Annotated in this window: 51 protein-coding genes (2 of these 51 only partly in view); 30 read left to right on the top strand and 21 right to left on the bottom strand. The window is 62.4% G+C overall.

Annotated features, from left to right (window positions below):
• The 6 genes from IC757_RS15030 to IC757_RS15005 all read left to right on the top strand — a co-directional run.
• Positions 1-406 carry the 3' portion of a rhomboid family intramembrane serine protease gene (locus IC757_RS15030; RefSeq protein ID WP_223846154.1) on the top strand. Its footprint begins 248 nt before the window's first position, so 406 of the gene's 654 nt are visible here — the last part of the coding sequence; its start codon lies off the left edge, out of view; its stop codon occupies positions 404-406.
• Positions 407-598: 192 nt separating this feature from the next.
• Positions 599-1165 (top strand): MarR family winged helix-turn-helix transcriptional regulator, encoded by a 567-nt coding sequence (locus tag IC757_RS15025; protein ID WP_190975097.1) that lies wholly within the window; start codon positions 599-601, stop codon positions 1163-1165.
• A 49-nt stretch (positions 1166-1214) separates the two neighbouring features.
• Positions 1215-2414, top strand: coding sequence for an aspartate kinase (locus IC757_RS15020; RefSeq protein ID WP_190975096.1), 1200 nt, complete (start codon positions 1215-1217; stop codon positions 2412-2414).
• Entirely contained in the window at positions 2404-2937 is a 534-nt protein-coding gene (gene ectA / locus IC757_RS15015; protein WP_190975095.1) for a diaminobutyrate acetyltransferase, read from the top strand. Before IC757_RS15020 ends, ectA begins: the two co-directional genes overlap by 11 nt.
• Positions 2934-4220, top strand: coding sequence for a diaminobutyrate--2-oxoglutarate transaminase (gene ectB / locus IC757_RS15010; protein ID WP_190975094.1), 1287 nt, complete (start codon positions 2934-2936; stop codon positions 4218-4220). Before ectA ends, ectB begins: the two co-directional genes overlap by 4 nt.
• A 196-nt stretch (positions 4221-4416) precedes the next feature.
• Positions 4417-4809, top strand: coding sequence for an ectoine synthase (locus tag IC757_RS15005; protein WP_190975093.1), 393 nt, complete (start codon positions 4417-4419; stop codon positions 4807-4809).
• Positions 4810-4843: 34 nt separating this feature from the next.
• Here IC757_RS15005 and IC757_RS15000 read toward each other — a convergent pair whose 3' ends face one another.
• From IC757_RS15000 to alkB, 3 genes are all read right to left on the bottom strand, one after another.
• On the bottom strand, positions 4844-5797 hold the full coding sequence (locus IC757_RS15000) for a hypothetical protein (protein ID WP_190975092.1): 954 nt from the start codon (positions 5795-5797) through the stop codon (positions 4844-4846).
• A 136-nt stretch (positions 5798-5933) separates the two neighbouring features.
• Positions 5934-6440 carry an outer membrane beta-barrel protein gene (locus tag IC757_RS14995; RefSeq protein WP_190975091.1) on the bottom strand — a complete coding sequence of 169 codons (507 nt, stop codon included), beginning with the start codon at positions 6438-6440 and terminating at the stop codon, positions 5934-5936.
• Between the two features lie 233 nt (positions 6441-6673).
• Positions 6674-7330, bottom strand: coding sequence for a DNA oxidative demethylase AlkB (gene alkB, locus IC757_RS14990; protein ID WP_190975090.1), 657 nt, complete (start codon positions 7328-7330; stop codon positions 6674-6676).
• 6 nt (positions 7331-7336) lie between these two features.
• Here alkB and IC757_RS14985 point away from each other — a divergent pair, with 6 nt between their 5' ends.
• The 3 genes from IC757_RS14985 (at position 7337) to IC757_RS14975 (ending at position 11131) form a co-directional block, all read left to right on the top strand.
• Positions 7337-8356: a serine hydrolase domain-containing protein gene (locus tag IC757_RS14985; protein ID WP_190975089.1), complete on the top strand. Its 1020-nt coding sequence runs from the start codon at positions 7337-7339 to the stop codon at positions 8354-8356.
• A gap of 250 nt (positions 8357-8606) precedes the next feature.
• Positions 8607-9911, top strand: coding sequence for an amidohydrolase family protein (locus tag IC757_RS14980; RefSeq protein WP_190975088.1), 1305 nt, complete (start codon positions 8607-8609; stop codon positions 9909-9911).
• A complete protein-coding gene (locus tag IC757_RS14975) occupies positions 9908-11131 on the top strand; it encodes an amidohydrolase family protein (protein ID WP_223846153.1) in 1224 nt (407 codons plus the stop codon). Before IC757_RS14980 ends, IC757_RS14975 begins: the two co-directional genes overlap by 4 nt.
• A gap of 105 nt (positions 11132-11236) precedes the next feature.
• Here the strand turns inward: IC757_RS14975 and IC757_RS14970 are convergent, their stop codons facing one another.
• Both IC757_RS14970 and IC757_RS14965 read right to left on the bottom strand, forming a co-directional pair.
• On the bottom strand, positions 11237-11560 hold the full coding sequence (locus IC757_RS14970; protein WP_190975087.1) for a type II toxin-antitoxin system PemK/MazF family toxin: 324 nt from the start codon (positions 11558-11560) through the stop codon (positions 11237-11239).
• Positions 11557-11769, bottom strand: a complete 213-nt coding sequence (locus IC757_RS14965) for an antitoxin MazE family protein (protein ID WP_190975086.1) — start codon at positions 11767-11769, stop codon at positions 11557-11559. The genes IC757_RS14970 and IC757_RS14965 overlap by 4 nt, the downstream gene beginning before the upstream one ends.
• A 402-nt stretch (positions 11770-12171) precedes the next feature.
• Here IC757_RS14965 and IC757_RS14960 point away from each other — a divergent pair, with 402 nt between their 5' ends.
• On the top strand, positions 12172-13209 hold the full coding sequence (locus tag IC757_RS14960) for a hypothetical protein (RefSeq protein ID WP_190975085.1): 1038 nt from the start codon (positions 12172-12174) through the stop codon (positions 13207-13209).
• Between the two features lie 103 nt (positions 13210-13312).
• Here IC757_RS14960 and hemF read toward each other — a convergent pair whose 3' ends face one another.
• The 5 genes from hemF to IC757_RS14935 form a co-directional block, all read right to left on the bottom strand.
• Positions 13313-14230, bottom strand: coding sequence for an oxygen-dependent coproporphyrinogen oxidase (hemF, locus tag IC757_RS14955; RefSeq protein WP_190975084.1), 918 nt, complete (start codon positions 14228-14230; stop codon positions 13313-13315).
• Positions 14231-15031: 801 nt separating this feature from the next.
• Entirely contained in the window at positions 15032-17446 is a 2415-nt protein-coding gene (locus tag IC757_RS14950) for a DNA topoisomerase I (protein WP_190975083.1), read from the bottom strand.
• A gap of 90 nt (positions 17447-17536) precedes the next feature.
• The gene (locus tag IC757_RS14945; RefSeq protein ID WP_190975082.1) at positions 17537-18013 is read right to left on the bottom strand and encodes a DUF494 family protein; all 477 of its coding nucleotides are present in this window, start codon (positions 18011-18013) and stop codon (positions 17537-17539) included.
• 13 nt (positions 18014-18026) lie between these two features.
• Entirely contained in the window at positions 18027-19178 is a 1152-nt protein-coding gene (dprA, locus tag IC757_RS14940; protein ID WP_190975081.1) for a DNA-processing protein DprA, read from the bottom strand.
• Between the two features lie 28 nt (positions 19179-19206).
• Positions 19207-20400: a LysM peptidoglycan-binding domain-containing protein gene (locus IC757_RS14935; RefSeq protein WP_190975080.1), complete on the bottom strand. Its 1194-nt coding sequence runs from the start codon at positions 20398-20400 to the stop codon at positions 19207-19209.
• Positions 20401-20501: 101 nt separating this feature from the next.
• Between IC757_RS14935 and def the strand changes: the two genes are divergently transcribed.
• The 11 genes from def (at position 20502) to IC757_RS14880 (ending at position 33667) form a co-directional block, all read left to right on the top strand.
• A complete protein-coding gene (gene def, locus IC757_RS14930; RefSeq protein WP_190975079.1) occupies positions 20502-21011 on the top strand; it encodes a peptide deformylase in 510 nt (169 codons plus the stop codon).
• Between the two features lie 2 nt (positions 21012-21013).
• Positions 21014-21937 carry a methionyl-tRNA formyltransferase gene (fmt, locus tag IC757_RS14925; RefSeq protein WP_190975078.1) on the top strand — a complete coding sequence of 308 codons (924 nt, stop codon included), beginning with the start codon at positions 21014-21016 and terminating at the stop codon, positions 21935-21937.
• Positions 21938-21955: 18 nt separating this feature from the next.
• The gene (gene rsmB, locus IC757_RS14920; protein WP_190975077.1) at positions 21956-23281 is read left to right on the top strand and encodes a 16S rRNA (cytosine(967)-C(5))-methyltransferase RsmB; all 1326 of its coding nucleotides are present in this window, start codon (positions 21956-21958) and stop codon (positions 23279-23281) included.
• On the top strand, positions 23238-23795 hold the full coding sequence (locus IC757_RS14915; protein ID WP_190975076.1) for a DUF4390 domain-containing protein: 558 nt from the start codon (positions 23238-23240) through the stop codon (positions 23793-23795). Before rsmB ends, IC757_RS14915 begins: the two co-directional genes overlap by 44 nt.
• Positions 23785-25926 (top strand): sensor histidine kinase, encoded by a 2142-nt coding sequence (locus tag IC757_RS14910; protein WP_190975075.1) that lies wholly within the window; start codon positions 23785-23787, stop codon positions 25924-25926. Before IC757_RS14915 ends, IC757_RS14910 begins: the two co-directional genes overlap by 11 nt.
• A gap of 46 nt (positions 25927-25972) precedes the next feature.
• Positions 25973-27313, top strand: coding sequence for a sigma-54-dependent transcriptional regulator (locus tag IC757_RS14905; protein WP_190975074.1), 1341 nt, complete (start codon positions 25973-25975; stop codon positions 27311-27313).
• A 26-nt stretch (positions 27314-27339) separates the two neighbouring features.
• A complete protein-coding gene (gene trkA / locus IC757_RS14900) occupies positions 27340-28716 on the top strand; it encodes a Trk system potassium transporter TrkA (RefSeq protein WP_190975073.1) in 1377 nt (458 codons plus the stop codon).
• Positions 28716-30164 (top strand): TrkH family potassium uptake protein, encoded by a 1449-nt coding sequence (locus IC757_RS14895; RefSeq protein ID WP_190975072.1) that lies wholly within the window; start codon positions 28716-28718, stop codon positions 30162-30164. The genes trkA and IC757_RS14895 overlap by 1 nt, the downstream gene beginning before the upstream one ends.
• Positions 30165-30437: 273 nt before the next feature.
• Positions 30438-30749, top strand: a complete 312-nt coding sequence (locus IC757_RS14890; RefSeq protein ID WP_190975071.1) for a tetratricopeptide repeat protein — start codon at positions 30438-30440, stop codon at positions 30747-30749.
• A gap of 178 nt (positions 30750-30927) precedes the next feature.
• Positions 30928-31746, top strand: a complete 819-nt coding sequence (locus IC757_RS14885; RefSeq protein WP_190975070.1) for a hypothetical protein — start codon at positions 30928-30930, stop codon at positions 31744-31746.
• 97 nt (positions 31747-31843) lie between these two features.
• Positions 31844-33667, top strand: a complete 1824-nt coding sequence (locus IC757_RS14880) for a lytic transglycosylase domain-containing protein (RefSeq protein WP_223846152.1) — start codon at positions 31844-31846, stop codon at positions 33665-33667.
• Between the two features lie 24 nt (positions 33668-33691).
• Here the strand turns inward: IC757_RS14880 and IC757_RS14875 are convergent, their stop codons facing one another.
• A complete protein-coding gene (locus IC757_RS14875; RefSeq protein ID WP_190975069.1) occupies positions 33692-34579 on the bottom strand; it encodes a lysophospholipid acyltransferase family protein in 888 nt (295 codons plus the stop codon).
• Positions 34580-34807: 228 nt separating this feature from the next.
• Between IC757_RS14875 and dtd the strand changes: the two genes are divergently transcribed.
• The 5 genes from dtd (at position 34808) to IC757_RS14850 (ending at position 40419) form a co-directional block, all read left to right on the top strand.
• The gene (gene dtd, locus IC757_RS14870; RefSeq protein ID WP_190975068.1) at positions 34808-35248 is read left to right on the top strand and encodes a D-aminoacyl-tRNA deacylase; all 441 of its coding nucleotides are present in this window, start codon (positions 34808-34810) and stop codon (positions 35246-35248) included.
• Positions 35249-35641: 393 nt separating this feature from the next.
• Complete coding sequence (locus tag IC757_RS14865; RefSeq protein ID WP_190975067.1) at positions 35642-35932, top strand: energy transducer TonB; 291 nt, start codon at positions 35642-35644, stop codon at positions 35930-35932.
• A gap of 68 nt (positions 35933-36000) precedes the next feature.
• The gene (locus IC757_RS14860) at positions 36001-37254 is read left to right on the top strand and encodes an efflux RND transporter periplasmic adaptor subunit (protein ID WP_190975066.1); all 1254 of its coding nucleotides are present in this window, start codon (positions 36001-36003) and stop codon (positions 37252-37254) included.
• A gap of 10 nt (positions 37255-37264) precedes the next feature.
• Complete coding sequence (locus IC757_RS14855) at positions 37265-37948, top strand: ABC transporter ATP-binding protein (RefSeq protein WP_223846151.1); 684 nt, start codon at positions 37265-37267, stop codon at positions 37946-37948.
• Positions 37945-40419: an FtsX-like permease family protein gene (locus tag IC757_RS14850; RefSeq protein WP_190975065.1), complete on the top strand. Its 2475-nt coding sequence runs from the start codon at positions 37945-37947 to the stop codon at positions 40417-40419. Before IC757_RS14855 ends, IC757_RS14850 begins: the two co-directional genes overlap by 4 nt.
• 149 nt (positions 40420-40568) lie before the next feature.
• Here the strand turns inward: IC757_RS14850 and ntrC are convergent, their stop codons facing one another.
• From ntrC to IC757_RS14825, 5 genes are all read right to left on the bottom strand, one after another.
• Positions 40569-41951 (bottom strand): nitrogen regulation protein NR(I), encoded by a 1383-nt coding sequence (ntrC, locus tag IC757_RS14845; protein WP_190975064.1) that lies wholly within the window; start codon positions 41949-41951, stop codon positions 40569-40571.
• Positions 41944-42963, bottom strand: a complete 1020-nt coding sequence (locus IC757_RS14840) for a two-component system sensor histidine kinase NtrB (RefSeq protein ID WP_190975063.1) — start codon at positions 42961-42963, stop codon at positions 41944-41946. The genes ntrC and IC757_RS14840 overlap by 8 nt, the downstream gene beginning before the upstream one ends.
• Positions 42960-43478, bottom strand: a complete 519-nt coding sequence (locus IC757_RS14835) for a DUF4124 domain-containing protein (RefSeq protein WP_190975062.1) — start codon at positions 43476-43478, stop codon at positions 42960-42962. Before IC757_RS14835 ends, IC757_RS14840 begins: the two co-directional genes overlap by 4 nt.
• Before the next feature lie 111 nt (positions 43479-43589).
• The gene (gene glnA / locus IC757_RS14830; RefSeq protein WP_190975061.1) at positions 43590-44999 is read right to left on the bottom strand and encodes a type I glutamate--ammonia ligase; all 1410 of its coding nucleotides are present in this window, start codon (positions 44997-44999) and stop codon (positions 43590-43592) included.
• Positions 45000-45488: 489 nt separating this feature from the next.
• Complete coding sequence (locus IC757_RS14825; RefSeq protein ID WP_190975060.1) at positions 45489-46115, bottom strand: YbhB/YbcL family Raf kinase inhibitor-like protein; 627 nt, start codon at positions 46113-46115, stop codon at positions 45489-45491.
• 107 nt (positions 46116-46222) lie between these two features.
• On the opposite strand from IC757_RS14825, the gene IC757_RS14820 reads away from it, so the two are divergent.
• On the top strand, positions 46223-48778 hold the full coding sequence (locus tag IC757_RS14820; protein WP_190975059.1) for a M14 family zinc carboxypeptidase: 2556 nt from the start codon (positions 46223-46225) through the stop codon (positions 48776-48778).
• A gap of 64 nt (positions 48779-48842) precedes the next feature.
• Here the strand turns inward: IC757_RS14820 and IC757_RS14815 are convergent, their stop codons facing one another.
• On the bottom strand, positions 48843-49610 hold the full coding sequence (locus tag IC757_RS14815; protein WP_190975058.1) for a helix-turn-helix domain-containing protein: 768 nt from the start codon (positions 49608-49610) through the stop codon (positions 48843-48845).
• Positions 49611-49677: 67 nt separating this feature from the next.
• Positions 49678-51072 carry an oxygen-independent coproporphyrinogen III oxidase gene (gene hemN, locus IC757_RS14810; RefSeq protein WP_190975057.1) on the bottom strand — a complete coding sequence of 465 codons (1395 nt, stop codon included), beginning with the start codon at positions 51070-51072 and terminating at the stop codon, positions 49678-49680.
• A 167-nt stretch (positions 51073-51239) separates the two neighbouring features.
• Between hemN and IC757_RS14805 the strand changes: the two genes are divergently transcribed.
• Positions 51240-53741, top strand: coding sequence for a prolyl oligopeptidase family serine peptidase (locus tag IC757_RS14805; protein ID WP_190975056.1), 2502 nt, complete (start codon positions 51240-51242; stop codon positions 53739-53741).
• 321 nt (positions 53742-54062) lie between these two features.
• Complete coding sequence (locus tag IC757_RS14800; protein WP_190975055.1) at positions 54063-54740, top strand: MarC family protein; 678 nt, start codon at positions 54063-54065, stop codon at positions 54738-54740.
• Between the two features lie 29 nt (positions 54741-54769).
• Here IC757_RS14800 and IC757_RS14795 read toward each other — a convergent pair whose 3' ends face one another.
• Both IC757_RS14795 and IC757_RS14790 read right to left on the bottom strand, forming a co-directional pair.
• On the bottom strand, positions 54770-55930 hold the full coding sequence (locus IC757_RS14795) for a GGDEF domain-containing protein (RefSeq protein WP_190975054.1): 1161 nt from the start codon (positions 55928-55930) through the stop codon (positions 54770-54772).
• A 44-nt stretch (positions 55931-55974) separates the two neighbouring features.
• Positions 55975-56565 (bottom strand): DNA-3-methyladenine glycosylase I, encoded by a 591-nt coding sequence (locus tag IC757_RS14790; RefSeq protein WP_190975053.1) that lies wholly within the window; start codon positions 56563-56565, stop codon positions 55975-55977.
• A 100-nt stretch (positions 56566-56665) separates the two neighbouring features.
• Between IC757_RS14790 and IC757_RS14785 the strand changes: the two genes are divergently transcribed.
• Positions 56666-57109: a hypothetical protein gene (locus tag IC757_RS14785; protein WP_190975052.1), complete on the top strand. Its 444-nt coding sequence runs from the start codon at positions 56666-56668 to the stop codon at positions 57107-57109.
• On the opposite strand, the gene IC757_RS14780 is transcribed toward IC757_RS14785, so the two are convergent.
• Positions 57106-57671, bottom strand: partial view of a YceH family protein gene (locus tag IC757_RS14780; protein WP_190975051.1) — the 3' portion only. The gene runs 97 nt beyond the window's last position; the window shows 566 of its 663 coding nt (coding positions 98-663); the start codon falls outside the window, past its right edge — the gene reads right to left on this strand; it ends in the stop codon at positions 57106-57108. The two genes, IC757_RS14785 and IC757_RS14780, sit on opposite strands and share 4 nt — an antisense overlap.

Raw genomic sequence — 57671 nt, 5'->3', positions numbered from 1 at the left:
GTTTTTCAACATGTTTGCGCTCTACATGTTCGGGTTGCCGATCGAGCGGCTGTGGGGCACGCGCCGTTTTCTGATCTATTACTTCGTCTGCCTGATGGGTGCCGGCCTGGTGCAGTTGCTGGTGGCCGCGGTGACCGGCGGGGTCTATCCGACCATCGGTGCCTCGGGCGCGGTTTTCGGCCTGCTGTTGGCCTACGGCATGATGTACCCCAACAGCACCATCATGCTGCTGATTCCGCCGGTGCCGATCAAGGCCAAGTGGTTCGTGATCGGCTACGGGGCGCTGACGCTGTTTTTCGGCATGACCGGCACCATGTCGGGCGTTGCTCACTTTGCCCATCTCGGCGGCATGGCCTTCGGCTTCGGGCTGATCGTTTACTGGAGTCAGCGCGTCGGGCGTCGCTGATGCCGTGACGGGTCCGGGCGGCCGCCGGTCGTCCGGCCTGTCCAGGGGGGGGGGCTGGTCAAGTCTAACTATTTCTTTCCCCTGTAAGTCCTTTCAAGTCAATAACATAGCCCCTATTTGCTTTGCCGGGAAATATTATTTACCCAAATAGTTAGCCACAAAGTAATTTGCTGCCATATAATAGCGCCCCATATGAAGACCGATCACAGCAATACCGAACTCGAAGCGGGCAGCGAAATCTGCCAGCCAGTGGAAGCCACCGTGCCGGACGCGCCGGAGATCGAGCCGGACGACCCCCGTGTCATGGCGGCGGTGCGGCACTTTCGCATCGTGGTCCGATCCATCCAGGCACATTCGGCCTGGGTCGAGCGCCAGTGCGGTCTCAGTGCGGCGCAGCTCTGGGCCTTGTGGGAAGTGGCTCGGGCACCGGGGCTGAATGTGTCGCAGATCGCGCGGCGCCTGTCGATCAAGCCGGCCACCGCCAGCAACCTGCTCGACAAGATCGAGAACAAGGGGCTGCTGGAGCGGGCGCGTTCCGGGCCTGATCAGCGCGTCGTCAAGCTGTTTGTCACCCGTTCCGGGGAAAAGCTGCTGGCGACTGCTCCCTTGCCGGCCCAGGGCGCTCTGCTTGACGGCCTGACACGTCTGGCCGACGGCGAGCTGGAGGGGCTAAACAAGGGGCTCGAAGCGCTGGTCGAGATACTCAGCATCAAGGACGAGGGTTCGGCGATGGCGCCGATGCCGCCCGGAAAGTCCTGAGAAACCGATTTCAAATTCAAATCTGGAACCTAGAAAGGTAGTACTAAAGATGGAAACCATCGTTCAAAAATACGGCGGATCCTCCCTGGCAGAGGACGAGCAACTTCGCGCGGTGGCCGAGCGTGTCGCTCAGTGCCACCGCGATGGCAATCGCGTCGTGGTTGTCGTGTCGGCTCGTGGCAACACCACCAGCCGCCTGCTGTCTTATGCCGGCAAGGTCAATTCCAATCCGGACAACCGGGAGCTCGACATGCTGCTGGCATCCGGAGAACAGTTGTCTGCTTCCCTGCTGAGCATCACGCTGCAGGACATGGATATCCGCTCCGTGGCGCTGACTGGCCCGCAGGCCGGTGTGCTGACCTGCGATTCCCATCTCAATGCCCGCATCAGCACGGTCGATCCCAGGCGCATGAACCGCTACCTCGATGAAGGTGCGGTTGTGGTCGTGGCCGGCTTCCAGGGCGAGACCCCGGATGGCGACATCACCACGCTGGGGCGCGGTGGGTCCGATACCACGGCAGTGGCCATTGCCGCCGGGGTAAAGGCCGATCGCTGCGAGATCTACTCCGATGTCGATGGTGTCTACACCGCCGATCCGCGTGTCGTGCCCGACGCCGTCCGCATGAACGTGATCAGCCTGCCCGAGATGAAGACCATGGCCCATCACGGCGCGGGCGTTCTCAACGAACGTGCCATCGACTATGCGCTTGAGCAGGATGTGACCATTCATGCACGCAAGGCGCACGGTGATGGCGGCGAGACCATACTAAGCCCGGAAGGTGGTGCCGGGAAAGCTCGCATCGTCGGCGTGGCCGGACACGATGAACTGCTGTGCGTGAAGTTTGATGAGAGTGCCGATGCTGACCGCCTGCGAGCCGAGCTGGATGACTACCAGTTCTTCGTCCCGGAGATGGCCGAGGGCGATTCCGGCATCTGCATGATCCCGCGCGACCAGGTGCCGGATCCCGATGGCCTGGCCGGGGATATTCGCAAGGAGTTCCCGCAAGGTGTCGAGGTCTCGGGTTCGCTGGCCACGGTATCGGCTGTTGGCTACGAGGCCGGCAAGGATGACTCGATCCGCGAAGCGGCGGTTGCCATGCTGGCCGAGAAGAACATCGAAGTGGCAGACATCATGGTGTTTGAGCATGCCGTAACCTGCATGGTCGACAGCAAGGATTTTGCAGCGGCCACCCGTTGTTTCCACGATGGCTTCCGAATCGTCAACAAAGAGGTCGCCGATGTCGCCTGAAAGTGCCAATAGTGCGGTGACTCTGGAGCCGACCTTTCGCCGGGCCGAACCCGCCGACGGCAAGGCCATGTACGAACTGGTCCAGGAAATGGGCGGACTGGAGCTCAACACTGCCTATTTCTACATCCTGTTCTGCATCGACTTTGCCGATACCTGCGTGGTTGCCGAGGTCGACGGCAAACTGGCCGGCTTCGTGCTCGGCCATCGCCCGCCGAAGCGGCCGGATGCGGTCTTCGTATGGCAGGTGGGTGTCGCACCCTGGATGCGCAAGCGGGGTCTGGCACGCAAGCTGCTGGAGGCCTTTCTGGCACAGAACCCGGACGCGCGCTGGCTGGAAGCATCGGTCACACCCGACAACACCGCTTCACGCAAGCTGTTCAAGTCGGTGGCACGCGACAGGGGCGTGGACTGCGAAATCAGTGATTACATGCCCGCCGAGTTGTTTCCCGGTGGGCACGAGGCCGAGGATCTGTTCCGCATCGGCCCATTCGATTCAAATTCAAACCAAGTAGGCAAGCAATGAGTACTGACCTGAAAACCATCAATCGTCTCGAATCGGAAGTGCGTGGTTACGTGCGCGGCTTCCCGACCGTGTTCACCCATGCTCGCGAAGCGCGCCTGATCAACGAGGAAGGTCGCGAGTACATCGACTTCTTTGCCGGCGCCGGGGTCATGAACTACGGGCACAACAATCCCGAACTGAAGTCGGCCCTGATGGACTACCTGGCAGAGGACCATATCGTCCATAGCCTGGACATGGCCACGCATGCCAAGGCGCGCTTCCTCGAGCGCTTCGAGGAAGTCATCATGAAACCACGCGGCATGGACTACAAGGTCCAGTTCCCGGGGCCGACCGGCACCAATGCCGTCGAGGCCGCACTCAAGCTGGCCCGCAAGGTCACCGGACGTCAGAACGTGATTTCCTTCACCAACGGCTTCCACGGCATGACCCTGGGTTCGCTGGCCGTGACCGGCAATGCCATGAAGCGCGCTGGTGCGGGCGTGCCGCTCAGCAATGCCACCCAGATGCCGTTTGATGGCTACCTGGAAGATGGCAGCGACCATAGCCTGGAACTGCTCGAGGCGATCCTGGCCGACGAGGGTTCGGGTGTGGACAAGCCGGCCGCGGTGATTCTCGAAACCGTGCAGGCAGAAGGTGGCGTCAATGTCGCGCGCATGGAGTGGCTCAAGAAGCTCTCCGAGATTCTCGAGCGTCACGATGTGCTGCTGATCGCCGATGACATCCAGGTCGGTTGCGGCCGCACCGGGTCGTTCTTCAGTTTCGAGCCGGCCGGCATCAAGCCCGATATCGTCTGCCTGTCGAAGTCCCTGAGCGGCTTCGGTCTGCCGTTTGCCATCACCCTGTTCAAGCCGGAGCTCGACAAGTGGTCGCCCGGTGAGCACAACGGCACCTTCCGTGGACACAACCTGGCTTTCATCACGGCCACCAAGGCGCTGGACTACTGGACCAACGATGAGCTCAAGAACGAGGTCGAACGCAAGGCCGAATTGGTCGAGCAGCGCCTCAAGGCCATCGTCGAGAAGGCGCCGGTCAAGGCCAGCGTACGCGGACGCGGCCTGATCCAGGGTATCGCTTTCGAAGACGCCGAACTGGCCGGCAAGGCCTCGGCCAAGTGCTTCGAACTCGGTCTGATCATCGAAACCGCCGGCATGGAAGACCAGGTGCTCAAGCTGCTGCCGCCGCTGATCATTTCCGACCAAGACCTGGGTCAGGGCCTGGACATCATCGAGAAGGCGGTGATGGCCGTGGCGGGCGAGGCTTCGCCGGACAAGAAGGTCGCGTAAGAACCGGGTTGTGGCGCCGGGCCACAGTGTCCGGCCGCTCGTGCGGTTTGATCGGCGTCGCTCAACGCGACGCCGGTTCCCTGCGATACTCGCATAAAGCAACGTCCGCCTCATACTGTGTTTTTCGGTCGAATCGAAATTGCGGCCGGACACTGTGGCCCGGCGCTGGGTTGAATTGGAATCAGGAGACAGGAATATGATCGTTAGAAGACTGGAGGACATCATCGGCACCAAGGACGACGTGGATACCGAAGGCTGGAACAGCCGCCGGTTGCTGCTCAAGGATGCAGGCATGGGTTATTCCGTGCACGACACCGTGATCAAGGAAGGTGCCGAGCTGCACATGCACTACAAGAACCACCTCGAGGCCGTGTATCTGATCGAGGGCAAGGGCGAGATCGAGACCGTCGACGACGGCAAGGTCTACCCGCTCGAAGCCTTCACCATCTACGCCCTCGACCAGCACGACAAGCACATCCTGCGCGCTAACAAGGGCTCGCACATGCGCATGGTCTGCGTGTTCAATCCCCCGGTCTCCGGCCGCGAAGTCCACGGTCCGGACGGCGCTTACCCCGCCGACCTGGGGTAGAGAGATATCCCCCGGCACTGTCGGGGGATATTTGCTAGGGCTTGCGGTAAATGCCGTTGACCTGGTTCAGTAGCGACCAGAAGACGGTCTGCTGAATCGGTGTCTGGGTCTGCTCTATCGCATCATATACATCGCGTGGGTAGTAACATCCATCGTGCCGCTTCACACCAAGACAATGGCGCACCACCAATGGGTGATCGCCAGAGCAGCCTCCAAGATTTTCACACAGTAGTGCTAGTGCAGCGTCCTGCTTTATGCGTCCGGAAAATAGAAATTGAGCCGATTCCGGATCGATATCGGGAAAGGGAGATTCCAGTTCCCCGGAAATCACGATTGCCGCCAGTGCAGCAAATATCTGATGGTAGTTGAGTGACTCGAAAGCCGCTTCAGCCGCTGAGCTCAGCGCAATGTTCATATGCCCGTCCTCTGCTTGATCAATGAACGGGTTCTTGGTGCCTTCCTCGAATGCAATCTCCCGCCAGGCTTCCATGCAAGCCTGCCTGTCGGAGCCGACATCCATCGCCAGCTCGTCACAGATGTTACCCATTCGGTCTGCCGAGTGAGCCATTAGACCAGAGCCAGGGCGGCCTGATGCCGCACGTCTTTTTATTTGATCTGACCGGCTGCAGGCGTCGATCCAGTCCAGCATCATCATCGCCATATCAGGCTCACTCAGCTCACCTTTGGCAAGCAAATCCCGAGCCACATCGTAGATGGATTGGTCTTCAAGAAGCGGGTCAACCCGAGTTTCTCTATGCAGGAAGGTCTGTTGCAGCGAATCCCCGGTCGCAGCATCTCTTGTTCGCTTATCGGTCCTCATTGACCTTTTCAGGTCACCCTCGGAGCTTTCGTGAGGGTCAGCGTCAAGTTGGACCACATTCATGGTCTCGTCAGGTTCCGCCCATTCACCGTAGTAATAGCCGAAAGTGACCAGCAGGGCTGCCAACGCCATGATGACCAATGCCCCCGAAATCCTCCTGGTGTTCATTGGGAGGGCTCTTCGTGCAGCTTGTGGGAGGAAATATTGTGCGCCGTGCAACGGACGTGTGCAAGCGGGACGTGATGAATGGAGTGGATGCTGCACAGATACCGGGGCCGGATCTGACCGGCCCCGGAACCCGTGATCAGAACGAGAAACGGGTGGTTACCGAAATGATATCGCTGCCGTCCACGTTCTCGTAGGCAAACTCAAGTCCGACCGTATCGGTTGCCCGAAAACCAAGGCCCAGGCCGATTCCGAACTCATTGGTGCTGCCGCTGATAGAAGCACTGCCGGCGCTGCTGGTCGCCGAGGCGGAGAACTTGTACTGGGCATAGCTGGGGACGATGTAGCCATAGAACGACTCGTTGAGCTCGTACTGGAGCCGTGCGGCGACACCGAAGATGTGGTCCAGTTCGACCTTGGTGCCCAACACTGTGTCGTCGTTGATGCCGAAGCCGACCCGGAGCTCGGGAATGACCGAGAAGTTCTCGTCCACGACGATCGGATAGCCAGCGCTGCCCACCAGGCCGCCCACAGAGACCGGGCTGTCGTCAATGTGATGGTAGCCAATGCCGAGATCGAACTGGGCTGCAGCGGGGCCGGCGGCCATCATGGCCAGGGCGGCGAGTGCCAGAAAATGCTTCTTCACTTTGAGGTTTCTCCATTTTGGTTACAGGGTTCCGGTTGGGCCGACACCAGCTTTCAGAGGCGCGGGGATGTCGACAGGCACATCAGTGCCGGGCGCAACCTCATGCGCCGGTCAAAGTGGGCAGTCCATCCGGGCGGGTGCGGATTATGTCATATCCGCGACGGGGTAAACCAAATATTGAACGCACTGATCAGAATGTCAGGCAGCAATCCCGGATGATTGGTCAACGCTCTTCAGCCGGCCTTGCGAAAGGTCAGGTTGATCCGCTGTGCGCCCAGCAGCGGATGTTCGCCATCGGGCAAGGGCAGGATGCCGTGGTAGCGCAGGCGGTCGGGGCCGCCGAAGACCAGGATGTCGCCGTGTTCCAGCAATAGGCGTTGCGGTTTGTCCGAGCGCTTGAATCCGCCCCACAGAAAGGTTGCCGGCAGCCCCAGGGAAAAGGATACCACCGGGTGGCTCGGGTCGCGTTCGTCCTTGTCCTGGTGCAGTGACAGCTTCGTTCCCGGCCGGTAGCGGTTGATCAGGCAGGCGTCGGGACGATAGTGATCGAAGCCGGCATCGGCTGCCGCTGCCGTGGCCAGGTCAGCTAGCAGCGACGGCATGGCCGGCCAGGGCTGGTTGTTGCGTGGGTCAGTGCTGGTGTAACGATAGCCCTTGCGATCCGACATCCAGCCCAGTTCGCCGCAGGACGTCATGGAAACCGACATGCGGTGGCCACCCGGGGTGATGAGGTGGCGAAAGGGAGATGGTTCGGCAATCTGCCGAATCGCGTCAATGATTTCTTCGGCCCGATCGGCCAGCCGGCCACGGAACAGCACCGTTCCCTCGCCGATTCGCTCGGAACCGTCGGGATCGGCGTTGTCGAATAGTTGACCTGACACAGGCATCATAGCGTCATGAATGCAGTACTCTCGATCTCGAGACTTCTAAGTGCCATTTTACCCCTTGGCTGCCTGCTTGCCGTGGGGTTGCCGGTGCCGTCAAAGGCTTTTGATGCCGAGAGTACCGCCCGTATCGTCGAGCGCGCCGAATCGACGCCTCGTCTGCACGCCCTGCTGGTGCTGCATGACGGCGAGTCGGTAGTCGAGTATGTGCAGGGCGGTCCCGGCCTGTCGGTGCCTGCCAATATCAAGTCGGTGTCCAAGACGGTGCTATCGGCACTGGGCGGTATTGCCATCGAGAACGGCGTGGTGGAGGGAGTGGACCAGTCGCTGGTGGAGCTGCTTGGTGAACGGGTGCCCGCCGACGTCAATTCCCAGGTGGGTGGGATTACCTTTGGTCATGCCATGGCCATGCAGACCGGGCTTGAATCAACCTCCGGCGCCAACTACGGGCGCTGGGTGCAGAGCAGTGACTGGGTGGCCCATGCCATCAGCCGACCCATGGTGGCCGAGCCCGGCGGTCGCATGATCTACTCCACGGGTGCCACGCATCTGGCCGGAGCCGCTCTGGTGGAAGCCTCAGGCGAGAGCCTGCTCAGGCTGACACGCAAATGGCTGGGTGAGCCACTCAATATACGCATCCCCGACTGGATGCAGGATCCTCAGGGCATTCATTTCGGTGGCAACGAGATGCTGATGAGCCCGCGTGCGCTGGCGCGTTTCGGCGAAGTCTATCGACTCGGCGGCACCATCGACGGGCGGCAGGTGATACCGGCCTGGTGGATTGAGCGCTCCTGGCAGGCCAATGGTCGCTCGCCCTGGACAGGCGACGACTATGGCTATGGTTGGTTCATCACCGAGATCGAGGGCACGCGCACCTACTATGGCCGCGGTTACGGCGGCCAGGCCCTGTTCGTGATTCCGGAAGCGGCGTTGACCATCACGATGACGTCCGATCCCACGCCGCCGTCGCGTGGCGGCCATTTCGGCTACCTGCGTCGGCTTGTCGCGGATATCGTGCGTGCAGTGCACTAGTGAGCCATGCGGTTAATAAGGTAACACTCAGCCGTCGCACAAGCGCCGTGGGCTACGTTCCGCTCGCTTGAATTGGCGACGGCCAGTCCTGCGCTCGCGCGCCTTGCCCACGACGCTTGTGCGACGGCTGATAACCGCATGGCCCACTAGGTGCCGGATTTATGAAATGGCCGTACCGGGCAGCGGAAAGGTCGTCGTCGCCGGTGTGATAGTCTTCCTGTCCGAGTCCAGTCGCTTCCGGAGTGTCTTCATGCCCCAACGATTTCTTGTTCCCCTGCTCGTGGTGCTGCTATTGGCCTTGCCTCCGGCGGCAATGGCCGAGGTGACGGCATTTGCAGGCGCACGCATTCTGCCGGTGACCGATTCGGAAATTACCGATGGGGTTTTGCTGGTCGAGGACGGTCGCATTCGCGCGCTGGGCTCTCGCGATGAGGTCCGCATTCCGCGCGGCGCCCGGGTGGTGGAGCTGGAATCCGACCAGGTCATCATGCCCGGCATGGTCGACACTCACAGCCATGTTGGCGAGATTGCAGGAGCGGATCGTTCCAGTCCGATGCAGCCTGGGGTACGGGTGGTCGACTCGCTCAATGTTCGATCATCCGGTTTCAAGCGGGCACTGGCCGGTGGCATCACCACCGTCAACATCATGCCCGGTTCCGGTCATCTGATCAGCGGCCAGACCATCTATGTCAAGCCGCGCGAGGCCAATACCATCGACGGATTGTTGATCTACAACGACGATGGCTCGATTGCCGGCGGGCTGAAGATGGCCAACGGCACCAACTCGATTGGCGACACGCCGTTTCCCGGTACCCGCGCGCGTTCTGCCGCGCTGGTCCGCCAGCAGTTCATTCGCGCCCAGGAATACCGTGACCGACTCGCCAAGGCCGATGACAACGGCGGCCCGGATCGCGATCTGGACCTGGAAACCCTGGTCGAGGTGCTTGAAGGAACACGCATCGTTCACTTCCACAGTCACCGCCACGACGACTTGATGACGGCCATTCGCCTGCGCGACGAATTCGGATTTCGCATGGTGCTGCATCACACCAGCGAAGCCTGGCGGGTTGCCGACGAGATCGCGGCTGCCGAGGCGCCGGTATCACTGATTCTGATCGACAGCCCGGGCGGCAAGCTCGAGGCGCTGTACCTGGAGGCACAGAGCGCACCAGCGCTGGAGGATGCCGGTGTCGATGTGGCCTTCCACTCCGATGACTGGATTACCGATTCACGCTACTTCCTGCGCATGGCGGCCATGGGGATTCGTGCCGGCATGTCGCGCCAGGCGGCCCTGGAGGCCATGACCATTGCCGGGGCACGCATGATGGATCTGGAACACCGGGTCGGCTCTCTGGAGCCGGGCAAGGATGCCGATTTTCTCATTCTGTCTGGCGATCCGTTCAGTGTTTATACGCGCGTGCAACAAACCTGGGTGGAAGGCGTCAAGCGCTTTGATCTTGAGGACGAAGACGACCGACTGGTGGCAGAGGGCGGCTTCGGGGCGCTGAGTGATGACGACAGCGCCGGCCACGGACATCATGGAGAGCAGCAATGATCTTTAGCCGAATGATTATCGTCCTGTCACTGGCTGTTTTCAGCGCCGGGCTGGCCGCGCAGAACCTGGTCGTGGTCGCCGATACATTGCATGTGGGCAATGGCGAGCGTCATGCGCCCGGTGTGGTGGTTATCGAGGATGGTCGGGTCGCGGCCGTCGGGCCGGCCGATTCGGTCAGCATTCCCGAGGGCATGGAGCGCATCGAAGTGCCGGTGGCCACCCCCGGTTTGATCGACGGGCGCAGCGTCGTGGGGCTGGCGGGCGCCAAGAACCAGCCGCATGATCAGGACCAGCTTGAGCGCTCTGATGCCATGCAGCCAGAGCTGCGCGCCATCGACGCCTACAACCCGCGCGAACGCCTGGTGGGCTGGCTGCGCGAACATGGCATTACCACCGTCCACACCGGTCATGGACCTGGCGAGATCATCTCTGGCCAGACCCTGATCGCCAAGACCACCGGCGGTACGGTGGATGCGGCCGTGGTCGAACCGGTCTTTGCCCTGTCGGCGACGCTGGGTGACGCCTCGACCCGCGGACACTCGCGCTCCAGTCCCGGCAGTCGTTCCAAGTCGGTGGCCATGTTGCGCCAGCAACTGATTCGGGCCGACGAGTATAAGGCCGCACGGGACAACGGCGAAACATCCTCCAATGGGCCACGCGACCTTGGCCTGGAAGCCTTGGTCGACGTGCTGGACGGCAAGCTGCCGCTGGTCGTCGAAGTCCATCGCCACAACGACATCATGACCGCCCTGCGCCTGGCAGAGGAGTTCGGGTTCCGACTGATCCTGGCCGGCGCCAGTGACGCCCATCTGCTAATCGACGAGATCAGTGAGGCTGGCGTTCCAGTGCTGATTCATCCGACCATGATGCGTGGGCGCGGGCCGGAGTATCAGAACTTCTCGTTTACGACCGCGGCGCGTCTGCTCGATGCGGGCATTCCGGTGGCCCTGCAAAGCGGCTACGAAGGTTATGTGCCCAAGACCCGGGTGGTGTTGTTCGAGGCCGCCATGACCTTGCCCTATGGCGCCAGTTTTGACCAGGCCCTGCACCTGATCACCATGGGCCCTGCGGAGATTCTTGGCATTGCCGACCGGGTGGGCAGCCTGGAGCCCGGCAAGGATGGCGACGTGGCGCTTTTCGATGGTGATCCGTTCGAATACACCACCCGCGTGCTGGGCACGGTCATCAATGGTGTGCGGGTCAGTGAAGTCGCCCGGTAGCTCCCGCTTGGTGTTGGCGGCCAGAGCCCGTAGCATGATCTTCGTGTCGCAGCGAGGATCATGCTCCGATCAGCGCCATTGTTGGATGCAGATCAACTCGGTCATTCAGGCAAGACCCAGGAAGACCATCATCAGGCGATTGACCGATACCATTTGTTCTTCTTCCAGGCGGCCGATGACCGGTCCTACACGGTCTCGGCCCACGGTGTGAATCTTGTCGATCATGACCTGTGATGGGTGCTTCAGGCCGTTGACCCTGCCAGGTGATATGTCAAACCGGAACAGTGGCGTGTCGCGAAGCTCACTGGTGACCGGCATGACGGTGACCGATGGATGTGCATCGAAAAGATCCGACTGAATGACCAGGGCCGGCCGTGGTTTACCGTAGCCGCCCTTGAGCGCCACGGTCACCAACTCGCCGCGTTTCACTGCCAGCCGTCGTCATCGGCGACCTGGTCCAGCCAGTCCGCAAGGTCGGCTTCCTGCCGGTCATCGTGCAGCATGAACGATTGCCGTCGACACTCCTCGGCAAAGCCGGGTCGGCGAGTATCCGGAACCCAGATCTGGACGGGTCTGAGCCCCGCGCGTCGCATCCTTGCGCGGTAGCTGCTGACTCGATCGCGGACGGAATGGCTCATGCTCTTGGCTGTTACATGTAACATGACCTAGACTACCGTCTCAAGCCCGTCCGTGTCAAGCCATTGCCGATGTGGTGAGATCCTCGCGGAGGCTAACGGCTGCTCCCAGCCCCTGCTATTGGTATGTGGGTCATGTTATTTTGGAAGGCCCGGATACTGTGGGTTTCCTGCCCCGGGGGCAGTATCTCTTGCCTCTTAACCGAGGATAGTATCGTGATGTGCAAGCTATTCTGGGCTGGAGTCTGCCTGATGGTATTGGCCACCGCCGCTCATTCAGCCCGGTATGAATTGCAGGTTGACCCGGACCAGCCCGAATCTGCAAACCTGCATTTGAAGCTGGCAACTCCCTTGGCGGTGGATGAGGTCTTAACGGTTCGCCAGCTTGGACAGTCGACTCAGACAATGGTCCCACGCTGCAAAGGTCTGGAGGCGGATCCCGTTGAAACCGATGGTGCCTGGATTGCACCGGCGGGTTGTTCGGTCATCACCTGGAACGTGACCTTCCAACGGGTCGAGGGGCCAGGTGTGGACCTGTCCGAGCAGTCCAATCTGTATTATCCCGGCGGCTGGTGGCTGTTGACTGAGTGGAATGATCTGCTTCGCCCTAGCGCAGGCAGCACACCGGAATCGATTTGCGCCACCGACGGCAACGAAACGATTTGCCGCACGGTACCTGCCCTGGATGAAGCACCGTTGTTCCTGATGGTCGGGCAACCAGATTGTATCCATACGATTGGCGGGACTACCTTCCGCTTCTTTCACGGCCTGCTACCCGTGGCGTTTGATGCCCGGGAGCTGCATAGGGGGCTGGAACAGCAACTGGCCTACCTGAGATCACTTTCTCCCGATAGGGCAGGTCCTTCGCCCAATCCGGAGGTGATTGATGTGTTAATTCTTGGCATTGATGAATCCCTGGATCGGATTGGCGGTGCGGCGGGTCATGGTGCCTGGCTGGCCAATGTGGCTGTATCCGACAGTGGAATCAAGCCATCGGAGATGGTTCGATTTCAGTGGATCACCGGCCACGAACTGTTTCATCTGCTGGATATCGATCAGGCGCCGTTGTGGGCCAGTGAAAGCCTGGCTCACTACTATGGCTTCAAGTCACTGGGCGAGAACCCAGCGGCCGAATCATTGTTCGAGCAGATGCTGGAACAAGTTCCCGATATGGGGTTGCTTGATGCGCATCATCGGGTCGCGCAACAGGGTGAAAGCCAGTACTACGGGCTGTTCTATTTCCGCGGCGCGGACTTCTGGCGGGCACTGGATGCCCTGCTAGGGGAGTCGACGAATGGCGAGGAGGATCTGGATGCTTTTCTCACGATATTGCGAGACGAGGAGTTTGGACCCGGCGGTGAGCTGCCTGAAACTTTTGTCGAGTCAGTGAGGAAGCGAACTGGATCTCAAGCGCTTTCCGAGCTTCTCTCCAAGTATCTTTGATCTGTGCAAACCCCAGGTTCGGCGATCGCTACTGACTGGCCTGCGAGCTGCTTTGGCATTCAATCGAGTGCTCGAGAGCGATATCCCACACGCATGAGTTGACCTATTCCTCGACCAACCAGTCCCGCGGCTTGAGGTATTCGGCCAGTTTTGCTTCCGGGCTGCCGGGTTGAGGTTGCCAGTCGTAGCGCCAGTGCGCCACGGCCGGCAGGCTCATGAGGATGGATTCGGTGCGTCCGCCGGATTGCAGGCCGAACAGAGTGCCGCGGTCGTAGACCAGGTTGAACTCCACGTAGCGGCCGCGGCGGTAGCGCTGGAAGTCGATTTCGCGCTTGCCGAAAGCATGGTCCTTGCGTTTCTCTACGATCGGCTGATAGGCGGCATGGTAGCCGTCGCCGACCGCTTTCATGTAGGCGAAGCAGGTGTCGAAGTCCCATTCATTGAGGTCGTCGAAGAACAGCCCGCCCACGCCGCGGGTTTCGTCGCGGTGCTTGAGGTAGAAGTACTCGTCGCACCAGCGCTTGTGTTCGGCATAGACGTTCTCGCCGAACGGGGCGCAAAGAGTGTGCGCCGTCTGGTGCCAGAAGCGGCAGTCCTCGGCGAATGGGTAATACGGGGTCAGGTCGAAGCCGCCACCGAACCACCACACCGGTGGCTCGCCTGCCTTTTCGGCGATGAACAAGCGCACGTTGGCATGACTGGTGGGTACATAGGGATTGACCGGGTGCATGACCACCGACACGCCCATGGCCTGGAATGAACGCCCGGCCAGTTCCGGTCGACGCGCGCTCGCCGCGGCGGGCAGGGCATCACCGTGTACATGCGAATAGTTGACGCCGCCCTTTTCAAACACCGCCCCGTTTCCGATCACGCGCGTGCGCCCGCCGCCCCCTTCGGGTCGCTTCCAGCGGTCCTCGTGGAAGCGCGTGCTTCCGTCGACTGCCTCGAAGGCCGAACACAGCCGGTCCTGCAGATCGGTGAGATAGTCGGAGACGAGTCTGGTTGCTTCGTTGGTGTTCAAGTGGCCATCCACATTGAGGGTTTGAACCGTGAAGGATGATACAGGTTACACAAGAATGTGGGGTGGTGGCGGGTGGCATCCGGTCGATCACGGCCTGGGCGGGTGATTGGCTTTTTCGGGTCGTTTGGGTTGGGTGGCCCTTGCGTCGATACGATTGGCGTGTTGTCGCTGATGGATTGGTCAGTTTCGACAAGGCGCTTGCTGCTTGGGATGGACCGGGAGAAGTGTGGCGATTATTCCGTCACCCCTTGACTAACGAGATCACCAATCAGCAGGCTTTCAGCTTGTCTCTCAGCGCCCGTGGGCTGCGTTCTCGTCGCTTGATGTAGACCCTGCTACACCTGGCGCGACGACGCCTTGCCACGAACGCTGAGAGACAAGCTGAAAGCCTGCTGATTGGTGATCTCGTTAGTGAGTCGTGAGTCCGTGCTCGACCGAATACCCCCCGCTATGAAGAGTTAGAGAAGGTTGAAAGGCAGGGTGGTGGCACCGTCTTGGTTTTCTCTATCAATCTACTCTCACACGTCAGGTGGGGAGTGGTCTTGCCCGTGGCCGGGTTCGAGGTGATGGAAGCTGGCACAGACTGTCCGCGCCGCACGTACCCGAAACGTTCGATCAGTCGCAGGGAAAGTCCATTGGCACGGCATTATTCATCGGCACCAGAACGCCACCATGCTCGAAGCGCCAACACAGCGATTCACCTCGGTTCCGGCCACGGGCAAGGCCGCTCCCCACCCCGCCACCATCAATCCTATCTACTCTAAGCCCACAGCACCATGGGACGCTGGTACGCTAACGGCTTCAGGCCTTCGAAGCGGCCTTCTTTTTTGAAGCCTTCTTCTTCGAGCGCTTTTTCTTCTTCTTTTTCTTCGAGGCCTTCTTCTTGGCGGTCTTCTTGCTCGCTGCCTTCTTGGCGCCGGCCTTCTTCTTGCCGAACTTGCCGCGTCGGCCCTTGGGGGGCGCTTCGGCGAGCATCTTCTGGCATTCTTCCAGGGTCAGCTTCTCCGGTTCCTGGTCCTTGGGTACGCTGGCGTTGCGGTTGCCGTCGGTGACGAAGGGGCCGTAGCGGCCCTTGAGGACCTGGATGCCCTCGGCCTCGAAGTTCTGGATGATGCGTTCGCGCTGGGCCTTCTTGTGCGCCTCGACCAGTTCCAGCGCCTGCTCCAGGGTGACCTCGTGCGGGTCGTGTTCCTTGAGCGAAACGAAGTTGCGCTTGCCGTAGCGGATGTAGGGGCCGAAGCGACCGATGTTGGCCTGCACCGGTTCGCCTTCCGGCGTCTCGCCCAGGTCGCGTGGCAGCTTGAACAGTTCCAGTGCCTCTTCCAGCGTGATGGAGTCCATGCGCTGCCCGGGTCTCAGCCCGGCAAACTGGGGTTTCTCCTCGTCTTCGGCATCACCGATCTGGGCGAAGGGACCGTAGCGTCCCAGCCGCACGATGACCGGTCTGCCGGACTTGGGGTCGGTGCCCAGTTCGCGCGCCTGCTGGGCCTGCTTGCGGCTGACCGTTTCGTTCTTTTCCTTGACCCGGTCGATAAAGGGTTGCCAAAATTCCTTGAGCAACGGAACCCAGTCGCTTTCACCGCGTGAAACGGCATCGAGTTCGTCTTCGAGCCGGGCGGTGAAGTCGTAGTCGACGTAGCGGTCAAAGTGCTCCGACAGGAACTTGGCCACCACCCAGCCGGTGGCCGTGGGAGTGAAGCGCCGGTTCTCGAGATCGACGTACTCGCGATCCTTGAGGGTCTGGATGATCGAGGCATAGGTCGAGGGGCGGCCAATGCCGAATTCCTCCAGTGCCTTGACCAGGCTGGCCTCCGAATAGCGCGGCGGCGGCTCGGTGAAATGCTGTTCGGGCCGGATCGCCTGCAGGGCAATGCGGTCGCCCTCGTTGAGTTCGGGCAGCCGGTTGTCGGCCTCGGCGCGCGCGTCCTGGTAGACCTTGAGAAAGCCCGGCTCGATAAGGGTCGAGCCCGAAGCCCGGAAGGTGGCCTCGCCGACGTCGAACTCGGCGCTGACCGTGTCGTAGACCGCCGGGATCATCTGGCTGGCCACGGCCCGGTTCCAGATCAGCTGGTAGAGCTTGTACTGGTCTTCACTCAGGTGGTGCTTGAGCTTGATGGGCGTGAGCTTCGCCGAAGTTGGACGAATGGATTCGTGCGCTTCCTGCGCGTTCTTCGACTTCGACTGGTAGAAGTTGGGCTTGTCCGGGACCAGGCCGCTGCCGAACTCCTTGCCGACGACCGAGCGGATTTCGCTGATCGCATCGGCGGCCAGGGCGACCGAATCGGTACGCATATAGGTGATCAGGCCCTGGTTGCCGCCCCCGGTATCCACCCCTTCGTAGAGCTGCTGGGCAATGCGCATGGTGCGCTGGGTGGTAAAGCGGAGTCGGCGCGCGGCTTCCTGTTGCAGCGTGGAGGTGATGAACGGTGGCTGCGGACGCCGGCGTCGCTGACTCTTCTTGACCCGCGAAACCGGGAACTGGCCACCGGCATCACGCTCGATCTGCTCGCGAACCTGTTCGGCCCGTTCGGCGTTGTCGATGTCGAACTGCTCGAGCTTGCTGCCGTCCAGGCGCACCAGGCTGGCGCTGAACTGCTTGTCCTCGCCCTCACCCAGATCGGCCTCGATAGTCCAGTATTCCTGCGGCTGGAATTTCTCGATCTCTTCCTCGCGCTCGACGATCATCCGCAGTGCCGGAGACTGCACGCGGCCGGCCGACAGGCCCCGGCGAACCTTCTTCCACAGCAGCGGGGAGAGATTGAAGCCGACCAGGTAGTCCAGCGCGCGCCGGGCCTGCTGGGCATCGACCAGGGATCCGGCCAGGTCACGCGGTTCTTCCATGGCCTTCTTCAGGGCGCGTTCGGTGATCTCCGAAAACACCACGCGCTGAATGGGTTTGTCGGAATTGATGCCACGCTGCCTGAGAATCTCGGCAATATGCCAGGAAATGGCTTCACCTTCGCGGTCAAGGTCAGTCGCCAGGTAAATCGCATCGGCCTTGCGTGCAGCCGAGACAATCTTGTCGACATGCTTCTTGTTGCGCTCGATGATGTCGTAGCGCATGGCGAAATCGTTGTCGGGATCGACCGCACCCTCCTTGGGTACCAGATCACGCACGTGTCCGTAGGACGCCAGCACTTCGAAGTCGGTGCCGAGGTACTTGTTGATGGTGGTCGCTTTCGCCGGCGACTCGACAATGAGAAGGTTCTTGGCCATCTTTCAATGCTTGTTGGTATGCCAGGCCCGTTGTCAACCTGACACGAATTCGCGGGTGGTGCAAGTGGAGAGGATCTGCCGGTGCGGCACTCAGTGCCGCAAGTCGCCTTCCTCATCGAACATCATTTCTTCCATCCAGGCGTAATTGGCTTCCTGCCCGGGCTGGTTGAACAGCACCATGAGTACCACCCACTTGACGTCCTCCATGCCGATATCCTCGGTTTCAAGTGCCGTCAGGCGGTCAATCACCATTTCGCGCCGCGCCGGGTCCAGCACACCAATATTCTCCAGGTACATGATGAACCCACGGGCATGCACATCGAGACGATGGCATTCCTCGCTGGTGAACATGCGAATCGCATTCGGCCCGTCACCACCCAGTTCGGGCAGTTCGCGCTGTTCGGCCAGGCCGTCAAGCCAGGCAAAGGCATGCTCGATTTCGCCCGACGAAAAGCCGGCATCTTCAAGACTTTCGCTCAATGATTCTCGATCCGGTTCCTGCTCCGGTTCGTCGTAGATGTAATTCTCGAAAAGATACATGAGCAGATCGAGCACGTTTTCCTTCATCAACTGCTTACCTTCAGGCGTTGCGACTGTAGCGGCCGCCGGCATGGGCGCATATGCGCCCATCGAGTTCCAGCATCAGCAACATGGAGGATACCGCGGCAGGTGTCAAGTTCGAGCGCTGGATTATCTCGTCGACGGGTGTGGGCTCGAAGCCAATGGCTTCGAGCAGGCGCTGGTACTCCGGATCCTCTCCAATATGCGGCGCCTGGACGCATTCCTCAAGGGGGGCAGCCGTCATGCCGCCCGCCGCCGGTGCCAGCAGGTGCTCGATGTCCTCGGCCAGCTGGCGCGCCAGTGGCGCCAGTTCATCGACGATTTCCTCGGCGCTTTCGACCAGTTTGGCGCCATCGCGAATCAGCCGGTGGCAGCCGCGCGCCAGCGGATTGTGCACCGAGCCGGGGATAGCGAACACATCCCGACCCTGTTCGCTGGCCAGGCGGGCGGTAATCAGCGAGCCCGATTTCAGCCCGGCCTCGACGACCAGGGTGCCCAGGCTCATGCCGCTGATGATACGGTTCCGCGCCGGGAAGTTCCCGGGCAATGGGCCGATGCCGGGGGGGAACTGGCTGATCACCACACCGCTGTCGACAATGCGGTGGGCCAGCTCGCGGTGACGCGCCGGATAGACCTGGTCCAGGCCGGTTCCGGCCACGGCTATGGTCTTGCCGCCGGCATCCAGGCAGCCGGCATGAGCGTGGCCATCGATGCCGGCAGCCAGTCCGCTGGTGATGACGAAGCCACTGCGGCTCAATGTGCCGGAAAACGACCGGGCGTGATCGCGCCCGCCGGGAGAAGCGTTGCGGCTGCCGACAATGGCGATCTGGGGGTGCACCAGACAGTGGGGATCGCCCAGCGCAAACAATGCTGCCGGGGCATCCGCGGTGCGCTTGAGCAGCGGCGGAAACAGCGGATCATCGCGGGTAACGAGATGATGATGCTCGTGGTCCAGCCAGGCACGGCACCTGGCCAGTTGATCGGGGTCAGGCTGGCGCAGGCGGCGAATCAGCGCCTGTTCCAGGCCGATGTCGGACAGTTGCCGATCGCTGGCCTCGGCCCAGCCGGCCAGCGACCCGAGCGCCGACTCGAGTGCGGCCAGGCGCCTGGGCCCCAGTCCACGGGTCAGAACCAGGCCCAGCCAGGCCTCGGCATGCGGCACGGTCGGCATCTTGAAACACTCCCCGGCCCGCCGGCCGTCAGGGCTGGCGGTCGGGGTGATACAGCCTGTCGTCGACGCGAATGGCGTCGGTGCCGTCGAGCACGATTGCGTAACTGATGTTCTCGAAGGGCCTGAAAACCATCAGTTGCCCGGCAAATTCCTCCGGCAGGGTGACATACCGGCGCTCGGAGTTCTGCCGAGCCGCCCGGCTGAGCAGAGGATAGCGCAGCTCGTCGCGGATGGTCTCTCCGGGACGGAATGCCGAGAAGGTATGCCCCGGCTCGATGCCGTCGGCCGCGCCCAGGTTGATGGCAACGATCTGGTAGTGACCCACGCCGTAATAGGCCTCGGTAATGGCCAGCACACGCGCACGCTCGGGAATCACGTCCATGGCACGCGGGTGGAAGTTGGTGTCGAAAACATGCTCGTCGACCGGCAGCACGAGGTCACCTTCCATCACCTCGCGGCGCCCGGAGAGCAGTTCAAGCGTGGCCGGGTCACCTGTTTGAACGACCTCGCCACGGGCTGCCTCCCACATTTCGTAGCCGATGACCGGGTAGTTGAAGCGCTCGAGCCGTCCGAAGGTCGATTGCCAGACCCGACCGGCCGGGCGCACGTTGCTGGGTACCTGGCCCGGCCCATGGCGAATCTCGTTGCGTCGCAGCCGGATATCGTCATCGTCGGGGTCGCGTCGATCCTCGAACTGGAAGGTCACGCGTGCAACCACCACCTGGTCACCCACCTGGGCATCTTCCAGGCCGCGCACGTAGGTGCGGTCTCCCGGGCCGGTCATCACGCGCCGATCCTGGTTGGCGATGACGTAGGGCAGGTCGTCGAACTCGTCGGCGGGGATGATGCGCGGATGCCGCAGGAACGGCTCAATGGCATCGTAGGGAATGGTCGAAATCGGCCCGACCAACTGTTCCCGACGCACCTCCGGCGAAAGCCGGCGCACCGAGTCATCCACCATCAGACGCGGCTCACCGCCGATGAATACCAGCGAAATGACATCGCCTGGGAAGATCAGGTGCGGGTTCTCGATATCGGGATTGGCATGCCAGATGGCCGGCCATTGCCAGGGCCGCTCCAGAAAGCGGCTGGCGATATCCCAAAGCGTGTCCCCCTCCTGGACCACGTATTCGCGCGGATGATCCTCACGCAACTCAATGTCCTCAGCCTGTACACTGAACGCCAGCAACAGGACTGCGGTCAATACCAATACACGTTTCACGGAGCGACTCCCTCCAAGCAGGGCCCTCGGGCTTGATTTTTCGCAGACTATCATAAACATTATCATTGCAAAACGCACGTTTAAGCGATTTTCCTCATCTCATGTCAAAACTCAACATCCTGGAATTCCCCGATCCGCGCCTTCGCCGGGTGGCACAACCGGTCGATCAGGTGACCGAACGGGAGCAGCAACTGGCCGCCGACATGCTCGAAACCATGTATGCCGCGCGCGGCATTGGGCTGGCGGCCACCCAGGTCAACGAAGGCGTCCGCTTGCTGGTGCTGGACCTGAGTGAGGAGCGTGACGACCCGAAGGTCTTCATCAACCCCGAGATTATCGAGCGCGAGGGCAGCCAGGTCTGCGAGGAAGGCTGTCTTTCGGTACCCGGCATCTATGCCGAGGTCAAGCGGGCCGAGCGCATCCGTGTGCGGGCGCTGGATACCGACGGCGAAAGCTTCGAGCTGGAAGCCGATGGTCTGCTGGCCGTCTGCATTCAGCACGAGATCGATCATCTCGACGGCAAGGTGTTCGTCGATTACCTCTCGCCACTCAAGCGGCGCATGGTCGAGAAGAAGCTGCGCAAGCAGCAGCGCGAAAAGGCGACTGCCTGACCGTGCGGGTGGTGTTTGCCGGCACGCCGGACTTTGCGGTGCCGGCCCTCAAGGCGCTGATCGACCATGCGAAATGGTATCCGGCGGCCGTCTTCACCCAGCCCGACCGACCGGCCGGGCGCGGTCGAAAGCTGAAGTTCGGCCCGGTCAAGCAGGTCGCGGTCGATGCCGGCATCGACGTGTTTCAGCCGCATTCACTCCGGACGCCCGAGGCGCGTGCCCCGCTGGCCGACATCCAGCCCGACCTGCTGGTGACCGCCGCCTACGGCCTGCTTCTGCCGCCCGCCGTGCTTGAACTGCCCGCGCACGGCTGCTGGAACCTGCATGCCTCGCTGCTGCCGCGCTGGAGAGGGGCCAGTCCGATCAATCAGGCCGTGATCGCCGGCGACAGGCAGACCGGAATTTCCCTGATGCAGATGGATCAGGGGCTGGATACCGGTCCGGTCATCATGCAGGCCGCCACCGAAATCGGCGCCGAAGAAACGGCCGGCCAGTTGCATGACCGTCTGGCTCCCCTGGCCGCCGAACTGCTGGTCGAGGCACTTGAGCAACTGGAGACCGACCGTTTGCCCGAGCCCGTGCCACAGGACAATGCCCAGGCCACGCACGCACCGCTGATCCGCAAGTCCGATGCCAGGCTGGACTGGCATCGTCCGGCCGATCAACTGGCTCGGATGGTGCGCGGCTACCACCCTTGGCCGGTCACGTTTGCCGAACTCCAGGGTATCGAGTTCCGTATCCATCGGGCCCGTGCGCTACCGGGAGAAGGCGGTCAGCCCGGGCAGCTGGTGCGCGGCAACGATATCGATGGTATCGCCGTGGCCTGTGGCGAGGGCGTGCTGGAAATCCTCGAACTGCAGGCGCCCGGACGCAAGCGGGTCACGGCAAGAGACTGGCTCAACGCACATCCGGACTGGCGGGGATGATCCGGTGAGGTGTGAGGCGTGAGGCGAAACGGGTCTGCCGGGGCGCGGCCGCGCTGGCTGGCGGCGCAGGCATGCCGGGCAGTGCTGGATCGCGGGCAGGCGCTGGACGAGGTGCTGGCCTCCTTGCTCGATAAGGTGGAAAACGCGCGCGACCGGGCATTGGTACGGCGACTGGCCAACGGTGTGATGCGCAACTGGCCGGCGCTGGATTTCATTGTTCGAGAATTGCTGGAACGCCCGATGAGATCTGGCGACCGGGTGATCTTCTTCCTTCTGACCGTTGCCGTGCACGAATTGCGCGACGCGCGCGAACCCGACCATGCCGTGGTGCATGCCGCGGTGGCCGCGGCGGGCGATTTCCGGGGCGGTCGCCTGCGGGGGCTCGTGAATGCGGTGCTGCGCAACTTCCAGCGCCGGCGCGAAGCGCTGCAAAAGCAGGTCGCCAGGGATCCCGTGCGGGATCTCGGCTATCCGCGCTGGCTGATCGATCATATCGATCAGGATTGGCCGGGCGAGCGTGAAGGCATACTGGCCGCGGGCAATGCCGTACCGCCTCTGTGGCTCCGGGTCAATCGCCGCTGCTGGACGCCCCAGCAGGCGCTCGAGGCGCTGGAGGCGGCTGGTATCCAGGCCATGGCAATGCCCGACTTTCCCGACGCCCTCGTCCTGCGCGAGCGGGTCCGAGTCAGCGATTTGCCCGGCCTGGCCGAAGGCCGACTGTCCGTGCAGGATGGTGCGGCGCAACTGGTTGTCGATGAAATGGCCCTGGAAGACGGCTTGCGCGTTCTTGATGCCTGTGCCGCACCCGGTGGCAAGAGCGCGCATATCCTCGAACGCGCCGATGTCGACCTGACCGCCTTGGATGTGTCTGCCGACCGGCTGATTCGCGTGGAGAAGACTCTCAAACGCCTCGGGCTGGATGCAAGGCTGCAGTGCGGCGACGCCTGCCGCCCGCGCGACTGGTGGGACGACCGGCGTTTCGATCGCATTCTCGTCGATGCCCCCTGTTCGGCAACCGGCGTGATCCGTCGTCACCCCGATATCCGTTGGCTGCGTCGGGCATCCGATGTCGATGCGCTCATCCAGACCCAGCGCGCCATGCTGAATGCGCTGTGGCCGCTGCTGGCCCCGGGCGGTATCCTTGTCTACGCCACCTGCTCGGTGCTGGTGGCAGAAAATGCCGGCCAGTTCCAATCCTTTCTGGAGCGACATGCAGATGCGTGCCTCATTGAACACAGCGAGCTTCCGGGCCGACCGGGCGATCCGGGGCGCCAGTTGCTGCCGGGCGATCAGGATTGCGATGGTTTTTTCTGTGCTGCTGCTCGTCGGCTGCAGCCAGAATGACGACCATGACTGGCATATCGAGCTGATCGAGCCCGCTCTTGAGCGCGACGAAGACGGTTATGACATCGTTTCCGGCATCCGCTTCGAGCCCAGTCCGGCCATGATCGAAGCGCTGGAGCGTGGCGTGACGCTGACCGTGGCGCTGCAGACCCGGGCAACCGGCGGGCCGGTTTTCGTGTCCGGGCTGGATCGGATCAGAAAACACCGGCTGGAGATCAGCTATCTGCCACTGAGTCGGCACTACCAGCTGGTCTATCTGCGCGACGACAGTCACAGCAGTTTCCCCCGCTTGTCGATGCTGCTCAACGCGCTCGAGGCCCGCGAGCCGTGGTCGGTCAAGCTTGAAGGCGATGAGCTCGACCGTGGCCCGTGGCGGGTGCAGGCGCGCGCCGAGCTGGATCGTTCGCGGCTGCCCTCGCCGATGCGGCTGCCGGCCTGGCTGGATCCGCAGTGGCGGGTGCGCAGCGACTGGCAGGAGTGGTCGACCGAGAGAGTCGAAGTCGATGCCCAGTAAGCGCACCTGGAAGCGTTTGCTGCGCGCCGTCCCGCTGGCCGCCGTACTGGTGCTGCTGCTCAGTTCGCTCTACCTGGTGTCTTCGGTCGAGCAGGAAGCCACCCAGCTCGGGCGCCTGGCAATGTGGATCATTGTGCTCACGGGTGTGTCGGTGCTGATTCTGCTGGCCGTGATCGTCGGCCGGCTGGTCAAACTGGTGCAGCGGCTGCGCGCCGGCGAGGCCGGGGCTCGGCTGACCGCGCGGCTGGTGGCCGTCTTTGTCGTCCTGACCCTGCCGCCGGTCGTGATTCTCTACCTTTTTGCCATGCAGTTCATTACCGACACCATCGATGGCTGGATGGATGTCGAGGCCGAGCGCGCGCTGGCCGACTCGATCGAATTGGGCCAGATGTTCATGGATATCCGCACCCGCGAGGTGCGCGGTCAGATCAATCGTCTCGCCGACGAGATCGACCTGACCGACGAGGACCGGCTGTTTGGCCAGCTCCTGCGCCAGGTCAGCTCGGCCGGGCCCACGGAACTGGCCGTACTGGACACCAGCGGCCGCACCGAAGTCATGGTCAGCATCGATGCCGGCAGGCTGGTGGCCGACCGGCCCAACGACTTTGCGCTGGTGCAGGCGTTGCAGAACCAGGAGTATGCCGCCGCCGAACCGACCGAAGACGGCATTCAGATCCGTGTATTGCGGCGCCTGGTTGCCCCGATGCTGGGTGGAGAAACCCTGCTGCTGCAGGCCCTCTATCCGCTGCCGGCGGGCTTTAGCGACCTGGCCGGAAACATCGAGGAGGCGTATTTTCGTTACCAGAACGTCAGCTTCCTGAGAAGCCGGCTACAGCAGAGCCTGATTCTCATTCTGTCGCTGGTGCTGCTGTTGACCCTACTGCTGGCCATGCTGCTGGCATTCAACGCGGCGCGGCGCCTGACCCAGCCGATCCGGGAACTGGCCGAGGCCACCGAGGAAATTGCGGCCGGCCGCTTTCCCGGTGATCTGGCGGTCAAGACCCGTGACGAACTCGGCTTTCTGGTCGGGTCGTTCAACACCATGAAGCGCGAGCTGGCCACCAGCCGGGCCGAGCTCGAAGCGCAGCGGCGTTATCTGGAGATCGTGCTCGGGCGCCTTTCCGCCGGGGTGCTGGCCATCGACCCCGCCGGCCGCGTCAGCGCTTTCAACGACTCGGCGGTCAGTATTCTTGGCCTTGATGCCGATCGGGTCCGCGGCCAGGCGGTAGAGGCAGTGCGCACATCGCGGCCGGACCTGGAACCGCTGTTTGCCGTGATTGCCGAGCGCCATGCCGCCCCGGGCAGTGAATGGCGGCGCGAGATCAAGCTGGGAACACCGGACCGCCCACTGGTGCTGGTCTGCCGCGGTTCGGAACTGCCGGCCGAAACCGGTGGGCACGTGGTGGTCTTCGACGACGTGACGGTGCTGGACCAGGCCCAGCGCGATGCGGCCTGGGGCGAGGTGGCCCGCCGCCTGGCCCACGAGGTCAAGAATCCACTCACCCCCATTCAGCTGGCCGCCGAGCGGCTGGCCTACAAGCTCGAACCGGGGCTGCCCGACGAGCAGCGTCAGCTGCTGACCAAGGCCACCGGCACCATTCGGGCGCAGGTCGATGCGCTCAAGCGCCTGGTCGACAGCTTCGGTGACTATGCCCGTCCCAGTGGACTGAATCTCGAAGCCGTCAATCCAGTGGCCCTGGTCAATGAAGTGGTCGATCTGTATACCAGCGGCGACATGCCGGTCAGTTTCCAGGTCCGGGCCGATGAGGACGTGGGCCGCATTCAGGCCGATGCGGGAAGGCTCCGGCAGGTCCTGCTCAATCTGGTCCGCAATGCCCAGGAAGCGCATCCGCAGGATCAGCCCACCATTCGGATCACGATCCGCGCACAGCACCGTGACGAGCATGATGGTGTGACGATCTGCCTGCATGACGATGGGCCCGGTTTTGCCGACGAGGTGCTCCAGCGGATTTTCGAGCCCTATGTCACCACCAAGCCGCGTGGGTCGGGGCTGGGGCTGGCCATTGTCCGGCGCACCATCGAGGAGCATGGTGGCCAGATCGAGGTCGCCAATCCGGAAGCCGGCGGTGCCGAGGTGCGTCTGTGGTTGCCCCGTGGCGGAGTACACTAAGCAATGACATGGCACATCGGCTGCCAGACGTGAAACAATAGCGACCATGTCCGCTGCCCGCATACTAATCGTTGATGATGAGCCCGATATCCGCGAGCTCATCAGTGACATCCTCGGTGACGAAGGTCACGAGGTGCTGACCGCTGCTGATGCCGCCGCTGCCCGGGAGATGCGTTCCCAGCATGCGCCTGATTTGGTGTTGCTGGATGTGTGGATGCCCGATACCGATGGCATCAGCCTGTTGCGGGAATGGCGCGATGCCGGCACCCTGGAATGCCCCGTGGTGATGATCTCGGGTCACGGCTCGGTCGAGACGGCGGTCGAGGCGACCCGCCTGGGCGCCTACGACTTCATCGAAAAGCCGGTGTCCATGGCCCGGCTGATGGTAACGATAGAGAATGCGCTGGAAAGCGGTCGACTCAAGCGCGAGAATGCCGACCTGAAGCGCCAGCGCCCACCGGTGCTTGAGCCGTTGGGGCGCTCGCCGGCCGTGCAGCAGCTGCGCCAGCGCCTGGAGCGTGTGGCCGCGCATGAGGCGCCGGTGCTCATCACTGGCGAGCCGGGTGTGGGCAAGCAGGAAGCGGCGCGCTGGATTCATGCCCACTCGCGCCGGGTGGATGGTCCGTTCGTCAATGCCGTCACCCGCATCGACGGCGACTCCTGGGAGACGCTGCTGGTCGGAGAGCGCGGCCTGCTGGCCGAGGCCCAGAGCGGTGTGCTGTTTATCGATGATGTGGCCCGGCTCGACCGTGCCGGCCAGACTGCCTTGCTCAAGGTGCTCGAAAGTGGTCGCCTCGATCCGGATCGGCCCGACAGCGACCCGCTGGATGTTCGCATCCTCGTCGGCACCAGCCATCCGCTCGAAAAACTGGTTCGCGACGGTCGCTTCGACGAGGCGCTGTTCTACCAGCTCAATGTGCTGCCGCTGGATATTCCGCCACTCCGTGAACGCCAGGAAGACGTGCCGGACCTGGTGCGCTTCTATGCCGAATATTTTCCCGGCCGCGACGGCACGCCCTATCGCCATATCCCGGTTGCCGCCCAGAATCGGTTGCGTCAGTACCACTGGCCGGGCAATCTCAGAGAGCTCAGAAACCTTGTTCAGCGCCTGCTGGTGCTGGGCGGGGCCGAAGAGGTCAGCGTGGCCGAAGTCGAGGAAGCGCTGGCCCAGTCCGATACCGGCGAGACGGTCGGCAATCAGAAGATGCCCGCGCTGTTTAACCTGCCGCTCAGGGATGCGCGCGAGGAGTTCGAGCGCCAGTATCTGACCTTCAAGCTGCAGTCCGTGGAAGGCAGCGTGGGCCGACTGGCCGAAGTCGTGGAGATGGAGCGCACCCATCTCTATCGCAAGCTCAAGCAGCTCGGCATCGATCCCAAGCAGGTCTGAAACCTCCAGCTTCAAGGGGCAGCGACATGCAGATCATCATTCTCGGGGCAGGTCAGGTCGGAACCGGCATGGCGCGCAGCCTGAGTCAGGAAGACTTCGATATCACCATCGTTGATACCGATGCTGCGCGGCTGCGCGAGCTGCAGGAAAAGCTGGATATCCGCACCGTGCTCGGGCACGCGGCCCATCCGCAGACCCTCATCCGGGCCGGCATACAGGATGCCGAACTGCTGATTGCCTTGACCAACTCCGACGAGACCAACATGGTGGCCTGCCAGGTGGCCTACTCGCTGTTCAGCACACCAACCAAGGTGGCCCGTGTGCGGGCAGCCGACTACCTGGCCCACCCCGAGCTGTTCAATCGCGAACACGCGCCCATCGATGTGCTGATCAGTCCCGAGGGCCTGGTCACCGATCATATCCAGCGCCTGATCGAGTATCCGGGCGCACTACAGGTGCTCGACTTTGCCGACGGACGGGCCCAGCTGGTCGGCACCCGCGCATTTCACGACGGGCCGCTGGTCGGTCATGAGCTCAGGGCGTTGCGCGAGAAACTCCCCGATTCCGTCGATGCTCGGGTTGCAGCCATCTTCAGGGGAGACGAGCCCATTATTCCCAAGGGCGACACCGTCATCGAAGTCGACGACATCGTTTTCTTCCTGGCCGCGCACGACGACATACCGGTGGTCATGCGCGAGCTTCGACGCATGGGAGGCCCGGCCAACCGCATCATGCTCGCCGGTGGCGGCAACATCGGTGCGGCGCTGGCGCGGCGGCTGGAACGAACCCACCACGTCAAGCTGGTCGAGCGCGATGCCAACCGTGCCGAGCTGATCGCCGAGGAGGTGGATACCACCATCGTTCTGGTCGGTGACTGTGCCGATGAAGACCTGCTGCACGAGGAGGGTATCGATGAGATCGATGTCTTCTGCGCACTGACCAATGATGACGAAGCCAATATCCTCTCGTCCATGCTGGCCAAGCGCATGGGGGCCGACAAGGTGATTACGCTGATCAATCGTCCGGCCTATGTCGACCTGGTCGAATCCGACCGCATCGACGTGGCCGTCAGCCCGCAGCAGGTCACCATTGGTGCCTTGCTGACCCATATCCGCCGCGGTCACATGGTGCGGGTTCACTCACTCAGGCACGGCGCTGCCGAGGCCATTGAAGCAGTCGCGCACGGGCGCCCGGGGCAATCGAAGGTGGTGGGCAAGCGCATCGAGGAAATCGAACTGCCACCCGATACCTCGATCGGTGGAATCATTCGCGGAGAGGACGTGATCATTGCCCACCATGATGTGCTGATCGAGCCCGATGATCACGTCATCCTGTTTGTTGCCGACCAGCGCCAGATCCGCCGGGTCGAGAAACTGTTCGCCGTCGACGCCATGTTCGTGTGATGAACGCCTACGCCCCGGTTCAGCGAATCGTTGCCGTCTTGCTTGGGTTTCTGAGCCTGGGCTTCGTGCCATCGCTGATTTTCGCCATGGTCAACGACGATGGAGCGGCTTGGGCGTTCGTGACCAGCCTGGTGGTCGTTGTCGTTGTGGCGGCGCTCCTTTATTGGCCGGTGCGCCGCGCCAACCGCGACCTGCGCGTGCGCGACGGATTCCTGGTGGTGGTGGCGTGCTGGGGCGCGGTCTGCCTGGCCGGTTCCCTGCCATTCATCCTTGCCCTGGATGCCAGCCTGGCCGAAGCCGTTTTCGAGTCCACCTCCGGTATCACGACGACCGGTGCAACCGTATTTTCCGGTATCGACCACATGCCGATCTCGATTCGCTGGTACCGCCAGCAACTGCAATGGATGGGAGGTCTGGGTATCATCGTGCTGGCCGTGGCCATCCTGCCCATGCTGCGCATCGGTGGCATGCAGGTCTACAAGGCCGAGGTCACAGGCCCGGTCAAGGAAAGCCGGCTGACACCGCGCATTGCTGAAACCGCCAAAGCGCTGTGGCTGATCTATATCGGGCTGACCGCGATTTGTGCAGCGGCTTACTGGGCTGCCGGAATGAGCCTGTTCGATGCTGTCACCCACAGTTTCTCGACCATCGCCACGGCCGGCTTTTCAACCTATGACGACTCCATCGGCCACTTCGACAGCGCGCTGATCGACTGGCTGGTGGTATTTTTCATCTTCGTTGCCAGTCTAAATTTCGCCTTGCACTTTCTGGCACTGCGGCGAGCCACCGCCCAGGTCTATCTTCGCGACCCGGAACTGAAGCTGTTTGCCATCCTGCTGTTGGTGGTTTCGGCCATCGCCACCGTGCTGTTGTGGCAGCAGCATGTGTTTGGCAGCTTCTGGGAGTCGCTTCGCTATGCCGTTTTTCACGCCGTTTCCTACACCACCACGACCGGATTCGCCACCGACGCGGTCTATCTCTGGCCCGGCATGCTGCCGCTGCTCCTGTTGCTGGTCAGCGCCTTCGGCGGCTGTGCCGGCGCCACCACCGGTGGCTTCAAGATCGTGCGCGTCTACCTGTTGACCAAGCAGGGCATTCGTGAACTGCAACGCCTGATTCACCCACGCGCCGTGGTGCCCCTCAAGCTCGGTGGCCGCACGCTCGATCAGGAAGTGGCCAACGCGGTGTGGGGCTTTGTCTCCCTCTACATCGTCTGCGTCGTGGCGCTCACCCTGATCGTTGCCGGCATCGAGCACGACCTGGTCACCGCCGTATCCGTCGTGTTCTCCGCCATGAACAATCTCGGCCCCGCCCTGGGCGAAGCGGGTGCCAACTGGGGCAGCCTCAACGACACGACCAAGTGGCTCATGAGCTTCGCCATGCTGCTAGGCAGACTGGAAATCTTCACCATCCTGGTGCTGCTGACCCCGGCGTATTGGAAGCACTAACGGAAGTGGGAAGTGGGAAGTGTGAAGTGTGAAGGGGTGGGTATCGCCGGGTGTTTGAGGGAGCGTGATGCGTGTTGCCTTGCGGGGTGGGTTGGGGGATGGGTGTTAGGTGTTAAGTGTTAGGTGTTAGGCGGTCCCCCTAAATGCACCCCCTCGCTTCTTAACACTCCCAACCCAACCCTTGGCCCCTCAACCTCCCCACTCTCCACTGCCAACCGCAAGCCCCCTCACTTCACACTTCACACTTCACACTTCACACTTCAAAATACCCCCATGAACCCCGAAGCTATCGAAAAACTCATCAATCAGGGCCGAGACGGCTACGAGGCCAGGTTGGCGGCTGGCCAGGCGCGGTTGAAGAATGGGGATATTGAAAAGGCCATCGAGCATTTGGAAAAGGCGACTGGCTTCAAGCCCGATCAGACCATGGCCTGGCAGGAGCTGGGGCGGGCCCGTAACGAGTGCGGTGATGCCGGCGGCGCGCGCGAGGCCTGGCAGCGTGGGCTGGGCGCGGCTCGGGAAAACGGCGACAAGCAGGCAGAGAAGGTCATGGTTGTCTGGCTGCGGCGACTTGACAAGGCTTGATGTCCTTGAGTTGGCGTAATTTGCCGCTGTTTCAGGTTTAATTCGCCATCCGCAAGTATGCCGTGGCTGGAAGTCTGATCAAATGCTATTGTGATCAATGGGTTGCGGGGTGATTCGATCTGGCATGGTTTCTGCTTGGTTCAGGTGAAAGAGAAATCTTTCATCCGGGAGAACGAACATGAATGACAAGGATTCAACGTCCAACGTGCATGCCTTCGATGCGGGACGTTCGGCCACCCCCTCGGGTATACCCGCCGATCAACTCGAACGCATTATCGCCAGAGCCAGCGTGTTCCAGAACGCCCAGGGCGAGGGCGAGCACCGACAGCTCAGCGAGGCGGAAATCGTCAGCATCGGCGAGGAAGTCGGGCTGGCGCCAGAGCACGTTCGGCGCGCGCTGGCGGAATGGCGGGCCGATTCGCTTGCCCCTCCCGAGCCTGATGATGATCTGCTCGCCACCCGTCTGGTCGGCCCGGCGGCCGTTCGCGTGCGTCGCCTGATCGACGGCAATGCCGCGTCGGTGCACCGGCGTTTCGACCGGCATTTGCGCGACGACGAGTACATGCGACCGGTTCGCCGGCGCGAGTTCGAGTCGCTGTGGGAGTGCAATGACGGGCTGGCCTGCACGATCAGGCGTGGCCTGTCCCAGGTGCTGGACACCGAGGGACGCAGTTACGAATTGTCAGAGCTCAAATCGCTGAGCATCGTGACCGCACCGGCCGGAACGGATCAGACCATGGTCACGCTGACTGCCGATCTGAGCGAACAGCGCTCCGAGGAGCTGGGCGGCTGGGGCTGGTCGTTGCTGGCCATGGCCATCGTGGGCCTGGTCTTTGTTTTTGTCTCGGGTTCGTGGTGGTCCTGGCTGTTGCTGTTCGGCGCCCTCGGTGGTGCGATTGCCGCGCCGTTCGCCATGACTCGCAGCTTTCGCGCCACGCGTCGCCGCACGGCATTACTGCTCGAAGGCCTGCTAGATCAGCTTGAATTCCGGCGCTAGCGCAATCGCCAGGCGGGGTGTTGTTCCGCAAGCCAACGAACTGATCGGGAATTCCAGACTCAAACAGCGCGTGTCCTCATGATGGGTTGATTCTCCGGTGACCGTTTTGCGGGTGTCATTGCTGTTGGTGTTTTCTCTGGCGACGGTCATTCAGGTTCGCGCTGAAACCCGTGATATCGAGGTGCCGCTTCAGATTGATCTGCGCTATCTGCACGAGGTTGTCGTGCAGGCGCTCGATCTCGATGCCGATGGCCGCGGCGAACTGATCGCCGATGCCTGCAATCGCGTCGGGCTGACCGAGCCCGAGCTGGCCGCCGGTCAGACGGCACTGGATCTGTCCCTGGCCGTGAACGTTCACAGCGGCGCCAAGGCCTTCGGCCGCTGCACTGGCCCGCGCCCCATTGAGGCGCGTTTCCACGTTCGTCTGGAGCCCGGAGTCGATGCGACCGGACGGGCGGTAGTATTCGAGCCGGTCGGAGCCGAGATCCGCCGTGCCGATGGCAGTGCCGGGCTGCTCGCCCGCGCCGCCAGTCAGTTGGCCGATCGGCTGATCGTGCCACGCCTGGATGCCATCGAAATCAATGTCTCGGGCCCGCTGGTGGCCATTGATGATCTGGTCATGCACTTCATGCCGGCCACGACAGCTCGACCCTCGCCGCTGGCCGATCGTGCTCATCTGGCCCATGTAGAGGTGGACCGTAACGGTCTGGCTGCCGCCCTGGCACTGACCCTGCATGCCCTGCCCGATGCCGAAGTACACACGGAGGCACCTCTGGATGATGCCGAACTGACCGAGTGGCAGCGTATCGAGGACGAACTCGATGGTTTTCTGACCGCCATCATCGTGCACCTGGCCGACGCCGTCGATATGCGCGATCTGCAACTTGATCTGCTGGGGGTGCTGATCGACAGTCGTCACCGCATTGCCGAGGCGCTAAGGGAAGACAGCGACTCCGATCAGGTCGAGGCCCTGTTCCTGCAGGCCTGGGATGCCTTGCGTCCGTTGTTCCGCCAACTGGATGCGCTCGCTATAAGCGACGATGTGGATCTGCGTCTGGCCGGGTTTCTTGCCGCTGGCGATGCCCTCACCGCAGTGCAGGCCCTGGGGCCGGAATACGGGCTGGAAGTCAGCCGCGATGGTCTGCGTCGTCTGGCCCGACTGCTGCTGGCCGAACAGGCACCGGCCCGTTTCACGCCACTGCCGCTCGAGATTGATCCGCGACTGCAACGCCTGTTGGGTCTCGAGGGCGTGACGCCCCGAACGCCGGCGGCTGCGCGCCGTCATTGGCTGGACTGGTTGATTCCGGCGGCCCATGCAGCCGACGACTCGCCGGCCGAGGCCTTGCGCGGACTGGTGCCCAGACTGGCCTTTCTTGATGATTATCTCGATCTGGTCTCGGATCTGCTCGCAGTGGAAATCGAGTCCCACCTGGGGGCCAACACGCGCCTGGACGATGCGCAACGGCCCCTGTTCGATCCCCTGGTGCGCGCCACGGCCTGGAAAGAGAGTTGCTGGCGTCACTACGTGGGCCGTGTCGACGAACCCGAAGTCATTCGCTCTTCGGTCGGTGCGGTAGGGATGATGCAGATCATGGGACGGGTCTGGCGTGGCGTCTACGACGTGGAGCGGCTGGAGCGCGATGTTCAGTACAACGTGGCCGCCGGAATCGAGATCCTCGAGCACTACCTGGTGGACTACGCGATTCGCCGGGGTGAGCACGAACAGCCCGGGGGAATCGACAACCTGGTCCGGGCCACCTATGCTGCCTACAACGGCGGCCCTTCGCACCTGCCCCGATACCGGCGCGAAGACACCCCCGGTCGCCTGCGCGCCATCGACCGCGAGTTCTGGAACCACTACCAGCAGATGAAGACCGAGCAGTGGCCATACGTGGCCAGCTGCTATGCCGTCGGAGGCTAGGTCCGCCAGACCGATGCCGGCTGCTCAGCGCCGGGGCGGATAGAAGTCGCTCTCGCCAGGGGGACGCACGGAGAAACGTTTGTAACTCCACAGGTACTGTGTTGGGTGCTGGCGAATGATCTGTTCCAGCCATTGATGCATCGGCGCGATTCCCTCGACGGGAGTGGCCGCGGTAATGTCTTTTCCGGCCGGTTCGAAATGAATACTCCAGCCTTGCCCGGTAATGCGTTTGGCATGGGCAAATATGACGGGTGCATCGGTCTTGCGCGCCAGGCGGTTGACCAGTGTCATGGTCGAAGCCGGAATGCCGAACAGCGGGGCGAACACGCCCTCGCCCTGCTTGGGTTGCTGGTCGGCCAGCAGGCCGATGGCCTCACCCCGGCGCAGCGCGGCCAGCATCTTGCGCATGGCGGGCGAGCCACTGGAAATCAGCGTGGCGCCGAAGCGACTGCGCGAGGTCGTGACCGCCGCGTCCAGGTCGGCTCTTTTCGGGGCCTTGTACAGGGCCACGAAGGGCATGCGAGCAGATACGAACAAGGGAAGAATTTCCCAGTTGCCGAAGTGGGCGCCGACCAATAGCACGCCCTTCCCGCCGGCCATGTGCTGCTCGACATGCTCCCAGCCTTCTGCGGAGATCACGTGCCGGAACAGACGTTGCTTCGACCAGTACCAAACTGCGCCCGACTCCAGGGCCAGGCGCATCATCTCGACAAGATGCTGCCGGTGCAGGCGGTGGCGTGCCGATTCATCGAATTCGGGAAAGCAGCGCGCAAGATTGGTGTCGATGACCGCGTGCTTGCGCCACGGCAGGCGCCAGGCCAGCCAGCCCAGCGGCACGGCCAGGGCGTGCAGCAGCTTGAGCGGCATCAGCGCGAGCAGGCGCAGCAGCAGTTGGGCAAGCAGAAGTTGCATGTGGCTGGATTCTCACCGATTACATTGAAGATCTGAGCGCGGTCCACCTTCGCGCCGGGTTGCCGGCGACCGCATCCGCTACAGCATAGCTGTTCCTGATCGTGCATGTTTCCCGGCCATCACCCTGGCTTGATTCATGAAACCGCAGATGAACGCCGCTAAACGCAGAATTGACTATCTTCAGGATTGGGTATCATTCCAGACAGGTTGTCGACAGGGACAGATGCAATGATCGGTTTGATCCAGCGGGTCAGTGGCGCCAGCGTGGACAGCGAAGGCGAACGACTGGGCAGCATTGGCCCCGGCCTGCTGGTGCTGGTCGGGTTTCGCAAGGGCGACCGGTCCGAGCGCATACCGCGTTTCGTCGAGCGCTTGATCAACTACCGCGTTTTCCCCGATGAAGCCGGACGCATGAATCGCAGCCTGCAGGATATCGGCGGTGGATTGCTGCTGGTGCCGCAATTCACGCTGGCTGCCGACACTAATTCCGGCAACCGCCCCAGCTTCACCCCGGCCGCGCCCCCTGAAGAAGGCCGCGCCCTGTTCGATCAGGTCCTGGAACGTGCCGCATCCATCTGGCCCCACACCGCCGCCGGTCGCTTCGGCGCCGACATGCAGGTAAGGCTGGTCAACGACGGGCCGGTGACGTTCTGGATTGAGGTGGAGTGACGGGGGTGCGTGACAGGTGAAGGGCGGCCGAGGCAATAGTTGACAGGCTGCCTGGCTTGGGGGTAGCTTCGCTCTGGGCTGCGTTGCTCGTTGTTCGGGCGGATGCATGGTTGGGTTGGCTGGCTTTGATTCCTTTTCCCGGCCCGGCAGGTGGCACCTGTGCCGGGACCAACTCATCAGGTCTTCGCCGACCGGGCCCGTTGTCTGCGTGACAGGGTGAGAGCCTTGCTGCATCGGGCTGACCGGTCCCAGCACGTCGTGCATTATTGATTTTCTGGCCGGTTTTGGAAAGGAGGATAACCAGTAAGCGTTGTTCGACTGACTTTGATCGTTGTTCTGGGCGCATGGATTGGTACAGGCCATGCCGGATCACCATGGGATGACGCCCTGAGCGTGGATTCAACCGAAGCGCTGGAGGCCTATTGGGAGTTTTCCTCACCCCCTGGCACCGAGTCGCAAATGGCCCTGCTTCAGGCAGGTGGGGAAGACAGCCTGACCGTCGTGGTTGAAATGCTGGTGCAGGAGGATGGCAGTGTGCGGGCACGGCTGGCTGAATCGTCGGGCAACGAGGAATATGACCAGGCGGCGGTTGTAGCGACCGAGGAAAAGCGGTTTGCACCTGCTCCCGGAAACGAGGAGCGTCGACCGGTCATCGCGCCCTTCGCGTGGAATCACGGTCATTGATCCGTGTGGTACGAAACGCGCCGGCGGACGATAAAAAAGCGTAGCCGAATCAGACGGGTGGCTCGCTGATGGATGTACAACGATCTCGTCGCTCTTCCCGAAAACTTGCCCGCTACCTGGTGCCGGCGGTGCTGGTTGTGGTGCTGGCCGGCCTGGCCTTGACGGCCTGGAGTCTGCAATCACGTCCGCCGGCAATCGATGCCGACCGGATCTGGACTGGCGAAGTGCGACATGACGAAATGCTGCGAGAAGTGTCGGCTGCAGGTCGTCTGACAGCCCGGGAAACGCGAGCGGTCACCAATCGCAACGACGGCGTGGTCGAACGCATTGCGGTCTTGCCTGGCGATGGCGTGCAGCCGGGTTCGCTGCTGGTGGAGATGTCCAGTCCCCAGCTTGAGGATGCATTGGCCGAAGCGCGCTGGGAACTGGCCGAGGCCAATGCCGAGCACGTATTGCAAGTTGCCGAAGCAGACAATCGGCGTCTTGATCTCGTGGCCCAGGCGGTTGCGGCCGAGTCGGAGTACACCTCAAAGAAGATGGTGCTCGAAGCCCAGCAGGAGCTGGGCGAGCGGGGGGTGTACTCTGAAATCGAGATCGAACGGACGCGCCTGAGCGTCGAACAGCTTCACCGCAGAATGGAGGCCGAACAGGCCCGCCTGGAGCGCTTCCCCGAAAGCCTGAAGGCGGAACAGCAGGCATCCGAGGCCCGCCTGAATCGCCTGCGGGAAAGGGTAGAGCGGCTCGAGTCCAACGTCGAGGCGTTGAGTATCGTGGCCAGTCATCCGGGCGTGGTGCGCGAAATCAATGTCGAGGAGGGGGAGCAGTTGGTCGCCGGCATCGCCGTGGCGCGCATCGTCAATACCGAAGACCTGGTCGCCCGTGTTCGCGTTTCCGAGCGTGATGCAGCCCTGGTAGCGCCCGGATTGCCAGCCACGCTGGAGATCGGACGGCACGTTCATGCCGGCCAAGTGATGCGTGTTGAGCCAACCGTGCGTGATCGATCGGTCACGGTTGATATCGCTCTGGGCGAGGAGGCCGCGAAAGGGCTGCGCCCGGAGTTGAGCGTTACCGCGCGCATCGAACTGGAGCGGGTCGAGGACACGCTGGTTGTCGAGCGTCCGGTCGGGCTCAGCAGTGAGGCGACCACGCTGACGGTGTTCCGACTCGACCCCTCCGGTGATCGGGCAGAGCGCCGCCAGATCGAACTGGGTCGGATGTCGAGTCGGGAAATCGAGGTGGTCAATGGCCTGGTGGCAGGAGACCGCATCATTCTGGCCGACCTGACCGAATGGGCCGATCAACCGGTCTTGAGGATACGCTGAGGAGATTGGATTGAATACGGATACTCAACCATTGATCGCGATGAAGGACGTGGAGCGGGTGTTCACCACCGACGAAGTGGTGACCTATGCCCTGACCGATATCGCATTCGAAATCCGGCGTGGCGAGTTTGTTGCCATAGAAGGCCCATCCGGTTGTGGCAAGTCGACATTGCTGCATGTCCTTGGCCTGCTGGACCGGCCAACGACCGGGTCCTACCTGCTGGCCGGGGTTCCCACTGACGAGATCGATCGCGCCGAACAGGCTCGGCTGCGTAATCGCGAGATCGGTTTCGTGTTCCAGAGCTTCAACCTGATTCCGGAAATGACCGCGATCGAGAACGTCATGCTGCCGTTCATGTATCGAGGTGGCGGGCAACGGACCATGCGTCGAAAGAAGGCAGAACAGGCACTGGCCGAAGTCGGCATGTCCAGCCGGGCTGATCATTACCCGAGTCAGCTTTCCGGCGGTCAGCAGCAACGCGTGGCCGTGGCCCGTGCAATTGCCGGCGATCCTTCCCTGCTGCTGGCTGACGAGCCCACTGGCAATCTCGACCAGGACACCGGCCAGGAAATCATGGCCTTGCTCGACGCCTTGCATGAGCAGGGGACCACCGTGATCATGGTGACGCATGACCCGGACCATGCCGCCAGGGCCCAGCGGCGTATCCAGTTGCTAGACGGTCGAATTCAGTGACGGGCTTGCTGTCGGACTTGCGGCATGCCTTCAGGCTGTCTGCCGCCACACCGTTTTCGAGCCTGCTGGCTGTCGTCGTGCTGGCGTTTGCGCTGGCGTTTGTCACCGCTTTGTTCTCGTTGTGGAATGACCTGGCACTGGCACCGCACCCCGGCGTGGCCGACAGCCGACAGATCGTTACCATCATGCAGGATACGGGAGAGGACTTTCGTGGCCTGCCCGTGGAACTGCTTGAGGCCATGAATGATGACCTGTCGTCCGTCGACCAGGTGGCCGGCACCACCACGACCAATCGCGATGTGGTCATCGACGGGGAGAGCCTGCGGGCCGGTATCGAGCAGGTCTCGCGGGAGTACTTCCCCGTGATGCGCCCATTGATGCACCTGGGCAGGCCGCTGCGCGAGAGCGATCATCATGCCGATGCCGAGCCTGCCGTGGTGTTGTCTTACGCCTTCTGGATGCGGCATTTCGACGGTGATCGGGAGGTGCTCGGTCACGAGTTTCCGATCCACGGCCCGCCAGTGATGATTCGCACCGGGGGCGAGACCACGGACCTGTCGGAGACCACGCATGGTGTTCGCGTCGTCGGCGTGATGGCTCCTGCCATGCGCTCCACGACCGGGGGAGGCGATACCGATCTCTGGCTCGCCTACGAGCCGGATCGTGCCCTGGTGGACGAAATGATGCCTTCGGCAGGGATGGTCATCGATTCCATGACGGCAATGGCGCAGGTTCCAGGGCGGGCTGCTCCGGCGGCACTGGAAGACGAACTGAATCAGCGTTTTGCCGATGCCGGGGAATCCATTCGCGGCTTGAGATCCGATGCCCGGCTGGTGGTTTCTCCCGGAATCGTTCACGACCCGGCGGTTCAGAAGGAGACCTCACGCCAGGTGGCGCTGTTCATGGTCGGCAGCATACTGGTATTGCTGGTGGCGGCGGCTAGCACCAGCCTGTTCATGCTCTCCAGGGCACCAGCCCGGCAGCGCGAGCTGGGGATACGCCAGACCGTTGGCGCCACCCGCTGGCGGCTGGCCCGGCAACTGATCGGCGAGGCGGCCTTGATTGTGATGGTCGCCGCAGTGCTGGCACTGGTGCTGGGCCTGTGGCTGGCGGTTCTGCTCAAGGACATGGCCTTTCTGCAGGATGCCCGCTGGCGCGACGTCCATCCGCTCGACTGGCGGGTTCTCGCGGCCATGGCAACGGCTTCGATGGTGCTGACGGCTGTCGTATCGCTGGCGCCGGTCTGGAGCCTGGGCCGTTTGAGTATCGTTGCCAGCACCCGCCAGGTATCAGCCCGCCCGAGGCCGTCACAGCGCCTGGCCGGTCTGGTTCAGATTGCGCTCTCCGGGTTGCTGGGTGGTGCGGCACTGGCATTCGCCTGGCATATGATTCTGCTGGAACGGGCCGATATCGGCTTCGATCCGTCAGATGTCGTGATCGTCATGCCCGAGATCGAACGCCAGGACATGCTGCGTGCCCAGTGGGATGAGGTGGTCGCGCTGCGTTCGTCCCGGCGTGAAGTACTTGAGAGTCTGCCTAGTGTCGAAGCGGTGGGTTTTGCCCATCCGGTGCCGACAGTCGCTCACATGTCAATGTCGATGTCCGCGCCCCTGGCCGACGATCCCGAGGAGTCGCTGCCATTCACCATGGCCTCGATCGATACCCGTTACCCGCACATCATGGGTAAGCGATTGCTGGCCGGAAACTGGCCTGCCGACGACGACCCGACTGCCGTGCTGGTCAATGAAACGTTTGCCCGGGGCATGTGGGGTCATACTGACGTGGTGGATGAAGTGATCGAGCTGCGTGGTCCCACGGTGCAAGACGTTGAGGGCAACCCGCGCGTGGTTAGCGTTCTGGCCAATACCGTCCATGGACACCCGAGCGAAGCAGTGGGTGCCATGGTGTACAGCCAGGTGCAATCCAATTCGCTTCTGGATGTCATGGTATTGCAAACCCGGCGCTCGCCCTCGGAATTGCGTTCCATGCTGGAAGAGAAGGTGAGTACCGGCGAACTGGACTTCGAACTCGACTGGATAGAGCGCTTGTCGTCACGCTGGCACGAGGAGCTGGCGGCTGATCGTGCCAGGCCGCACCTGACCCTGGGCAGTGCGGTGCTGGTCATGATGCTGGCCGGCCTGGGCTTTTTCGGCACCCAGCGCTACCTGGTCTCGGCGGGTCGTCGTGAGTATGCGATTCACGCAGCCGTAGGGGCAACGCCGACGCATCTTGCCCTGCTGGACATGAAGCGTGGGCTGCAACTGGGTTTGCCCGGCCTGGCCATCGGAACACTGCTGGCATACATCGTCACCCTGGAGTTGCGCGAAACCTTTGTGGACCCTTCGATTTCGCCGCTGCTCGTCTCGATGCTGACCGGCCTGGCGCTGCTGGTGCTTGTCATCCTCTCCTGCGCGGGGCCGGCCCGGAAGATCAGCCGCTTGCAGCCATCGAACCTGTTGCGAGATGACTGAAGTGCCTGATGGGGGGAAGGTTCAAGGTGCGAGGTGCGAGGAAAAAGGTGAAAGGTGAAAGGAATGGAATCGCCGCCTCTCACCTCGCACCTCGAACCTCGAACCTCTTACCTTTCACCTCTTACCTTTCACCTCTTACCTTTCACCTCTTACCTTTCACCTTTCACCCCACCGATCATCCTTGCCAGTGTGTTCCTGCTGATACCGAGGCGACGGGCGGCTTCGGACTTGTTGCCGTTGCAGGCTTCCAGTGCGGCTTTGGACAGGCTGGCTTCGAAGCGTGCCTGCAGTTCTTCGTGAAGTTCTCCCGTGGCGCTGGCCGTGCGCCGGCGGGTTTCCCGGGCCAGGTCGCTCTCCCAGCCTTCTCCGTTTGTTGATGTCGACTGATTGTCGCGGTATTCCGGCGGCAGGTCGTCCAGGCCGATCAGGGTGGCCGGTGCCAGGGCGGCCATGGACTGGCACAGGTGCTTGAGTTCGCGCACGTTGCCGGGCCAGTCCAGTTGCTTCAGGTAATCGACCAACTCCGGCGTGGCGGTGCGTGTGGGCAAGTGAAACTCCTCGGCGGCCTGGCCGAGGAAGTGATCGATCAGTTCGGGTATGTCTTCACGCCGCTCCTTCAGCGGCGGGACCTTTAGACTGATGACCTTGAGGCGGTGATAGAGGTCGGCACGAAACTCTCCGCTCTCCACCCTCGCGCCCAGCTCGTGATGGGTGGCGGCGATGACGCGGACATTGGCCTGCACCAGTCCGCGGCCACCTAGCCGGTAGTACTCGCCCTCGGCCAGCACCCTGAGCAAGCGCGATTGCAGGGTCAGTGGCATGTCGCCGATTTCATCCAGAAACAGTGTGCCGCCGGAGGCGCGCTCGAAGTGCCCGGCACGGCGCTGCTCGGCCCCGGTAAAAGCGCCTCGTTCGTAACCGAACAGCTCCGATTCCAGCAGATCGGCCGGAATGGCCGCGGTATTGATGGCGATGAATGGACCACTGCTGCAAGGCGAATGGTTGTGCAATGCCCGGGCGACCAGTTCTTTACCGGTGCCGGTCTCGCCGGTGATCAGTACCGGGACTTCGCTGGCCGATAGCCGACCGATCAGCCGGATGACCTGCTGGAAGGACGGCGAAGAGCCGATCATGCCGGCCTTGCGGGCACTGGATTCGGCCTCGTCCGGGCCGGTTTGCAGGGCCTTGTCGACCAGGCGTCCGACTTCCTCGAGGTCGAACGGCTTGGCCAGGAACTCGAAGGCTCCACCGCGAAAGGCGCGAACGGCCGAATCGAGATCCGAGTAGGCGGTCATGACGATCACCGGCAGGTCCGTATGCCGGGCTCTTGCCTCGTGCATCAGTTCCAACCCGTCTTCGCCATCAAGGCGGATGTCGGCCATGACCAGGCCGGGCTGCTCATGGTCCAGGGCTGCGAGCAGTTCCTTGCCACGGGAAAAACAGCGAGCGGGTGTTTTTCGCTCTTCGAAGAACTCGGACAGTACGTAGCGAATGCCGGGGTCGTCATCAATGATCCAGACCGCGTCATTCATGGTCTTCCTCCTTGGCCGGAATCAGTGGCAGCCGGACCCGGAAGCGGCTGCCTGGGTCCAGGGGCTGGTGTTCCACCAGTCCGCCGTGGGCGCGCACGATCTGCTGAACAATGGCCAGGCCGAAGCCTGATCCGTCGCGCCGGCCGGAAACCAGGGGAAGGAACAGACGGTCGCGCAGGGCCGGGTCCACGCCTTCGCCATCATCTTCGATATCGATGCGAACGGCATGCCCGGCCTCGTCGAGCAGCGCGCAGTGGTGCTCGATACGGGTCACCAGGCCGATGGTCCGGCCGCCGGCCTGGACGGCGTTGCGAACCAGGTTGAGAAACAGTCGGTGAACCTGGGCCGAATCTCCTTGGATAGGAGGAATGCTGGGGTCATAGTTTCTGGCAAAGCGCGGTGGCGGGGCGTGCTCCACGCCCACCAGCTCAATGACTTCGTCGAGAACGCGATGCAGGTCGATTACGCCATTGCACGGCGCATCGCCCTCGGCGAAACGCTCGATCAGTGAGGTAATCCGGTCCACCTCGCGCTGGATCAGGCGGGCATGCTCGCCGCTGCGTGCGTCAGGGTGGGCGGCCGTGATCAGTTGTGCTGCCCCGCGCACGCCGGCCAGGGGATTGCGCAATTCGTGGGCGAGCCGCCGGGTCAGCAGGCTCAGCGCCTGCTCGCGGTCGGCGCGTTCGGCCAGTTCGCGCTGTCGCAGTCGTTCGGCGACCGGGTGAAGTTCTATGAGGATGTCGGGTGGGGTGGCATGAAAACAGGCGTCGACAGGCGGCCGGTCCGATTCGATACGGGCTTCCGGTACACGCAGGCTGCGCCGGCTGTCGCTGCAATGGTCCAGCCAGTGGGCCAGGGACGGCGAGTGATCGGACAGTGCGGTACCGATCAGGTTTCTGGGAGAGCGGGCCAGCAGATCGGCCGCACTTCGATTGAGCCAGTTGATGGTGCCATCGGCATGCACCCGGATCAGGCCGGTGGCCAGATCATCCGGGTGAGGCGCACTGCTCATGGGCCATCCGGATCGTCTCCGCCAACGACTTCGAACGATACGCTGTCGGTTTCGGCCAGCAGCCGACCAGCCGGCGTCTGCAGTTCGGCGCGAAGCTGGTAGAGCCCGGGTCCGATGCCATCCAGCGTCACTTCCGTGCTCTGGACCGGTTCCTGGGCCTGGCCGTTGAGATACAGCACGATCTGGGCGGTCGGGGGGATCTCGACATTGCTGCTCATCGAGACATCCACCTGGTTCGATTCGATGGTCGCGTCGGCCTGGGGCGAGTCGATGTGGAAGTCCATGGGCTCGGCCGGCTCGGTTTCTTCGGGTTCCGGTTCGATGGCCCCGGCTTCGGTGTCATCGCCCAGGACGTTGAGTTCCGGAAGCTCCACGACCTCGGCGTGGTCATCGGGCTTCTGGTCGGTGTAGGTGACGTTGCCGTCCTCGTCGACCACGCGGTAGATATCCTGGGCGATGACCGGCGAAACGACCAGCGCGCAGGCGATAAGCGTCAGAAAAGCGGCGGTTTTCATGGCGTCTTTGCCCTGTTTGCACAAACCCAGGCTCCGATTCTAGCCGAAGCACCCGGCAGACAGGAAACGGCCAGGCGAACCCGGCCGTCAAGTGTCGCAGCCCCCGCCTGATCAGCTCGAGTAGTAGAGATCGAATTCCACGGGGTGGGGCGACATGCGCAGTTGCGTGACCTCTTTCATCTTCAGCTCGATGTAGCCGTCGATCAGGTCGTCGGAAAACACATCGCCGGCCTTGAGGAACTCGCGGTCCTGGTCCAGTGCTTCCAGCGCCTGGTCCAGGGCGTGGCAAACGCGCGGGATGTTGGCCTCTTCTTCGGGCGGCAGGTCGTAGAGATCCTTGTCCATGGGCGCGCCCGGATTGATCTTGTTGATCACGCCGTCCAGGCCGGCCATCAGCATGGCGGCAAAGGTCAGGTAAGGATTGCCGGCCGCGTCGCCGAAGCGCACCTCGATGCGGCGCGCCTTGGCCGTGCCCACCCAGGGCACCCGGCAGGAGGCCGAGCGGTTGCGGGCCGAGTAAGCCAGCAGCACCGGCGCTTCAAATCCCGGCACCAGGCGCTTGTAGCTGTTGGTGGTCGAGTTGGCGAAGGCGTTGATGGCGCGGGCATGCTTGAAGATGCCGCCGATGTAGTGCAGCGCGGTGTCACTCAGCCCCCCGTAGCCTTCGCCGGCGAACAGGTTCTCGCCCTTGAGCGACAGCGACTGGTGGACATGCATGCCCGAACCGTTGTCTCCGACCAGTGGCTTGGGCATGAAGGTGGCGGTGCGGCCATGCACGTGGGCGACATTCTGAATGATGTACTTGGTCATCAACAGCTCGTCGGCCTTGCGCGTGAGTGAGTTGAAGCGCGTACCGATCTCGCACTGCCCGGCGGTGCCGACCTCGTGGTGATGCACCTCGACCGGAATGCCGACGGCTTCCAGCGTGGCGCACATCAGGCTCCTGAGATCCGACAGTCCGTCGACCGGCGGCACCGGGAAGTATCCGCCCTTGACCTTGGGGCGATGGCCGTGGTTGCCGTCCTCGTACTTCTTGTTGGTGTTCCAGGCCGCTTCTTCGGCATCAAGAGCGTAGGACGCACCCGAGATGTCGTTTTTCCAGCGCACGTCATCGAACACGAAGAACTCCGGCTCGGGGCCGAAGAAGGCCTCGTCGGCAATGCCCGAAGACTTCAGATAGGCCTCGGCGCGCTTGGCCAGCGAGCGCGGGCAGCGGGTGTAGGCCTGCATGGTCGAGGGTTCGAGTACGTCGCAGGTGACGTTCAACGTCTTGTGCTGGGCGAAGGGGTCGAGAAATGCACTGTCGGGGTCGGGCATCAGCGTCATGTCGGAATCCTGAATGCCCTTCCAGCCAACGATCGACGAGCCGTCAAACATCTTGCCGTCGGTCAGCAGGTCCTCGTCAATGGCCGATGCCGGCATGGTGACGTGCTGTTCCTTGCCGAGGGTGTTGGCAAAGCGGAAATCGACGAATTCGATCTCTTCGTCGCGAATACGCTTGAGAAAGTCTTCTGCAGACATGGTGATTGAAGTCCTCTTCAGGTCAGTGAATCAAGCCCAATTGGGCGAACGCCAGGATATATGCAGATTCCATGCCAGCCATCCTGCCCCAAGCTGCAAGGCCTTGGGGTAGGGGTATGATCAAGACTTGAGCGCTTTGGCACATGAGTGCTCATACTTTAAGCGCTACACCTTAATTGGTGGCGCTCGGGCAGGTCAACAAGCTTGAAAATGCAGCAAGGATAGAAATCGGCACGACCAATCCTTTACTTTCCTCCAACCCTTTCAAACCGGGTGGTGCCGGGCGGCGGGCTGCCGGAATCGGCGCGGAAGAACCGCCAGAACATCCGTCCTGTCCCAGGCACCATGCAGCCAGACAAACTCGCGATCTGATGCGACTCCGACAAAATTTTACTGGCACCAAAACGCCACCGGTCTCGGAAGCGGCCACTCCCGCCGAACGCCGATGTAGGCAGCCCGCCGCCCGGTACCACCCGGTTTCCCTCCCCCTCATCTCAATCCGGGGTTAATGGTGTAGGTACAAGTCAGCTCCGCCCGATCCAGCACATGTCCCTCGATCGCTTCCACCACATCATGACCGGTGAATTCGGTTGGCAGGTCCAGTTTGTCGATGTCGAGCGCGTAGACGGTGAAGGTGTAGTGATGCATGCGCTCGTCGTTCCATGGCGGACAGGGGCCGTCGTACCCGAAATACTTGCCGCCCATATCGGGGTCGCCGGCCAGGAACTGGGTGTAGTCATTGAGTCCCTGGCGGGAGCCCTCGGGACCGGGCGGATCCTGCTTGCCTTTCGGTATGACGCCGTCTGAACACTGGCCAGTGGCCAGCTCCGTGACGCTGGTCGGGATCTCGACCATGGCCCAGTGACAGAAATCCACCCGCTCCATCTCCGAGGGCAGCGTGGTGCCTTCCTTGTTGACGTCATCGGGAATCGACGGCACATCCGGGTCCATGCACACGATGGCGAAAGAACGGGCGCCCTCGGGCGCGCCCGACCACTTCAGGTGCGGGCTGATATTGTCCGAACGTGCCATGTGATTCTGAGGATCGTGCTTGCCGAAGGCAAAACGCGGATGGATCGGCGTGTTGTTGCGCAGGTCGCGGGATTCCAGTTTCATCAGCCTTCTCCTTGCAGAGGTTGAGTTTTCGTGAGTCGGAACGAATTGTCGACCGCCAGTCAGTTAGGATTACTGTACCAGTCCAACAAGACAAGATTCCTCAAGTGATGAAAGCAATGCAAGTTCTGGCAGCCGTGATGCTGTTGACGATTTCCTTCGGCCTGGCCGCAATGCCCGGCCTGCCCGACGACTTTCCGGTCGACGAAACCATCCCCACGCCGGCCGAGGTGCTCGGATTCGAGCCGGGCGAATGGCATCCTCGCTACGACCAGATGGTGACCTACCTGGAAACGCTGGCCGAAGCGTCCGATCGTGTTCATCTCGAGCGCATCGGGATGACCCATGGCCAGCGACCCTTGCTGTTCCTCACCTTTGCCAGCCCCGAGCGACTTGCACGCATCGACGAGATTCGGGCCGCCCGCCGTGATGCTTCGGAGGCCGGTGAGGGCCCCGCAGTCGCCTGGCTGGGCTATTCAGTGCATGGTAACGAGGCTTCCGGCGCCACCGCGGCGCTGGTGACCGCCTGGTATCTGGCTGCATCGCAAGACGAGGAGGTCAAGACCTGGCTCGAAGAGATGATCATCGTCATGGAGCCCGGCCTCAATCCCGACGGCATCGACCGATTTGCCCACTGGGTCAACATGCACCGCGGCCGGCATCCGTCGGCCGATCCCGCCGATCGCGAACACAACGAGGCCTGGCCCAACGGGCGGACCAACTATTACTGGTTCGACCTCAATCGCGACTGGTTGCCGCTGATCCATCCCGAATCGCAAGCACGCAAGGCGCAATATCATGCCTGGCGTCCGCATGTGCTCACCGATCATCACGAGATGGGCGCGGAGACCACCTATTTCTTCCAGCCCGGCGTGCCCGAGCGCAACAATCCGCTCACGCCCGAGCGCAACTACGAACTGACCGCCAGCATCGCCGAGTTCCATGGCGAGTTCCTCGACCGCGCCGGAGAGCCGCACTTTACCCGCGAGCTGTTCGACGACTACTACGTCGGCAAGGGATCGACCTATCCGGACCTGACCGGCGGCATCGGCATTCTGTTCGAGCAGGGTTCGGCCCGCGGCCACCTCAAGGACACCCAGTACGGGAAGCGCAGCTTTGCCGATGCGGTGGCCAACCAGGTCACTACCAGCCTGTCGACCCTGGCCGCGACCCATGCGCTGGCCGAGGAGCTGATCGATTTTCAGCGCGAGTTCTTCGCGGAAACGCGTGATCAGGCCCGTCGTGATCGAAACGCCGGCTGGGTATTGGGAGATGATGGCGACCCGGTGCGAGCGGCACGACTGATCGAGCTTTTGCTGGGGCATGACATTGCCATCCACCCGGTGACCGAAGCGGTCGACCTGGCCGGACGTCGCCACCAGGCCGGAGAGGCCTGGGTCATTCCCGCCGATCAGCCGCATTACCTGCTGCTGAAATCCATCCTCGATCCGGTCACCGACTTGCCGATGGAAACCTTCTACGATGTGTCGGCCTGGCCCCTGGGCATGTCGCACGACCTGCCCCTGGAAACCATGCGGCGCCTGCCGGCGCACGGGGAGCGGCTCGAGGCGGCCCCGGAGCAGCGTCCTGAGCCACCGGCCAGCGACGCCCTGGCCTGGGTTGTGCCATGGAACCAGTACCGGGCCGGCGCCCTGCTGGGCGCGCTGCTTGACGATGGTTACCGGGTGCAGGCGGCCACCGAGCCGCTGACCGTGGCCACTCCGGACGGCGAGCGTGAAATGGTGCGCGGCAGCCTGATCGTTCATTCCGGTATTCAGCCCGATCATCTGGATCCGGTCGGTCCGCGCCTGGTCGAGCTGAGCCAGCGCCACGCGGTGGCCGTGGAAACCGTCAGGCGCGGGCTGGCCGTATCCGGTATCGACCTGGGCTCGCCGTCAGCGCCGGTGCTGGATTCGCTCAAGCCGGCCATGCTGACCGGTAACGGACTGCGGGCCAATCATGCCGGCTATCTATGGCACTGGCTGGATGTGGAGCTCGATCAGCCCCTGTCCATGCTCGACTGGACTGGCCTGTTCCGGGTGGATCTTGATGAGTACAGTCACCTGATATTGCCTGACGGCAACTATGAAGCTCTGCCCGGCGGGGTTCGTGAGCGCATCGTCGAGTATGTACAGGGCGGAGGCATACTGATTGCCCTGCGTGCTGCCTCGACCTGGGTTGAAGAGCTGGATCTGGACTGGCGCCTGGTCGATGCCGAAAGCAACGACGATGCTGAAAGCGAAGAGCCCCCCGAGCGCCGGCCTTATGGCGATTTCCGGCAGGATTTCGCGCGCGAGCTGATCGGTGGCAGCGCGCTGAGGCTGCTGCTGGATACCACGCATCCGCTGGCGTTCGGCTACGAGCGGGACGAGCTGGTCGCCTTTCGTCGCGGGCGCTTCCGTATGCGTGCGGTGGACAACGCCTACGCGCAGCCGGCCATTTACGCTGACTCGCCGCTGGCCGCCGGTTATCTCTCAGAGGCCAATCGTGATCGCCTGGCCGGCGCTCCGGCCATCAGCGCCAGTCGTCACGGCGAGGGTACGGTCATCCGCATGTCGGATGACGCGGTGTTTCGCGGCTACTGGCGAGGCACCGAACGGCTGCTGGCCAATGCGCTGTTCTTCGGTCAGCTGATCGGAACCACGGAGTTGCCGGAAGGGCAATAAACGGAGAGTGAGATCGGCCCCGGTCGCGACAGTGGCCGGGGCTGCCGGGTCAATAATATGGCGACTAGCCGGCGTTGTTCTGGTTGACTGGATCCAGTTCTTCGAGCTGGCGGGCCGCACGCTGCAGGGCAGAGCGGTCGAGAATGCGTACCTGCTTGCCGCGGACCTCAATGATGTTCTCGCGTTGCAGCGCCGACAGGGTGCGCGACACCGTTTCGATGGTCAGGCCCAGGTAGTTGGCCACATCGCGCCGGTCCATGGTCAGTCGGAAGCAATCGGGATCCTGCTTGCGGCGTGCCAGGCGGCGCGACAGACTGAGCAGGAACAGCGAAACTCGTGTTCGTGCGTCGAGCCGGCCAACCACCAGCAGCAACTCCCGGGTCTCGGTCATTTCCTCCGAGAGCATGCGCAGCATGACCTGGTTGAGCTTGGGGCTTTCGGCCAGCATGCGTTCGAAATCACGATAGGGAATCTCGCAGTAGCGGCTGTCTTCCAGCGCCACGGCAAATCCGGGGTGCTTTTCGCTCGACAGGGCATCGAGGCCGATAACTTCGCCGGGGAGGTAGAAGCCGGAAACGATCTCGTCGCCATCGTGGGAGACGTTGTAGGCCTTGACCGAACCGGTGCGCAGCACGGCCACGCTTTTCAGACGCTGGCCGCCATGAAACAGGTGATCGTTGCGCTCCACAGGCTGGCGCCGCTTCAGCACCTTGTGCAGGTCCTGACGCTCGTCATCGGATATCTCCTGCGCGAAACACAGGCTGAACAGCGCGCAATCCTCGCAGGATACCTCGGTACGATCGAGGTCGGTGACCTTTGTCCTGTCGCTCATCTCGGCTCCCGTCTATGGCCGCAGCCCCGATTGTATCAGGGCCTGCGGCCTGGCCGGGAGGAACCACTCAGACGATGCGCGAGAAGCGTCCCCGGGATTTGCTGCCGGAACTCAGGTAGGCGTCGAAGTGCCGGGCGATGGCGCGGAGGAACAGCAGCCCGTCGGCGGTCACGGCAAATCCCTGCTCGGTCCACTCGATCAGCCCGTCGCCGGCCATTTCCTCGAGCTGCTCCAGTTCACTGGCAAAGTAGCGGCGGAACACGAGCTGGTAGTCGCGTTCCACGCCATGGAAGTCCAGCGCCCCGTCGCACATGATGCGCTCGATCACGTCAGCGCGAATCCGGTCGTCGGTGGTCCGGGTCAGTCCGCGGGCAACGGGCATGCGACCCTCCAGCAACGAGATGTTCCAGTCTTCCAGCTTGCGATGGTTCTGGGCAAACGAGTCACCCACCTGGCTGATGGCGCTGGGGCCGAAGCTCACCAGGTCCAGACCGCCGTGCGTGGAATAGCCCTGGAAGTTTCGCACCATGGTGCCGTTCTTCTTGGCCTTGACCAGGGAGTCGTCGGGCTTGGCGAAGTGGTCCATGCCGATGAACTCGTAGCCGGCATCAAGCAGCCTATTGAGCGTGTTGCGGAAAATGGCCAGCTTGGTTGCCGGTGTCGGCAGTAGCGATTCATCAAGTTGCCGCTGTGCCTTGAACAGGTGAGGCAGATGGGCGTAGTTAAACAGCGAGATGCGGTCTGGCTGCATGTTGATGACCGTCTCGATCGTCTTGGCGAACCCGGCAGTCGTCTGCATGGGCAGGCCGTAGATCAGGTCGATGCTGATGGAACCGAAGCCCACACCGCGAGCCGCACCCAGTACCGAACTGACCAGTGCGGTGTCATGAATGCGGTTGACCGCCTTCTGCACCTTGGGATCGAGATCCTGGATACCGATCGAGATTCGGTTAAAACCCATGGCCTTGAGTTCGCGGATGCCGGCAGGATCGACCGTGCGCGGGTCGACTTCCAGCCCGATTTCGGCATCGGCGGCAAAGTGGAAGTGCGAGCGAAGCAATGCCATCAGCTGGCGTATCTGCTCGGTGCTCAGAAAGGTTGGAGTGCCCCCGCCCAGGTGAAGCTGCCGAACCGGCCGGTCGTCGTCGAACCTGGGGGCGGTCAGGCGAAGCTCCTTTTCCAGGCTTACGAGAAACTCCTGCCCGGCAGTGGCCGAGCGGGTGATGACCCGATTGCAGGCGCAGTAGAAGCATGGACTGGTGCAGAACGGGACATGAATGTAGAGCGACAGAGCCGGAGGAATCGGCAGCTCATTGCTTTCCCGTATAGCGTCCCGGTACGACGCCTCGGTGAACTGATCATTGAACTGCACGGCCGTGGGGTAGGACGTGTAGCGCGGGCCTTCCCCGCCGTATTTTTCGATCAGTTGGCTATCAAAAGTGGGGCGCATCAATTCGGACATGACCTGGGTTCCGCCGGTTTGGCTCAATCGTGATGGCAAAGCGTAGTGCTATTCGACGGCCGATGAATTGATCACGATCAAACAGGGGTCCAATATGCATCTATTGGGTGCGGCCGATCTGGTAAATTGCCCGGTCTGATCCGAATCCTCACCGGGAGCCCGTCACGATGCCGTTGTCAACCCGATCGCTTTCGATCCTCGCCCTGCTGATCCTGGCCTGCTCTGCCGCCTGGGCCGACGATGTCGAGCCGCTACCGGTGGAGGAAGTGCTGGCGCTCGGTCCCATGCCCATCGTCACCGATATCGCCGGCCAGTCCGACAAGCGCGACGAGATGGCGCGGGCAATGGTGATGCAGCAGATGGCCGGTGGCCTGCCGCGCCACGGCGTAGAGCAGCGCTTTTTCGATACCACGCTCCAGTGGCAGAGAATGAGCCCGCAAGAGCTGCCGGATGATGACCGGATCTGGCTCTGGGCGGTCCAGGTCGAAGCCAGGCGTTTTGTCAGCGGGCGCCTGCTGGTCGAGCAGGTCGAACGACCGCGCCTGTTTCTGGCCGGTCGCGAGGTCAGCGCCGGCGATGATGGCTTTGAGCTCCACCTGCGCAATGGCACGCATACGCTCTGGATCACCAGTCATGGACGGGAGGAGGACGGCGCGCCGCAAATATCCTGGCAGGGGCGCGAGACGCACGACACACCGGCGTTTCATGTCGAGCCGACCCGTCGGGTCTCACCCGAGCGCCTGACCAATGCCGAGACGGTCAGCAGCAAGGCTGTTTCTCCCGATGGGCGCTACCTCGCCCTGGCTTTCGATGCCCGCAGCGACGCCGCCGATCTGGATATCCAGCGTCTTGAGATCCGCGAGCTGTCCACCGGCCGGATCGAACGGCAGTGGACCGCTCATCGACCAGGGGCGCTGGCCTGGAGCCCGGATGGCGCCTGGCTGGCCGTGCAGGATGGTGACAATCTGTGGCTGCATGAAGCGGAGTCGGGGCGCGCCAGCCTGCTGCTGGCCAATCACGAGCAGGTTGGTAGCTGGCGCTGGCACCCGGATTCGGGCTCTGTCATCTTTGCCTGGAACGCGCCCTACGAAGACGACAACGCCAGGGTGCGCCGGATCCGATCGCTGGAAGATCGCTGGGCCGGATTTCGTGACAATACCCAGCTCTACCAGGTGGATGTCGCCAGTGGCCTGATTCGCCCGCTGACCGCAGGCGACCAGTCGGTCATGCTGCAGGACATCCATCCCGAAGGCGACAGGCTGCTCGTTTCGGAGCGCATCATCGATTACAGCGAACCGCCGCACAGCCTGTTTCGGCTGTTCGAAGTCGATCTGGATACCCTCGAACGCAGCGAGGTGGGCCAGTACCGCCTGTTCAACGGTGCCCTGTTCGCCGATCAAGGCTACTGGTTGCTGGCCGGGCCGGGTCTGCCCCAGGGCGATGGTGCGACAACCGGAGAGAAACGCACCCCCAATGAATACGACACCCAGCTGTATCGGCTGAGCGCCGACGGCGAGACCGCGACCAGCGTCAGCCGGGAGCTCGATCCGTCATTGTCCGGCATCCATCGCCTGCCCGACGGCGATTTGCTGCTGTCGGCCGTATCGGGTGAGCGGGTGATACTGCTGCGCTTCGAGGCCGGGCGCGAACGCTGGGTCGAGATCGACACCGGCGTTGAGGTCATGGAGTCCTTTTCCGCATCCGAAACCCGCCGCCCCCTGGTGGTGCTCCGCGGCACTGACGCTGACCGCCCGCAGCGGGTTCATACCGTCGATCTCAACCGCAACCGGCACAGTGTCCTGATCGATAGCGCCGAGACCGAGTACGTCGATGTCGAGCTGGCCGCGGTCGAGGCCTGGTCGTTTGTCAATACCGATGGAGACGAGATCGAGGGGCGCTATTACCTGCCGCCGGACTTCGAGCCCGACCAGCACTACCCGCTGATCGTGTACTACTACGGTGGCACGACGCCGGTCAATCGCCAGTTCACCGGCCGCTATCCCTTCCATCTCTGGGCCGCGCAGGGCTATGTGGTCTACGTGCTGCAGCCGCGCGGCACCATTGGCTACGGCCAGGAGTTCTCGGCGCTTCATGTCAATGCGTGGGGCAAGTACACCGCCCATGACATCATCGAGGGCACGGAGCAGTTCGTCGAGGCGCACGAGTTCATCGACGGCGATCGCATCGGCAACATCGGCGCCAGCTACGGTGGCTTCATGACCATGCATCTGGCCACGCTGACCGACCTGTATGCCGCGTCCATCTCGCATGCCGGCATCAGCGCGCTGACTTCCTACTGGGGCGAAGGCTGGTGGGGCTATGGCTACTCGGGTATTGCCAGCCGTGGCTCCTTCCCGTGGAACAACCCCGAGCTCTACGTGGGTCAGAGCCCGGTCTACTCGGCCGACCAGATCACCACGCCGCTGCTGCTGGTGACCGGCGATGCCGATACCAACGTGCCGCCGGGCGAGAGCCACAACATGTATACCGCGCTCAAGCTGCTTGATCGCGATGTTGAGCTGATCGAGTTTCCCGGCGAGGATCATCATATCCTGGACCGCGAGCAGCGCTACGTCTGGTGGGACACCATGTTGGCCTGGTTCGACTACTGGCTGAAGGACGAGCGGGAGTGGTGGTATCACCTCTACCCCGAAGCGGGGGAGGAGTAGGGGCGGGTAGCGGTGCCTGTGTGGGCCGGCAGGGTAAACGGCGTGGCTGGCGCTTCGGGTGTCGTGGCGTTCTGGTGCCGTCGAAATTGCTCCTCTGATTCGTTGGCCGCGGTGCCGGCATTGGGCTTTGATCAAGTGTCGGGTGACGGATGGATCAGTGCAGGATTCCGCATCCTGCCGGCCCACACAGGCACCACCACCCGCCCTTGAAAGGTGGGAAGAAAAGAGCGGGCAGGATCTGGCTTGTGGTGGATAGGTCGCGGGCCATGTCTGAAGTCTGTTGTGATAGCTTGAAAGCGGTGGACTGACACAGGTACCTGCATGGCTTCGCTGATCGAATATTTCCTCATCGCCATCATCGGCATGTTCGTGATTGTCAATCCGCTGACCACGGCGTTCGTGTTTGCCTCGCTGACTTCCGATGACGGCGAGGAAGAACAGGAGGCCACGGCCCGGCGTGCCGTGCTGGCCTCGACTTCCATCCTGTTTGTCTTCGCCCTGCTCGGCGGCCTGATCTTTCAGTTGTTTGGCATCACACTTGCGGCTTTCCGGATCGCCGGGGGGCTGATCCTGTTCGGTATAGCCATGGGTATGCTCAAGAAGAGCGAGGCGCCCGATCACTCCGAGGAAGATGCCAGGCCTTCGGGAAAGGTCGCAGCCGATATCTCCATCGTGCCGCTTTCCATCCCCTTCATCAGCGGCCCAGGGGCCATTGCCACGGCCATGATCCTGACCAGCGAGGCGCCCGGCCCGCTTTACCTGGTGGTGACCTTTTTTGCCATTCTGGTCACCACGGTAACGTGTTACTTCACCATGACCCGTTCGAAGTATGTCGTTCGATGGCTCGGTGAAAGCGGCCGACGGATCCTGACCAAGGTGTTCGGTCTGATCCTCGCCGTGGTTGCCGCCCAGTTCATCATCAATGGGGTGATCAATGTCGTCGACGACTACCTCGCTGTGAATCAGCTACTCGCCAATTTCGAGGGTGCACCTGACTGACCGCGCCGGTGCCCAGTCAGTCCATGAAGCTACAGTGTCAGGACAACCCGGTTGCGTCCTGCGCGTTTGCCTTCGTATAGGCGCTGGTCGGCCACCTGCATGACCCCGGCCCGATCGGCTCCGGTAGTATCAGCGACACCGGCCGATATGGTGACCATTTCGATTCCATCGTCACGATACTCATGCCGTATGCTGAGCCGCTCGATATGGCGCCGCATCCGGTCGATGACCCCAACCGCATCAGCCTGTGTTGTATCCGGAAGTATTACCAGGAACTCTTCTCCACCATATCGATAGACCTGGTCGTCCGGGCGATTGAGAGATTGCTTGAGCGTCTGGGCTACCGTCCTCAGTACATCGTCGCCAGCGGCATGCCCGTAATGATCGTTGTAGGGCTTGAAGTGATCGATGTCGATCATCGCCAGGGCGTAGAGTCGCTTATTGTCATTGAGCGCCTGCAGGTCAGTTTCGAGCTTCATGCGATTGAACACGCCGGTCAGTCCGTCCAGTACGCTGGATGCCTCGATGGCGCTCTTGGCCTTTTCCAGTTCACGATTGTCGCTCTCGAGCTGGATCAGGGCCTTGAGTTCGCGCCATCGGCCCCGGTAATTCTGGATGTTCACGAGCAAGGCCAGGCTGGTCATGAGCGTGGCATTGAAGTACAGACCCTGGCGCAGGCTTGGTGACGGATCCTGGATGATCAGCTCGCCACCGATGAAGTAGACGATCAGCGCGCCGGGGAAGAAGGTCAGTGCCAGCGCCGGCCGCATCAGGAATACCGCGCTATAGACAAAGATTTTCAGATAGAACAGTTCCAGCGTTCCCCGGATGCCCAGATGCATAGAGGCGGTTGCAATCAGCAGCAGGCCAGTCGCCAGTACATAGGCTGCTCCAATCGTCCCAAGCCACTCTCGACGGTGGCGCAGCAGCACGGCGGCAATGGAAATCGCAACCATGCAGATGATGGTGGTCAGGCGGAGTGCGACCACTTTCTCGAACAGTTCCGGGTTGACTCCGCTGCCAAAGTAGGCCAGCAAATCTGCCGGAGTGGACTGCATGTGGCCGACTTCATTGACCAGCAGGTAGAACAGCAGGGGCAGCGTGATCAGCGTGAAGACGTGTTGCCGGAACAGGTTGTGCCGGCCGATTGTCTGATGAATGCGTTGTTTGCTGTTGTCTGGTCGGTTCACTCCCGGCCCCGAATCAGTGGCTGTCAAACGCCAGTGTCCTCATACTACCCCGAGATGTGTTGACTGGCCATCACGAGTTCGCGCCAGCGAAAACACTCCAGGAGGTGGTCATTGACCATGCCGGTGGCCTGCATGTGGGAATAAACGATGACGGGCCCGACGAATCGAAAGCCGCGCTGCTTCAGGTCCTTGCTGATGCGCCGTGACAGTTCCGTCTCGGCCGGGACTTCGTCCATGGTGGCAAAGCGGTTGACAATGGGTTCGCCGTCGACGAAATCCCAGATGTAGCGATCGAAGCTGCCGAACCTTTCCTGTATGTTCAGGAACGCGCGGGCGTTGCCAATCGCTGCATTGATCTTGAGCCGATTGCGAATGATGCCGGTATCATGGAGCAGCCTCCGGATGTCGGCTTGGTCGAAACGAGCCACGCGCTGCGGGTCGAAATTCGCAAATGCCCTGCGAAAATTCTCCCGCTTTCGCAGGATGGTGATCCATGACAAGCCCGCCTGGGCGCCCTCCAGTATCAGGAACTCGAACAGTGTACGGTCGTCGTGAACGGGCACGCCCCACTCTTGGTCATGATAGGCGCGATAAAGCGGATCGTCTCCACACCAGGGGCATCGTGCTGTTGTCATCGTGGTTGTTCAGTCCGGCAGGGATGGCGTTGTCAAAAGCGTGATCGTCGGTGTCATACTAAGCGTATTCCTGGTTCAATGAAAAATCTGGAGTAACGACATGCCCATACGCCTCATTGCCGTGGCGCTGCCACTGACCCTGTTTCTCGCTGCCTGCCAGGAGGAACTGCCGCCGGCTGAAGAAGAGCCGGAGCAGGTCGTCGAGCCGGAAGCCGGCGGTGAAGAGCTAGCCCCCGCTGAACCAGCGCGCCAGGTCAGTCTTGATGAGAGCGTTGACATGGCACGTCAGGACCTGGCGGGCCGTCTGGGCGTGGAGCCGCATGCGATCAGCGTGATCCGTGCCCGTCGCGTGACCTGGCGCGATGGCGCGCTGGGTTGCCCCGAGCCCGGAGGCATGTATACCCAGGCGCTGGTGGAGGGAATGTACGTCAAGCTGGAATTCGATGGTGAGCGCCATGCCTACCATGCCGGTCGCGATGGTGTTCCCTTTGCATGCCCGTCGGAGCGCAGTCAGTCGCCGGCCGAATCGGAGTCTGATCGCTAGTCGCCGTCATCCAGGCGCGACTCCAGTTCCGCCACCCGTTCTTCCAGGTCGGCAAGACGCTGTTCAATGTCTGATGCGGGGGGCGTCGGTGCCGACGCCGGGCCGGATGCGACATCGGCATCGACATCGACTTCGCCACACAACCTGTGCATGAAACGCTCACCGCGCTGGCCCGCCTGCCGGGGCAGCTGAACCACCAGGGGCGTATCCCGTGACGCCAGTCGTTCCAGGGTGTAGAGCACTTCATCGACATCGTCGAAGGCGTGCAGGCGCTCACTGCGGGTAAACAGTTCGGCGCCGGTCTGGGGCCCGCGCAGCAGAAGCAGGGCGAGCACGGCGCGCTGGGGAGCGGTCAGCTCCAGCGACCGGTCGGCCTGGTGCCGATAGCGGCTGGCCCGGGCGCCGAATTCACTGCGAACCAGCTCTCGGCGTTCCAGCGACCGCAAGGCGCCGCCCACGGTGCCGGGGTCGAGCTTCATGATCGGATCGCGACTGCTCTTCTGGTTGCAGGCGCTGATGGTGGCATTCTGTGTCAGGGGGTAGTTGTCCGGCGTGGTGGCTT

Source organism: Wenzhouxiangella sp. AB-CW3 (assembly GCF_014725735.1).
Lineage (GTDB): Bacteria > Pseudomonadota > Gammaproteobacteria > Xanthomonadales > Wenzhouxiangellaceae > Wenzhouxiangella.
Note: the sequence above shows the minus strand (reverse complement) of the source record. Positions and strands in the feature narration are given on the sequence as shown.

Excerpts from the sequence above, each read along its gene's own strand:
- IC757_RS14805 (WP_190975056.1), top strand. The coding sequence starts at position 51,240 with ATGCCGTTGTCAACCCGATCGCTTTCGATCCTCGCCCTGCTGATCCTG.
- IC757_RS15000 (WP_190975092.1), bottom strand. The coding sequence starts at position 5,797 with ATGAACACCAGGAGGATTTCGGGGGCATTGGTCATCATGGCGTTGGCA.
- IC757_RS14980 (WP_190975088.1), top strand. The coding sequence starts at position 8,607 with ATGCCCCAACGATTTCTTGTTCCCCTGCTCGTGGTGCTGCTATTGGCC.
- hemN (WP_190975057.1), bottom strand. The coding sequence starts at position 51,072 with ATGTCCGAATTGATGCGCCCCACTTTTGATAGCCAACTGATCGAAAAA.
- IC757_RS14825 (WP_190975060.1), bottom strand. The coding sequence starts at position 46,115 with ATGAAACTGGAATCCCGCGACCTGCGCAACAACACGCCGATCCATCCG.
- IC757_RS14945 (WP_190975082.1), bottom strand. The coding sequence starts at position 18,013 with ATGAAGGAAAACGTGCTCGATCTGCTCATGTATCTTTTCGAGAATTAC.
- IC757_RS15025 (WP_190975097.1), top strand. The coding sequence starts at position 599 with ATGAAGACCGATCACAGCAATACCGAACTCGAAGCGGGCAGCGAAATC.
- ntrC (WP_190975064.1), bottom strand. The coding sequence starts at position 41,951 with ATGAATGACGCGGTCTGGATCATTGATGACGACCCCGGCATTCGCTAC.
- IC757_RS14785 (WP_190975052.1), top strand. The coding sequence starts at position 56,666 with ATGCCCATACGCCTCATTGCCGTGGCGCTGCCACTGACCCTGTTTCTC.
- IC757_RS14835 (WP_190975062.1), bottom strand. The coding sequence starts at position 43,478 with ATGAAAACCGCCGCTTTTCTGACGCTTATCGCCTGCGCGCTGGTCGTT.
- IC757_RS14985 (WP_190975089.1), top strand. The coding sequence starts at position 7,337 with ATGAATGCAGTACTCTCGATCTCGAGACTTCTAAGTGCCATTTTACCC.
- IC757_RS14960 (WP_190975085.1), top strand. The coding sequence starts at position 12,172 with ATGGTCCCACGCTGCAAAGGTCTGGAGGCGGATCCCGTTGAAACCGAT.
- IC757_RS14885 (WP_190975070.1), top strand. The coding sequence starts at position 30,928 with ATGAATGACAAGGATTCAACGTCCAACGTGCATGCCTTCGATGCGGGA.
- IC757_RS14860 (WP_190975066.1), top strand. The coding sequence starts at position 36,001 with ATGGATGTACAACGATCTCGTCGCTCTTCCCGAAAACTTGCCCGCTAC.
- dprA (WP_190975081.1), bottom strand. The coding sequence starts at position 19,178 with ATGCCGACCGTGCCGCATGCCGAGGCCTGGCTGGGCCTGGTTCTGACC.
- IC757_RS15020 (WP_190975096.1), top strand. The coding sequence starts at position 1,215 with ATGGAAACCATCGTTCAAAAATACGGCGGATCCTCCCTGGCAGAGGAC.
- alkB (WP_190975090.1), bottom strand. The coding sequence starts at position 7,330 with ATGATGCCTGTGTCAGGTCAACTATTCGACAACGCCGATCCCGACGGT.
- IC757_RS14965 (WP_190975086.1), bottom strand. The coding sequence starts at position 11,769 with ATGAGCCATTCCGTCCGCGATCGAGTCAGCAGCTACCGCGCAAGGATG.
- IC757_RS14815 (WP_190975058.1), bottom strand. The coding sequence starts at position 49,610 with ATGAGCGACAGGACAAAGGTCACCGACCTCGATCGTACCGAGGTATCC.
- trkA (WP_190975073.1), top strand. The coding sequence starts at position 27,340 with ATGCAGATCATCATTCTCGGGGCAGGTCAGGTCGGAACCGGCATGGCG.
- ectB (WP_190975094.1), top strand. The coding sequence starts at position 2,934 with ATGAGTACTGACCTGAAAACCATCAATCGTCTCGAATCGGAAGTGCGT.
- IC757_RS14890 (WP_190975071.1), top strand. The coding sequence starts at position 30,438 with ATGAACCCCGAAGCTATCGAAAAACTCATCAATCAGGGCCGAGACGGC.
- IC757_RS14820 (WP_190975059.1), top strand. The coding sequence starts at position 46,223 with ATGAAAGCAATGCAAGTTCTGGCAGCCGTGATGCTGTTGACGATTTCC.
- ectA (WP_190975095.1), top strand. The coding sequence starts at position 2,404 with ATGTCGCCTGAAAGTGCCAATAGTGCGGTGACTCTGGAGCCGACCTTT.
- IC757_RS14790 (WP_190975053.1), bottom strand. The coding sequence starts at position 56,565 with ATGACAACAGCACGATGCCCCTGGTGTGGAGACGATCCGCTTTATCGC.
- IC757_RS14910 (WP_190975075.1), top strand. The coding sequence starts at position 23,785 with ATGCCCAGTAAGCGCACCTGGAAGCGTTTGCTGCGCGCCGTCCCGCTG.
- IC757_RS14875 (WP_190975069.1), bottom strand. The coding sequence starts at position 34,579 with ATGCAACTTCTGCTTGCCCAACTGCTGCTGCGCCTGCTCGCGCTGATG.
- IC757_RS14950 (WP_190975083.1), bottom strand. The coding sequence starts at position 17,446 with ATGGCCAAGAACCTTCTCATTGTCGAGTCGCCGGCGAAAGCGACCACC.
- IC757_RS14840 (WP_190975063.1), bottom strand. The coding sequence starts at position 42,963 with ATGAGCAGTGCGCCTCACCCGGATGATCTGGCCACCGGCCTGATCCGG.
- IC757_RS14800 (WP_190975055.1), top strand. The coding sequence starts at position 54,063 with ATGGCTTCGCTGATCGAATATTTCCTCATCGCCATCATCGGCATGTTC.
- dtd (WP_190975068.1), top strand. The coding sequence starts at position 34,808 with ATGATCGGTTTGATCCAGCGGGTCAGTGGCGCCAGCGTGGACAGCGAA.
- IC757_RS14895 (WP_190975072.1), top strand. The coding sequence starts at position 28,716 with ATGAACGCCTACGCCCCGGTTCAGCGAATCGTTGCCGTCTTGCTTGGG.
- def (WP_190975079.1), top strand. The coding sequence starts at position 20,502 with ATGTCAAAACTCAACATCCTGGAATTCCCCGATCCGCGCCTTCGCCGG.
- IC757_RS14905 (WP_190975074.1), top strand. The coding sequence starts at position 25,973 with ATGTCCGCTGCCCGCATACTAATCGTTGATGATGAGCCCGATATCCGC.
- IC757_RS14915 (WP_190975076.1), top strand. The coding sequence starts at position 23,238 with ATGGTTTTTTCTGTGCTGCTGCTCGTCGGCTGCAGCCAGAATGACGAC.
- glnA (WP_190975061.1), bottom strand. The coding sequence starts at position 44,999 with ATGTCTGCAGAAGACTTTCTCAAGCGTATTCGCGACGAAGAGATCGAA.
- IC757_RS14975 (WP_223846153.1), top strand. The coding sequence starts at position 9,908 with ATGATCTTTAGCCGAATGATTATCGTCCTGTCACTGGCTGTTTTCAGC.
- IC757_RS15005 (WP_190975093.1), top strand. The coding sequence starts at position 4,417 with ATGATCGTTAGAAGACTGGAGGACATCATCGGCACCAAGGACGACGTG.